The 57,538-nt window shown below is 71.6% G+C and carries 47 protein-coding genes, 1 tRNA gene and 2 pseudogenes (2 of these 50 cut by a window edge); 28 read left to right on the forward strand and 22 right to left on the reverse strand.

From position 1 onward, the window contains the following. Positions 1–863, reverse strand: the 5' portion of a protein-coding gene (locus ASG80_RS20475; protein ID WP_056734203.1) for an ornithine cyclodeaminase. The gene continues 166 nt to the left of window position 1, outside the view; 863 of the gene's 1,029 nt are visible here — the first part of the coding sequence; it begins with the start codon at positions 861–863; the stop codon falls past the left edge of the window. Between the two features lie 122 nt (positions 864–985). Between ASG80_RS20475 and ASG80_RS20480 the strand changes: the two genes are divergently transcribed. Beyond that, positions 986–1,417 (forward strand): Lrp/AsnC family transcriptional regulator, encoded by a 432-nt coding sequence (locus tag ASG80_RS20480; RefSeq protein ID WP_056734321.1) that lies wholly within the window; start codon positions 986–988, stop codon positions 1,415–1,417. Positions 1,418–1,449: 32 nt separating this feature from the next. Here ASG80_RS20480 and ASG80_RS20485 read toward each other — a convergent pair whose 3' ends face one another. Continuing rightward, positions 1,450–4,023 carry a penicillin acylase family protein gene (locus ASG80_RS20485; RefSeq protein WP_082590789.1) on the reverse strand — a complete coding sequence of 858 codons (2,574 nt, stop codon included), beginning with the start codon at positions 4,021–4,023 and terminating at the stop codon, positions 1,450–1,452. 85 nt (positions 4,024–4,108) lie between these two features. After that, positions 4,109–5,071 carry a 2,3,4,5-tetrahydropyridine-2,6-dicarboxylate N-succinyltransferase gene (dapD, locus tag ASG80_RS20490; RefSeq protein WP_056734205.1) on the reverse strand — a complete coding sequence of 321 codons (963 nt, stop codon included), beginning with the start codon at positions 5,069–5,071 and terminating at the stop codon, positions 4,109–4,111. 48 nt (positions 5,072–5,119) lie between these two features. Here dapD and dapE point away from each other — a divergent pair, with 48 nt between their 5' ends. The 3 genes from dapE (at position 5,120) to ASG80_RS23195 (ending at position 7,797) form a co-directional block, all read left to right on the forward strand. Further along, positions 5,120–6,220 carry a succinyl-diaminopimelate desuccinylase gene (dapE, locus tag ASG80_RS20495; RefSeq protein ID WP_056734207.1) on the forward strand — a complete coding sequence of 367 codons (1,101 nt, stop codon included), beginning with the start codon at positions 5,120–5,122 and terminating at the stop codon, positions 6,218–6,220. A gap of 10 nt (positions 6,221–6,230) precedes the next feature. Further along, entirely contained in the window at positions 6,231–7,460 is a 1,230-nt protein-coding gene (locus tag ASG80_RS20500; RefSeq protein WP_082590809.1) for a hypothetical protein, read from the forward strand. Positions 7,461–7,623: 163 nt separating this feature from the next. Beyond that, complete coding sequence (locus ASG80_RS23195) at positions 7,624–7,797, forward strand: DUF3117 domain-containing protein (RefSeq protein WP_082590791.1); 174 nt, start codon at positions 7,624–7,626, stop codon at positions 7,795–7,797. 1 nt (position 7,798) lies between these two features. Here ASG80_RS23195 and ASG80_RS20505 read toward each other — a convergent pair whose 3' ends face one another. Beyond that, positions 7,799–8,431: an O-methyltransferase gene (locus ASG80_RS20505; RefSeq protein ID WP_056734209.1), complete on the reverse strand. Its 633-nt coding sequence runs from the start codon at positions 8,429–8,431 to the stop codon at positions 7,799–7,801. Between the two features lie 88 nt (positions 8,432–8,519). On the opposite strand from ASG80_RS20505, the gene ASG80_RS20510 reads away from it, so the two are divergent. Next, a complete protein-coding gene (locus tag ASG80_RS20510; RefSeq protein ID WP_235508423.1) occupies positions 8,520–8,909 on the forward strand; it encodes a twin-arginine translocase TatA/TatE family subunit in 390 nt (129 codons plus the stop codon). Positions 8,910–8,954: 45 nt separating this feature from the next. Here ASG80_RS20510 and ASG80_RS20515 read toward each other — a convergent pair whose 3' ends face one another. Then, positions 8,955–10,499: a succinic semialdehyde dehydrogenase gene (locus tag ASG80_RS20515; RefSeq protein WP_056734211.1), complete on the reverse strand. Its 1,545-nt coding sequence runs from the start codon at positions 10,497–10,499 to the stop codon at positions 8,955–8,957. A 55-nt stretch (positions 10,500–10,554) separates the two neighbouring features. Between ASG80_RS20515 and ASG80_RS20520 the strand changes: the two genes are divergently transcribed. Further along, positions 10,555–11,925, forward strand: a complete 1,371-nt coding sequence (locus ASG80_RS20520) for an MFS transporter (protein ID WP_056734213.1) — start codon at positions 10,555–10,557, stop codon at positions 11,923–11,925. Then, positions 11,922–13,463 (forward strand): aminotransferase class V-fold PLP-dependent enzyme, encoded by a 1,542-nt coding sequence (locus ASG80_RS20525; protein WP_056734215.1) that lies wholly within the window; start codon positions 11,922–11,924, stop codon positions 13,461–13,463. The genes ASG80_RS20520 and ASG80_RS20525 overlap by 4 nt, the downstream gene beginning before the upstream one ends. A gap of 9 nt (positions 13,464–13,472) precedes the next feature. On the opposite strand, the gene ASG80_RS20530 is transcribed toward ASG80_RS20525, so the two are convergent. Genes ASG80_RS20530 through ASG80_RS20545 form a run of 4 tightly spaced genes read right to left on the reverse strand, consistent with a single transcriptional unit; the run spans position 13,473 to position 17,399 of the window. Beyond that, on the reverse strand, positions 13,473–14,360 hold the full coding sequence (locus ASG80_RS20530; RefSeq protein WP_156401990.1) for a hypothetical protein: 888 nt from the start codon (positions 14,358–14,360) through the stop codon (positions 13,473–13,475). Between the two features lie 7 nt (positions 14,361–14,367). After that, positions 14,368–15,576: an Mrp/NBP35 family ATP-binding protein gene (locus ASG80_RS20535; protein ID WP_056734219.1), complete on the reverse strand. Its 1,209-nt coding sequence runs from the start codon at positions 15,574–15,576 to the stop codon at positions 14,368–14,370. Continuing rightward, on the reverse strand, positions 15,563–16,084 hold the full coding sequence (locus ASG80_RS20540; RefSeq protein ID WP_156401991.1) for a DUF1003 domain-containing protein: 522 nt from the start codon (positions 16,082–16,084) through the stop codon (positions 15,563–15,565). Before ASG80_RS20540 ends, ASG80_RS20535 begins: the two co-directional genes overlap by 14 nt. After that, positions 16,071–17,399, reverse strand: coding sequence for a magnesium transporter MgtE N-terminal domain-containing protein (locus ASG80_RS20545; protein ID WP_056734223.1), 1,329 nt, complete (start codon positions 17,397–17,399; stop codon positions 16,071–16,073). The genes ASG80_RS20540 and ASG80_RS20545 overlap by 14 nt, the downstream gene beginning before the upstream one ends. Before the next feature lie 77 nt (positions 17,400–17,476). On the opposite strand from ASG80_RS20545, the gene ASG80_RS24240 reads away from it, so the two are divergent. Further along, the gene (locus ASG80_RS24240) at positions 17,477–18,223 is read left to right on the forward strand and encodes a general stress protein (RefSeq protein WP_200952644.1); all 747 of its coding nucleotides are present in this window, start codon (positions 17,477–17,479) and stop codon (positions 18,221–18,223) included. 30 nt (positions 18,224–18,253) lie between these two features. Here ASG80_RS24240 and ASG80_RS20555 read toward each other — a convergent pair whose 3' ends face one another. Further along, positions 18,254–19,684: a M1 family metallopeptidase gene (locus ASG80_RS20555; RefSeq protein ID WP_056734226.1), complete on the reverse strand. Its 1,431-nt coding sequence runs from the start codon at positions 19,682–19,684 to the stop codon at positions 18,254–18,256. Between the two features lie 114 nt (positions 19,685–19,798). On the opposite strand from ASG80_RS20555, the gene ASG80_RS20560 reads away from it, so the two are divergent. Beyond that, complete coding sequence (locus tag ASG80_RS20560) at positions 19,799–20,149, forward strand: TIGR02611 family protein (protein ID WP_056734228.1); 351 nt, start codon at positions 19,799–19,801, stop codon at positions 20,147–20,149. 3 nt (positions 20,150–20,152) lie between these two features. Here the strand turns inward: ASG80_RS20560 and ASG80_RS20565 are convergent, their stop codons facing one another. Beyond that, the gene (locus tag ASG80_RS20565; RefSeq protein ID WP_056734230.1) at positions 20,153–20,569 is read right to left on the reverse strand and encodes a hypothetical protein; all 417 of its coding nucleotides are present in this window, start codon (positions 20,567–20,569) and stop codon (positions 20,153–20,155) included. Between the two features lie 202 nt (positions 20,570–20,771). Here ASG80_RS20565 and ASG80_RS20570 point away from each other — a divergent pair. The 5 genes and pseudogenes from ASG80_RS20570 to ASG80_RS24245 form a co-directional block, all read left to right on the forward strand. Next, positions 20,772–21,371 (forward strand): annotated as a pseudogene (locus ASG80_RS20570) (transposase); the annotation flags it as partial. 425 nt (positions 21,372–21,796) lie between these two features. Continuing rightward, positions 21,797–22,414 (forward strand): annotated as a pseudogene (locus ASG80_RS23200) (transposase); the annotation flags it as partial. 311 nt (positions 22,415–22,725) lie between these two features. Then, a complete protein-coding gene (locus ASG80_RS20580) occupies positions 22,726–23,715 on the forward strand; it encodes a D-2-hydroxyacid dehydrogenase family protein (protein WP_056734234.1) in 990 nt (329 codons plus the stop codon). Positions 23,716–23,857: 142 nt separating this feature from the next. Then, entirely contained in the window at positions 23,858–24,100 is a 243-nt protein-coding gene (locus tag ASG80_RS20585; RefSeq protein ID WP_156401992.1) for a hypothetical protein, read from the forward strand. 120 nt (positions 24,101–24,220) lie between these two features. Then, positions 24,221–24,421: a DUF3303 domain-containing protein gene (locus tag ASG80_RS24245; RefSeq protein WP_056734330.1), complete on the forward strand. Its 201-nt coding sequence runs from the start codon at positions 24,221–24,223 to the stop codon at positions 24,419–24,421. Positions 24,422–24,510: 89 nt separating this feature from the next. Here the strand turns inward: ASG80_RS24245 and ASG80_RS20595 are convergent, their stop codons facing one another. From ASG80_RS20595 to ASG80_RS20605, 3 genes are all read right to left on the reverse strand, one after another. Further along, a complete protein-coding gene (locus ASG80_RS20595) occupies positions 24,511–24,732 on the reverse strand; it encodes a hypothetical protein (protein WP_056734239.1) in 222 nt (73 codons plus the stop codon). A gap of 102 nt (positions 24,733–24,834) precedes the next feature. Further along, positions 24,835–26,397 (reverse strand): aminopeptidase P family protein, encoded by a 1,563-nt coding sequence (locus ASG80_RS20600; RefSeq protein WP_082590810.1) that lies wholly within the window; start codon positions 26,395–26,397, stop codon positions 24,835–24,837. 44 nt (positions 26,398–26,441) lie between these two features. After that, positions 26,442–27,461, reverse strand: coding sequence for an endonuclease/exonuclease/phosphatase family protein (locus ASG80_RS20605; protein WP_056734244.1), 1,020 nt, complete (start codon positions 27,459–27,461; stop codon positions 26,442–26,444). A 109-nt stretch (positions 27,462–27,570) separates the two neighbouring features. On the opposite strand from ASG80_RS20605, the gene ASG80_RS20610 reads away from it, so the two are divergent. After that, entirely contained in the window at positions 27,571–28,440 is an 870-nt protein-coding gene (locus tag ASG80_RS20610; RefSeq protein WP_056734246.1) for a PHP domain-containing protein, read from the forward strand. A gap of 40 nt (positions 28,441–28,480) precedes the next feature. Here ASG80_RS20610 and ASG80_RS20615 read toward each other — a convergent pair whose 3' ends face one another. Beyond that, entirely contained in the window at positions 28,481–29,989 is a 1,509-nt protein-coding gene (locus tag ASG80_RS20615) for a DEAD/DEAH box helicase (protein ID WP_056734248.1), read from the reverse strand. 132 nt (positions 29,990–30,121) lie between these two features. Here ASG80_RS20615 and ASG80_RS20620 point away from each other — a divergent pair, with 132 nt between their 5' ends. Continuing rightward, positions 30,122–30,841, forward strand: coding sequence for a ferritin-like fold-containing protein (locus ASG80_RS20620; protein WP_082590811.1), 720 nt, complete (start codon positions 30,122–30,124; stop codon positions 30,839–30,841). A 21-nt stretch (positions 30,842–30,862) separates the two neighbouring features. On the opposite strand, the gene ASG80_RS20625 is transcribed toward ASG80_RS20620, so the two are convergent. Beyond that, complete coding sequence (locus ASG80_RS20625) at positions 30,863–31,174, reverse strand: hypothetical protein (RefSeq protein WP_056734250.1); 312 nt, start codon at positions 31,172–31,174, stop codon at positions 30,863–30,865. A 2-nt stretch (positions 31,175–31,176) separates the two neighbouring features. Next, positions 31,177–31,401 carry a DUF3107 domain-containing protein gene (locus tag ASG80_RS20630; RefSeq protein ID WP_056734255.1) on the reverse strand — a complete coding sequence of 75 codons (225 nt, stop codon included), beginning with the start codon at positions 31,399–31,401 and terminating at the stop codon, positions 31,177–31,179. 92 nt (positions 31,402–31,493) lie between these two features. Here ASG80_RS20630 and ASG80_RS20635 point away from each other — a divergent pair, with 92 nt between their 5' ends. Both ASG80_RS20635 and ASG80_RS20640 read left to right on the forward strand, forming a co-directional pair. Continuing rightward, a complete protein-coding gene (locus tag ASG80_RS20635) occupies positions 31,494–34,619 on the forward strand; it encodes a UrvD/REP family ATP-dependent DNA helicase (protein WP_056734257.1) in 3,126 nt (1,041 codons plus the stop codon). Then, the gene (locus ASG80_RS20640) at positions 34,616–37,885 is read left to right on the forward strand and encodes an ATP-dependent DNA helicase (RefSeq protein ID WP_200952646.1); all 3,270 of its coding nucleotides are present in this window, start codon (positions 34,616–34,618) and stop codon (positions 37,883–37,885) included. Before ASG80_RS20635 ends, ASG80_RS20640 begins: the two co-directional genes overlap by 4 nt. Here the strand turns inward: ASG80_RS20640 and ASG80_RS20645 are convergent. Next, positions 37,810–39,045: a phosphotransferase gene (locus tag ASG80_RS20645; protein ID WP_082590793.1), complete on the reverse strand. Its 1,236-nt coding sequence runs from the start codon at positions 39,043–39,045 to the stop codon at positions 37,810–37,812. The genes ASG80_RS20640 and ASG80_RS20645 overlap by 76 nt on opposite strands. A gap of 88 nt (positions 39,046–39,133) precedes the next feature. Between ASG80_RS20645 and nudC the strand changes: the two genes are divergently transcribed. Beyond that, positions 39,134–40,132 carry an NAD(+) diphosphatase gene (gene nudC, locus ASG80_RS24650; RefSeq protein ID WP_056734259.1) on the forward strand — a complete coding sequence of 333 codons (999 nt, stop codon included), beginning with the start codon at positions 39,134–39,136 and terminating at the stop codon, positions 40,130–40,132. Further along, a complete protein-coding gene (locus tag ASG80_RS20655) occupies positions 40,117–41,889 on the forward strand; it encodes an ATP-dependent helicase (RefSeq protein ID WP_235508424.1) in 1,773 nt (590 codons plus the stop codon). The genes nudC and ASG80_RS20655 overlap by 16 nt, the downstream gene beginning before the upstream one ends. Before the next feature lie 820 nt (positions 41,890–42,709). On the opposite strand, the gene ASG80_RS20660 is transcribed toward ASG80_RS20655, so the two are convergent. Continuing rightward, the gene (locus ASG80_RS20660) at positions 42,710–44,029 is read right to left on the reverse strand and encodes a zinc-dependent metalloprotease (RefSeq protein WP_082590813.1); all 1,320 of its coding nucleotides are present in this window, start codon (positions 44,027–44,029) and stop codon (positions 42,710–42,712) included. 217 nt (positions 44,030–44,246) lie between these two features. Here ASG80_RS20660 and ASG80_RS20665 point away from each other — a divergent pair, with 217 nt between their 5' ends. From ASG80_RS20665 to ASG80_RS20675, 3 genes are all read left to right on the forward strand, one after another. Beyond that, complete coding sequence (locus ASG80_RS20665; RefSeq protein ID WP_056734263.1) at positions 44,247–45,350, forward strand: PDZ domain-containing protein; 1,104 nt, start codon at positions 44,247–44,249, stop codon at positions 45,348–45,350. A gap of 71 nt (positions 45,351–45,421) precedes the next feature. After that, complete coding sequence (locus tag ASG80_RS20670) at positions 45,422–48,313, forward strand: UPF0182 family protein (protein WP_235508425.1); 2,892 nt, start codon at positions 45,422–45,424, stop codon at positions 48,311–48,313. Between the two features lies 1 nt (position 48,314). After that, a complete protein-coding gene (locus tag ASG80_RS20675) occupies positions 48,315–49,172 on the forward strand; it encodes a bifunctional 2-polyprenyl-6-hydroxyphenol methylase/3-demethylubiquinol 3-O-methyltransferase UbiG (RefSeq protein WP_056734267.1) in 858 nt (285 codons plus the stop codon). Between the two features lie 71 nt (positions 49,173–49,243). Here ASG80_RS20675 and ASG80_RS20680 read toward each other — a convergent pair whose 3' ends face one another. Further along, positions 49,244–50,620 carry a glycoside hydrolase family 18 protein gene (locus ASG80_RS20680; RefSeq protein WP_082590795.1) on the reverse strand — a complete coding sequence of 459 codons (1,377 nt, stop codon included), beginning with the start codon at positions 50,618–50,620 and terminating at the stop codon, positions 49,244–49,246. 270 nt (positions 50,621–50,890) lie between these two features. Here ASG80_RS20680 and ASG80_RS20685 point away from each other — a divergent pair, with 270 nt between their 5' ends. Beyond that, positions 50,891–51,271: a DUF1304 family protein gene (locus ASG80_RS20685; RefSeq protein WP_056734271.1), complete on the forward strand. Its 381-nt coding sequence runs from the start codon at positions 50,891–50,893 to the stop codon at positions 51,269–51,271. Positions 51,272–51,375: 104 nt separating this feature from the next. Beyond that, positions 51,376–51,449 (forward strand) — tRNA-Met (locus ASG80_RS20690). A gap of 122 nt (positions 51,450–51,571) precedes the next feature. Here ASG80_RS20690 and helR read toward each other — a convergent pair. Next, complete coding sequence (gene helR / locus ASG80_RS20695; RefSeq protein ID WP_056734339.1) at positions 51,572–53,731, reverse strand: RNA polymerase recycling motor ATPase HelR; 2,160 nt, start codon at positions 53,729–53,731, stop codon at positions 51,572–51,574. Between the two features lie 211 nt (positions 53,732–53,942). Here helR and ASG80_RS20700 point away from each other — a divergent pair, with 211 nt between their 5' ends. Both ASG80_RS20700 and ASG80_RS20705 read left to right on the forward strand, forming a co-directional pair. Further along, positions 53,943–54,824, forward strand: coding sequence for a hypothetical protein (locus tag ASG80_RS20700; RefSeq protein ID WP_156401994.1), 882 nt, complete (start codon positions 53,943–53,945; stop codon positions 54,822–54,824). Positions 54,825–54,867: 43 nt separating this feature from the next. After that, positions 54,868–55,698 (forward strand): carbon-nitrogen hydrolase family protein, encoded by an 831-nt coding sequence (locus tag ASG80_RS20705; protein ID WP_056734274.1) that lies wholly within the window; start codon positions 54,868–54,870, stop codon positions 55,696–55,698. Here ASG80_RS20705 and ASG80_RS20710 read toward each other — a convergent pair. Beyond that, on the reverse strand, positions 55,685–56,902 hold the full coding sequence (locus tag ASG80_RS20710) for a pyridoxal phosphate-dependent aminotransferase (protein ID WP_056734341.1): 1,218 nt from the start codon (positions 56,900–56,902) through the stop codon (positions 55,685–55,687). The genes ASG80_RS20705 and ASG80_RS20710 overlap by 14 nt on opposite strands. Before the next feature lie 169 nt (positions 56,903–57,071). Between ASG80_RS20710 and ASG80_RS20715 the strand changes: the two genes are divergently transcribed. Then, positions 57,072–57,538, forward strand: the 5' portion of a protein-coding gene (locus ASG80_RS20715) for a S1C family serine protease (protein ID WP_056734276.1). Its footprint extends 1,186 nt past the window's final position; 467 of the gene's 1,653 nt are visible here — the first part of the coding sequence; its start codon is at positions 57,072–57,074; its stop codon lies beyond the right edge, outside the window.

Consider the following 57,538-nt stretch of genomic DNA (forward strand, 5'->3'; position numbering starts at 1 on the left):
GTGATCTCGTCGGCGCCCATGCGGCCGGGCGCACGGCCCGTGAGGACCTCCCACAGCTCGGTCACCGGGAAGTCGGGTCCCTTCGCCTGGATCTCGCCCTCGATGCGCGTCTGCGGCTCGTACTCGACGAAGACACGGGCCCGGTCGAGGATCGCCGGGTCGAGCTCGGTCTTGCCCGGGCAGTCGCCGCCGATGGCGTTGAGGTGCATGCCGGGACGCACCCACTCGTCGGCCACGACGGTGGCGCGGGTCTTGTCGGCTGTGCAGGTGGTCACGACGTCGGCGCCCTCGATCGCCTCGGCGGCGCTGCCTGCGACCTCGATCTCGAACCCCAGCGGCAGCAGGTTGCGCACGGCCTTCGCGATCGCGTCGGGATCGACGTCGAACACACGGAGCCGCGTGATGCCGAGCGCCGAGCGGAAGGCGAGCGCCTGGAACTCGGCCTGGCTGCCGGTGCCGATCATCGCCATCACCGCGGAGTCCGGGCGGGCGAGCAGCTTCGCGGCGAACGCGGAGGTCGCGGCCGTGCGCAGGGCGGTGAGCACCGTCATCTCGGCGAGGAACGTGGGGTAGCCGTTGTGGACGTCGGCGAGGACGCCGAACGCCGTGACGGTCTGGTACCCGCGGGCGGGGTTCGACGGGTGGCCGTTGACGTACTTGAACGCGTAGGACTCGTGATCGCTCGTCGGCATGAGCTCGATCACGCCGAACGGCGTGTGGCTCGCGACCCTGGGTGCCTTGTCGAAGCGCTCCCACCGGGCGAAGTCCTGCTCGAGGTACGCCATGATGCCGGCGATGATGCGCTCGGGCCCTGTGCTGGCGACCCAGCCGACCATGCCGCGGACGTCGACGAAGCTCGTCATCCCATTCCTTTCCGTGCCTGCATCGAGCGTACGATCCGGCGATATGCAAGAGCAATGACCGCAGTGCTTACGAAACGTCGGACGAGTGAGCAATCTGATCACGTGTGATGTACGATCTGCGCATGGAGTACCTCGACGACCTCGATCGTCGCCTGCTCGCGCTCCTCCGCGAGGACGGGCGGACACCCGTCGCCGAGCTCGCGCGCCGATTGGGGGTCGCCCGAGCGACGGTGACGGGCCGGATCGACCGGCTCGTGGCATCCGGGACCATCGTCGGATTCTCGGTGCGCGTGCGCGACGAGCTCGACCCGCTCGCGATCCACGCGATCTCGTTCATCGAGGTCGAGGGCCGAAGCACCGACGACGTCATCCGCAGGCTGCGCGGGCTTCCCGAGGTGATCGCCCTGCACACCACCAACGGGGGCTGGGACCTCGTGGCGGAGCTGCGCACCGAGACCCTCGGCGACTTCGACCGCGTGCTCGGCCGCATCCGCTCGATCGACGGCGTCGTGAACAGCGAGACGAGCCTGCTGCTCAGCTCAGTGCTGCGCTGAGACGGCCCGGCGCCGGGCACCGGCCCGTCGCGTCAGCCTCCGGCCGGCCGGAGGTGCAGCGTCTCGCTCGCCGCGTCCTGCACCGCCTCCATCGTGAACGGCCATGGGCGCGTCTCGCCACGCTGCCACAGTGGTGCCTGGTCGGCGTAGTGCGGGTGGAAGGCGTGGCCGGAAGCGCCGGTGAGGTTCACCCAGCCTGACGCGTCGAAGTCGTCGAGGTCGACCACCATGCGCATCGACGGCACCCAGTCGACGTCGTAGCCGAGGCTCGCGTCCCAGCCGATGGCGTTGACGATCGACGATCCGCCGCCGACCTCGTAGGGCCCGCGGTTGAAGAGCCACTCGATCGGGCCGATGCCCGACTCGCCGAAGCTCTGGTTCGTCAGGGTGAGGGTGTGCAGGCGGCCCCAGCGCCAGCCGTCGGCGTCACCACCCATCTGGTCGGATGCCTCGTCCCACGCCTCCTCGAGGGCGTGCGCGAGCATGGCGTCGCGCCCGCCCACGCCCTCCTCCTCGTTCGTCCACCAGCGGGCGTCGGGCTCGCCGAGCAGGCCGTCGACCACGCCGAACCACCGATCCCCGCCCACCGGGCGCGTCTGGTCGGGGAGCGATCCGAACATGTCGTCGAGGAGGTTGCGCCAGAAGACCGCGAAGTAGGCCGCCTGCGCGCTGTCGACATCGGCGCGGCCGTCCCATCCGTCGAGCAGGTCGGCCCCGCGTGCGGCGTCGCCCTCGAGCCCCAGCTCGGCGATCACGGGGAGCATCGCGGTGGCGTTGGCGTCGGCGGTGTCGAGCTGGATCTCGGCGACGTCGTCGGCGGTGAGCTTCGTGCCGGATGCTATCCGCTCCTGCAGCATCCGCTCGATGCCCTCCGCCCGGTAGCCGAGGTCCCAGTCCTGGGTGAGCGCGGGCCCGTTGACGCTCACCGCATTGTTCGCGGTGACGATGTAGCCGCGGGCGGGGTTCAGCAGCGACGGCAGCTGGTCGAACGGGATGGTGCCCGACCATCCGTTCTCGCTCGTCCATCCGGGCAGGGGCACGGTGCCGTCGCCGGTCGAGCGCATCGGGATCGAGCCGGGCGCCTGGTAGCCGATGTTCCCGTCGACGTCGGCGTAGACGAGGTTCTGCGCGGGGACGTCGAAGAGCGCGGCGGCGGCTCGGAACTCGTTCCAGTCCCTCGCGCGGTTGAGCGCGAAGACGGCTCCGGCGGTCCTGCCGGGTGTGAGCGCCGTCCACCGCAGCGACAGCTCGTACTCGCCCTCCCTCTGGCCGGATGCCGCGGGATAGCCGTCCGCGACGGCGGCGAAGTCCGAGCCGATGTCGGTCACGATCGGCCCGCGGGCCGTCGACCGCACGGTGACGGTCACCGGATCGCCGCCGGCCACCTCGATCGTCTCCTCGCGAACTGCGAGGGGCACGGCCGCGCCGTCGAGTTCGTACGTGTCACCGTCGACGCGCTCGAGGAAGAGGTCGGCGACGTCGGGGCCGAGGTTGGTGAAGCCCCAGGCGATGCGCTCGTTGTGGCCGATGATCACGCCGGGCAGCCCCGAGAACGTGTAGCCGGCCACGTCGAACGCGCAGTCGTCGCGGAGCTCCGCGCAGTGCAGTCCCATCTGCGCCCAGATGGACGGCATCGCGGGGCCGAGGTGCGGGTCGTTCGCGAGCAGGGGCTTCCCGGACTCGGTGAGCGCACCAGACACGACCCACGAGTTCGACCCGAGGTCGCCGCCTTCCGGCCCGAGCAGCTCGGGCACGCCGTCGAGCAGGGCGCTGAGCGCGGTGAGCGGCGCGGCGACGGCATCGGCCACCGCCGGGTCGAATGCCGCGGCCGCCGCCGCTGTGTCACCGAGCGGCTCCGCGTCGGCACCGGCGGGCGCCGCCCCAGCAGGGCCCTCGATGATGGTGGGCATCGATCCCCACGCATAGCCCGGGTGCAGACGCGCGACCTCCTCGGGCGGCAGCTCGCTCGCGAGCAGCGCCCGGTCGACCTCGTCTTCGAGGTTCGAGCGGAGGTCCCAGGCCATGGCCTTGAGCCACGCGATGGAGTCGACGGGCGTCCACGGGTCGGGCGAGTAGCCGGGGTTCTGCAGGCCGAGCACGGCGTACTCGAGCGAGAGGTCGGCGCCGCCCCGCTCCTCGAGGTAGGCGTTGACGCCAGCGGCGTAGGCCTCGTAGTACGCGCGAGAGACCGGATCGAGCAGCTCGAACTCCCGCTCGGCGATGCCGCGCCAGTCCAGCGTGCGGATGAAGGCGTCGGTGGCCACCTGCGATTCGCCGAACAGCTCGGCCACCCGCCCGGCCGTCACGTGGCGCCGGAAGTCCATCTCCCAGAACCGGTCCTGCGCGTGCACGAAGCCCTGGGCGAAGAAGAGGTCGTGGTCGGACTCGGCGACGAGCTGCGGGATGCCGGCGTCGTCGCGATAGACCGTCACGGCTGCGGTGAGGCCTGGGACCTCGATGCGCCCGCTCGTGGTCGGGAAGGAGCGCTGGACCGTCCACCAGCCGAATCCGGCCGCGGCGAGGCCGAGCACGAGCACCGTGACGAGCAGGACCGTCAGGAACGTGAGGCCGCGGTGCCTGCGGGTCCTCGGTGCGTCGGTACCCACGTCACTCCTTCGTGATGCGCAAGGCGACGGCCGCCCGGCGGCGGCCTGAGCACCCCACTGTAGTCGACCCTGCTTCGAGGCCCGGTCAGGCGTGCAGCGCGGCGTTGAGCGCGACCCCGTCGCCCGTGCGCGAGAGCACCTCGACCTGCCCGTTCAGCGAGTTGCGGCGGAACAGGAGGTTGGGCACCCCCGAGAGCTCGACGGCCTTCACGGTTCGCCCCGCCTCGCCGGCGCCCCCGACCACGACGACCTTCGTGCCTGCCGTGACGTAGAGTCCCGCCTCGACGACGGAGTCGTCGCCGATCGAGATGCCGATGCCTGAGTTCGCGCCGAGGAGGGCGCGTTCGCCGATCGCGACCCGCTGGGTGCCGCCGCCCGAGAGGGTGCCCATGATGGAGGCGCCGCCACCGATGTCGCTGCCGTCGCCCACGACGACGCCCTGCGAGACCCGCCCCTCGACCATCGAGGTGCCGAGCGTGCCTGCGTTGAAGTTCACGAAGCCCTCGTGCATCACCGTGGTGCCGGGGGCGAGGTGGGCGCCGAGGCGCACGCGCGAGGCATCCGCGATGCGCACGCGCTCGGGGGTGACGTAGTCGAGCAGACGCGGGAACTTGTCGAGTCCGGTCGCGTGGATGCCGGCGCGCTGCAGCGTGAGGCGCAGCCGGTCGAAGTCGGCCGGATGCACCGGGCCGGCGTTCGTCCACACCACGGCCGGCAGGTGCGCGAACACGCCGTCGAGGTTCACCTCGTTGGGGCGCACCAGCAGGTGCGAGAGCGCGTGCAGTCGCAGGTACGCGTCTGGCGTGCTCGCGGGGGGGACGTCGAGGTCGATCTCGACCGTCACGGGCTCCAGCGTGACCGCACGCCGCTCGTCGGGGCCGGCGAGCGCCGTGAGCTCCGCCGGTACGACGGATGCCGAGTCGGCCGCCCCGAGCGCGGGAGCCGGGAACCAGGTGTCGAGCACCGTGCCGTCTTCGGTGACCGTCGCCAGGCCGTGACCCCAGGCGAGGCGGCGGGCAGGGGAGGAGGCGGCGTCGGTCGCGGGCATGACTCCAGCGTATCCGCTGGTGAGGCACGCCATCCGTAGACTCGAGGCATGCCGACACCTGACTCGCCCCGGCCCGTGCTCGACCTCACCGCCGACTCGATCGCGATCACGAAGGCGATCTGCGACGTGCCGAGCGTCTCGGGCGATGAGACCCCGCTCGCCGACCTCATTGCAGAGGCGCTCGCGGATGCCGCGCACCTCGAGGTGATCCGCGACGGCGACACCGTGGTGGCCCGCACCAACCTCGGTCGCGACCGACGCGTCGTGATCGCGGGACACCTCGACACCGTGCCGATCAACGGCAACCTGCCCACCCGTTTCGAGACGATCGACGGCCAGCCCTACCTGTGGGGCCGCGGCACGGTGGACATGAAGGCGGGCGTCGCCGTGCAGTTGAAGCTCGCCCTCGAGCTCGCGGATCCCATCGTCGACCTCACGTGGATGTGGTACGACCACGAGGAGGTCTCGGCCGAGCTCAACGGGCTGGGCCGGCTGGCGCGTCATCGCCCCGACCTGTTCACCGGCGACTTCGCCATCCTCGGCGAGCCGACGAACGGCCAGGTCGAGGGCGGCTGCAACGGCAACCTGCGGGTGGAACTCCGGGCGTACGGGCTGCGCGCGCATTCCGCCCGGAGCTGGGTGGGCGAGAACGCGATCCACAAGCTGGCGCCGGCGCTCGACCGGCTCGTGGCCTACGAGGCCGCGACGGTCGAGGTGGACGGGCTCGCGTACCGGGAGGGCCTGAACGCCGTGGGCATCTCGGGAGGCATCGCCGGCAACGTCATCCCCGACGAGGCGATGGTGCACGTCAACTTCAGGTTCGCACCGAACCGCACCGTTGCCGAGGCGATCGAGGTCGTGCGTGGCATCTTCCCCGAGTACGAGCTGACCGTCGTCGACGAGGCCGAGGGCGCGCGTCCGGGCCTCGACGCGCCGCTCGCGCAGCAGTTCGTGCGCGCTGTCGGCGCCGAGGCGCGTCCGAAGTACGGCTGGACGGATGTCGCGCGCTTCAGCGCGCTCGGCATCCCCGCCGTGAACTTCGGTCCCGGCGACCCGTTGAAGGCGCACGCCGACGACGAGCGGGTGGCGACGGACCAGATCGTCTCCTGCGAACGTGCGCTGCGCGCGTGGCTCACCGGCGCGGCCTGAGAGCGACACGATGACCTCCGCGCCGGTCGAGCGGGAGCGCGACCCGTTCCGCATGACGCGCTCCTCGCCGCGCGTGCGCTGGCGCCTGCTGCCGTGGTGGGCGAAGGTGCTGCTCGTGTACGCCGCCGCTCGCGCGGTCACGACCGTGTTCGTGCTGGTGCTCGCGAGCGTGCAGGGGGCGAATGCATGGACCGGGGCGCAGCCGGGATACTTCGAGTACGCGAACATGTGGGACGCGCGCTGGTACCAGATCATCTGGCTCGGCGGATACCCGTCCGAGCTGCCGTTCACCGACGACGGGCAAGTTGCTGAGAACGCCTGGGCGTTCCTGCCGGCGTATCCCGTGCTGGTCGGTGTGCTCACCTGGCTCGCGGTGCCGTGGAACGTCGCATCCGTGCTCGTCGCGCTCGCCGCGGGACTCGGCGCGGCCCTCGTGTTCCACCGGTTGATGTCGAGGTTCCTGGAGCCCGACCGGGCGCTCTTCGCGGTCGTGCTGTTCTGCGTCGCGCCGGTGTCGCCGATCATGCAGTTCGGCTACGCGGAGTCGCTCGGCTTCCTCTGGATCGCGCTCGCCCTCCTGCTCCTCGTCGATCGGCGCTACGGATGGCTCTTCCCAGTGATCGCGGCGTGGTCGTTCACCCGCCCCGGGGCGCTCGCGTTCGCGCTGGCGCTCGCGCTGCACTGGGCCTGGCGGTGGTTCCGCCGGGGGCGCGAGCCGTTCCCCGTTCGCGACCGGGTGCTCGCGGCATCCGCGGCGGTGTTCTCCGCGCTCGCAGGCCTCGCGTGGATCGGCATCGCCTGGGCGGCGACCGGCGACCTGCGCGCATACACCGACACGGAGTTGGCCTGGCGGTCGGCGTACATCGGCTACCGGGAGCTCGTGCCGTTCACCGCATGGTTCCAGTCGGGCGACTGGTGGCTCGGCCAGCCGTTCGGCACGATCGCGGTGATCGCCGTCATCGCGGCGTTCGCATTGTTCCTCGCATCTCCCGCGGTCGGCAGGCTCGGCATCGACATCCGGATCTGGTCGGCGAGCTACGCGCTGTACCTGATCGCGGTGTTCTTCCCGCAGTCGAGCACGTTCCGCATCGTCGCCCCGCTCTTCCCATTGCTCGGCGCGTTCGCCCTCCCGAGGGCGCGATGGTACCGCTGGGGGCTCGTCGTGCTGTTCCTGGCGCTCCAGGTGGGGTGGCTGCTCATCGCCTGGGGCATCGACGGGCGCGACTGGACGCCGCCGTGACGCGTGCGCTCATCCCCCTGATGAGCGCAGGAATCGAGCCGAGCGGATGCCTCATCGCGCTCGCTTCCGCCGCAGGAAGCGTTGTCCACAGGCGCGCCGCGATTTCCCAGCGCCGCTCGGCATAGCCGATAATGGAGAGGTCAGCCACGAAAGGGGTAGCTCAATGGCGGCCATGAAGCCACGCACTGGAGACGGGCCAATGGAGGCTGTGAAGGAGGGTCGCCTCATCATCGTGCGGGTTCCACTCGAAGGCGGTGGCCGCCTCGTCGTCTCGGTGAACGACGCTGAGGCCAGGGAGCTCTACGACGTCCTCGGCGGCGTCGTGAACCCCGCCTGAGTCAGGCGCCCAGCTTCACGATCTGCAACAGGCCGTCTCCCGCAGGGGAGACGGCCGTTGCCACGGCAGGAGACGCGGCGAGTTCGGTGATCAGCTCGCGGAAGGCGGTGGCGGCGTCGTCACGGCGCGCCGGGTCGGCCACGCGGCCCTTCCAGAGCGCACGGGCCACGAGCACGGAGCCGCCCGGCTTCGCCAGGCGCAGGCCGTGCTCGACGTACTCGATCACCGACGGGGCATCCGCGTCGATGACGACGACGTCGTAGGAGCTCTCGTTCATGCGCGGCAGCACCTCGCTGGCGCGGCCCGCGATGAGCCTGACCCGTGCAGGGGCGATGCCCGCGTCGGCGAAATGCTCGCGTGCGTGCTGCTGGTACTCGTTCTCGGTGTCGATCGACGTGAGCATCGCGCCGCGTACGGTCTGCAGCATCCACAGCCCCGAGACGCCGACCCCCGTGCCCACCTCGATGATCGACTCGGCACGCGCGGCGGCGGCGATCACGGCGAGCTGCGCGCCCACCGCGGGGGAGACCGGTTCGATGCCGAGCTCGAGGGATTGCTGGCGCGCCTTCACGACCGCGTCGGTCTCCACGACCGACTCGTCGACGTATTTCCAGTTCAGGTCTCGATCGGACACGTGCGGCTCCCGGGGAAATCTCTCGAGCCCCGAGCCTACTGGCCTCTCGCGTTGGGCGTTCGCACGCCTCGCCGCCGACTATCCTGTAGTGGTGTTCGGTCTGACGTTCGAGAAACTCCTCATCATCGGGGTGATCGCCGTCTTCCTGCTCGGGCCCGAGCGACTTCCCCACTACGCCGCCCAGCTCGGTCGACTCGTGCGCTCCCTGCGCGACATGGCCAACGGGGCGAAGGACCGGGTCAAGGAGGAGATGGGCCCCGACTTCGACGTCGACTGGAAGAAGCTCGATCCGCGCCAGTACGACCCGCGCCGCATCATCCGCGAGGCGCTCACCGACGTCGACCCCTTCTCCGAGCCGGCGAAGCCCGTCGTGGCGCGCGCGGCCGTGAACGAGAACTCCGCCTACCTGCAGCACAAGCGCAAGCGCGAGGCGCTCGGTGCCGACGAGGCGGCGCCGTTCGACTCCGAGGCGACCTAGCACCTGCCGACCCGGCCGCCCCCGGCCGCCGGTGCCGCGGTCGTGTCAGCGGCGACGGATGGCGCGCAGCACCCGCGCGAGCAGCAGGAAGGGCCCCGCGACCAGACCGAAGTCCCTGCCCGAGCGCGGCAGGGGCAGGATGCCCGTCGACACCGTGACCGGCTCCACGAAGCGCAGCAGGCCCTCGGGTCCATTGCGACGCCCGAGGCCCGAGGCCTTCACGCCGCCCATCGGCGCGTCGACGGAGCCGAACGTTCCCCGGTACCCCTCGTTGATGTTGATGCTGCCGGCCTCGAGCGAGTCGGCGACCCGACGTCCGCGACGCCGGGAGCGGGTGAGCACCGACGCGTTCAGCCCGTACTCACTCGCGTTGGCGGCGAGGATCGCCTCCTCCTCGCTGTCGACCAGGAAGAGGGAGGCCACCGCGCCGAAGGTCTCCTCGGCGTAGACGCGCATGTCGGGAGTGACACCGGTGAGCACCGTCGGCTGGAAGAACCAGGGACCGATGTCGGTGCGCGGACGGCCGCCGGCGAGCACGGTCGCGCCCTTCGCGAGCGCGTCGTCGAGGTGGGCCTCGATGCGCTCCAGCTGTGCGGCGGTCGCAAGCGAGCCGAAGTCGGCTCCGTAGTCGAGCGACGAGCCGAGGGTCGCTCCGTCGAGCCGCTCGACGAGCGCCTTGGTGAAGGGTGCGGCGACCGCTCGGTGCACGTAGATGCGCTCGGTCGAGACGCACAGCTGGCCCATCGCCGAGAAGCACGCGTAGGCGGCGTCCGCCGCGGCCTGCTCCGGGTCGACGTCGTCGAGCACGAGCATCGCGTTCTTGCCGCCGAGCTCGAGCGACGCGCCCACGAGGCGACGGCCTGCCTTCTCGGCGATCTTGCGACCCGTGGCGGTCGAACCCGTGAAGCAGATGTAGTCGACCTGGTCGGTGAGCGCCTCGCCGACCTCGCTCGCCGGGCCCGCGACCACGGCCCAGAGCGCCTCGGGCAGGCCCGCGTCGATGAAGGCACGGCGCAGCGCGAGGATCGACAGGGCCCCCTGGTCGTCGGCCTTCTGCACGACGGCGCACCCGGCCGCGAGCGCGGGCACGACGTCCATCGCGGCGAGGCTGAGCGCGTAGTTCCACGGGGTGATGACGCCCGCGACGCCCTTCGGCCGGTACCGCACGCGGGTGGTGCTGGCCAGCGGCACGCCCGCCCGTCGGGTGCGGCCGCGGAGCACGCGCCGCGCGGAGAGGGCGTTGTACCTGGTCACCGATGCGGCCTGGTAGACCTCCTCGAGCGCCTGGCCGCGGGTCTTGCCGCTCTCGAGCTGCACGAGGTCGAGCAGGAGGTCGGCCCGGTCGAGCAGCAGGTCGTGCGCCCGGAGGAGCACGCGCCGGCGCTCGGCGAAGCCGGCCCGAGCCCAGGCGAGCTGCGCCAGCCGCGCACGGGCGACGGCGTCGCGCACGTCGTCGGCGCTCGAACGCGGCAACTCGTGCAGGGTCTCGCCGGTGGACGGCGTGGCGACGGCGACGGTCTCGGAGCCCGATGCGACGACGTCGTCGGTGAGGCTCGCGAACAGTTCGGGGGATGCCGTGGGGGCGCGCATGGGCACAGTCTAGGACAGTTGACCCACTTCGCCCGTCGGTGAGTACACTGCCTCCATGACCGCACCGGAGCGATCCCTGTCCCGCGGCGTCGTGACCCGGTACGCGATCGGCTCGATCGGCACCGGCGGGTTCGCGACGCTGCCCGGTCTCGTGCTCGTCTTCTACCTCACCGACACCCTCGGCGTGAGCGCCCTCTTCGCGGGTCTCGTGGTGACCGCCGCGAAGGTGTGGGACGTCGTGATCGACCCCTGGATCGGCGAACGCAGCGACCGCGCCCTCGTCGCGACCGGCACGCGGCGCACGTGGATGCGCGTCGGCGCGCTCGCGCTGCCCCCGGCATTCGTCATCACGTTCGCGGTCCCCCCGGGGATCGCGCCCGCGGCATCCGGGGCGTGGGTGTTCGTGGCCTTCCTCGCCACCGCGACCGCGTTCAGCCTGTTCCAGGTGCCGTACATCGCCCTGCCCGCCGAGCTCACCGACGACTACGACGACCGTACCCGCCTGTTGACCTGGCGCGTGGTGGTGCTCAGCGCGGCCATCCTCCTCTTCGGGGCCGGCGGTCCGCTGCTGCGGCGCGCGGGCGGCGGCGACGAGGCGCTCGGCTACCTCGTGATGGCGGTCGTGGCGGGCCTCGTGATCGGCGCGGGCATGTTCGTCGCGACCTCCACCGCGCCGAGGGGCCGACCCGCGGCCGAGCGCGCGCGCCGTAGCATCCGGGCAGGGTACGCGGAGGGCCTCGACGCCCTGCGGCGCAGCCGGCCGTTCCGCGACCTGCTCGCCGCGTTCGTGCTGCAGGGCCTGGCGACGGGCGTCATGCTCGCCGGCGCGAACTACGTGGCGGTGTGGGTGCTCGAATCGGAGGATGCGCTGACGTTCCTGTTCGTCGCGCTCATCGCGCCCGCGGTGCTGTGCGCCCCGCTCTGGGGTCGCCTTGCCGCCCGCATCGGCAAGGAGCGGGGGTTCGCGTTCGCGAGCGCCCTGTTCGCGGTCGCCGCGGCGAGCCTCATCGGCATGCTCTGGGCACCGGGCGCGTGGGTGTACGGGCCCGTGGCCCTGGCCGGGGCCGCCTACGCCGGCATGCAGTCGCTGCCCATGGCGATGCTGCCCGACGTGATCTCCCACGATGCGCGGGAGCACGGCGACGGTCGCGCCGGCAGCTTCGGCGGCGTATGGACGGCCGGGGAGACCGCAGGCATGGCGCTCGGTGCGACGCTGCTCACGATCGCTCTGGCCGTCACGGGCTACCTCGAGTCGACCGGCTCCGCCGCGGTCGCCCAGCCCGGTGCCGCGATCGTCGGCATCGTCGTGAGCTTCAGCCTGCTGCCGGCCGCGCTCGTGCTGCTCAGCCTCGTGCCGCTCGGCCGCTACCCGTTGCGGCGGGGCGACATCGAGGCGGATGCCGCGGCCGAGGCGGCCATGCGATGAGTGCCTTCCGCCGGGATCCGGCCGACGTCCTCGCCGAGCTCGAGGTGCTCCGCGCCGCCGACGCGCCGACGCACGGCGGGCGCGTGCTGTCGTACGTCTACGACTCCGGCGTGCCCGAGCTCGACGAGCTCGCCGCCGCGGCCGCCCGGCTCATGCAGCCCGTGAACGGGCTCGACCCCACGACGTTCACCTCGGTCGCCGCAATGGAGTCGGGGCTCGTCGGGTTCGCCCGCCGGGTGTTCCACGGCGATGGCGACGTGGGCGGCGTCGTGGTGGGATCGGTGACCTCGGGCGGCACTGAGAGCTGCCTGCTCGCGGTGAAGTCCGCGCGCGACGCCTGGCGCTCCGCCCGAGCCGGAACCCCGCGGATGCCGCGGCTCGTCGCCCCGGTCACGGTGCACGCCGCGTTCCACAAGGCGGCCGAGTACTTCGGGCTCGCGCTCGACCTCGTGCCGGTGGATCCCTCGACCGGCTCGCTCACCCCAGCGGCGATCGAGGAGCGCCTCGGCGACGACGTGGCGCTCGTGGTGCTGAGCGCTCCCTCGTACCCGTTCGCGAGCCTCGACCCGATCGCCGACGTCGCCGCCGTGTGCGCCGCGCGGCACATCGCCCTGCACGTCGACGCGTGCATCGGCGGATTCGCGCTCGCGTTCTGGCCCGACGAGCTGCCCGCCTGGGACCTCATGGTGCCCGGGGTGACCAGCCTCTCTGCCGACCTGCACAAGTACGGCTACGCGCCGAAGGGCGTGTCCGTGCTGCTCACGCGCGGGCGCGACCGCCAGCGCCGCCAGTACTTCGCCACGACGGCGTGGCCGGGTTACCCGGTCGTCAATCCGACCATGGCCGGTTCCAGGCCTGCCGGCCCGCTCGCCGCGGCATGGTCGATCACCGAGGTGCTCGGCGAGACGGGGTTCATCGAGCTCACCGGGCGCGCGGCACGCGCCACCGAAGCGCTGCTCAGCGTCGTCGACGGCATCGACGGCCTCCGCGTGGTCGGCGCCCCGACCGGTCCGCTCCTCGCGGTCGCGACCGACGACGAGGTCGCACCCGAGCGTCGCGTCGACCCGCATCATTGGGCGGATGCCGCCCGCGCGCTCGGGTGGCACTTGCAGCTGCAGCCCGGCCTCGCGCAGGCCGACGGCACGCGCCTGCCGCACACCACGCACCTCACCGTCACGCCCGTGACGGAGGCCGCGCTGCCGGAGCTGTCCGCCGCGCTCGTGGCCGCGGCCGACGAGGTGCGCGGGGTGCGGAGGGTCGACGGCGGCGAGCTGCTCGCCGGCCTCGCGGCCGAGCTGCCCGGCGGCGCGGGCGCGCTCGCCGCGACATCCGAGGGACTCGACTCCGACACGGCCGCGGCGCTGCTCACGGCGTTCGGCCTGCTCGGCGGAGCGGGCGCAGCGGGCGCAGCGGGCGCAACCGGGGCGCTGCCCGACCGGCTCGCTCCGGTGCTGGCGCTCGTGGAGGCGCTGCCGGGCCCGCTCACGGAGCGTCTGCTCGTGGAGCTGCTCGCGCGCGTCGTCGAGCCTCGCGGCTGAGTCGCGCGCTCAGCCGGCGCCGAGGTCGAGGCCGCATCGCTCCGTGTAGTACGCGTAGAGCTCCGCCTTCAGCCCGTCGCTCGCCGGCACGTCCAGACGGCCGGCGCGCCCGTCGCTCGTCTCGATCTCGAACGGGAGGATGGTGCCGCGCTTGTCGTCGGCGAGGGCGTGCGCATCGCATCGCGCGGGCCGCACCGGCAGGCTGATGACCGACGGCGCCTCGCCCGCCGCCACGTCGATGCCGAGCGTCCAGTCGGTGCCGTCCTCCGCATTCAGCAGCGTGGTGCCGTAGATGCGCGCGATGCGCATCGTCCCGTCACCGGATGCCGCGGGCTCGATCGCCACGTCGACGAACGCTCGCCGATCGGTGCCCGCGCCCGTGGAGCGCAGGTGCTCGGGCATCACGATGGCCGCGGCGTCGGCGACGGACTGCGCGAGGCAATCGGCCGCGTTCACGCGCGCGACCGTCTCGAACGGGTCGTCGGCCGTGAGCTCGCCTGTGGCGTCCTCTCCCGTCCCGGCGCGGGCGTCGAGCCGCACCAACACGGGCGCGGGCTCGGCATCGCAGCGGCTCGGCGGAAGCTCGAGGCGGATCGCGATCGCATCGTCGGCGGCGAGTTCGAACGGCTTCGTGCGCTCGAGGCCGCCGTCCAGGGTCGGCGTCTCCACCGTGAACCGCTCGACGGTGACCGTCTCGTCGCCCGTGTTCTCGAAGCGCACCACCAAACGGCCCTCGACGACGTCGAGGCGGCCCTGCTCGATCGCGACCGAGAGTCCCGGCGGCAGCGACGGCGATGCCGCGGGAGCAGCGCACGCGGCAAGGGCGAGCGGTGCCCACGCGAGGGCGGCGACGAGCGCGAACGTGCGGGCGAGGCAGGCGCGCGGCATCCGGCTCACGACGCGATCACCGCACCGAGACGTCGAGGCGGCGACCGCCGAGCGAACGGGGGAGCGCGGCGAGGCGCGCCGCGACCCCTTCGATCGCGCGTGCGGCCGGGTCGTCGGGCGCCGCGACGACCACGGGCGTGCCCGCGTCGCCGCCCTGCCGCAGGGCGATGCTGAGCGGCACGCTCGCCAGCAGCGGCACGGGCGAGGGCTGCCCCTCCGAGAGGCGCTCGGCGACGAGCGCACCGCCGCCCGCGCCGAACAGCTCGACGAGGCCGTCGGGCCCGGCGAATCCAGCCATGTTCTCCACGACGCCGACGATGCGCTGGCCCGTCTGGCGTGCGACCACGCCCGAGCGCTCGGCGACGTCGGCGGCGGCCGGCTGCGGCGTCGTGACGACGACGACCTCGGCGTTCGGCAGCAACTGCCCGAGGGAGATCGCGACGTCGCCGGTGCCCGGCGGCAGGTCGACCAGCAGCACGTCCAGGTCGCCGAAGTACACGTCGGTGAGGAACTGGGTGAGGGTGCGGTGCAGCATCGGCCCGCGCCAGGCGACGGCGACGGATGACCCTCGCCCGCCGGGCTCGGTGGGCTCGACGAACATGCCGATCGAGATGACCTTCACGCCGTGCGCGACGGGCGGCAGGATCATCTCGTCGACCCGGGTGGGGCGAGCGGCGTTGCCGTGCTCGTCGACGAGGCCGAGCAGCCCGGGGATCGAGAAGCCGTGCACGTCCGCGTCCACAAGGCCCACGGAGAGTCCCCGAGCTGCGAGCGCGACGGCGAGGTTCGCGGTGATCGTGGACTTGCCCACGCCGCCCTTGCCGCTCGTGATCGCGATGACTCGCGTGAGGCTGCCGGGGCCGAACGGGTTGCCGCGCGCCGCGCGGCCGCCGCGCAGCCGCTCGGTGAGCGCGGCACGCTGTTCGGGCGTCATCACCGACAGGGTCACGTCGGCGTTCCCGGTCCCCGCGACGGCCTCCGCCGCCTGCCGCACGTCGCGTTCGATGCGGTCGGAGGCGGGGCATCCGACGATCGTCAGCCGGATGCCGACGTGCACGCGGCCGTCGGCGCCCGCGGACACGGAATCCACCATGTCGAGGTCGGTGATGGGCTTGCGGATCTCGGGGTCGATCACCGACGCGAGCGCGGCCCGAACCGACGACGCGAGCGCATCCGCGGCGCCGCCGGGTTCGGGTCGGGGCGCCGTCGGCTCAGGATGCGGCATGCTCCCGCTCCTCCTCGTCCTTGCGGTCGAGTTCCTCGAGCACGGCGCGCAGCTCGGCGCGGATGAACTCCTTCGACGCCAAGTCCCGTACGGCGAGGCGCAGAGCCACCACCTCGCGTGCGAGGTACTCCGTGTCGGCGAGGCCGCGCTCGGCTCGCTGCCGGTCCTGCTCGATCTGCACGCGGTCGCGGTCGTCCTGCCGGTTCTGGGCGAGCAGGATGAGGGGGGCGGCATACGACGCCTGCAGCGACAGCACGAGCGTGAGCGCCGTGAATCCGATCGCGATCGAATCGAATCGCAGCGGCTCGGGCGCGAACGCGTTCCACGCCATCCAGGTGATCGCGAACACCGAGAGCCCGAGCAGGAAGCCCGGGGTCCCCATGCCCCGCGCGACCCACTCCGTGAATCGGCCGAACCGGTCGTTGTCGCCCGACCCGCGGAAGGGCGCAGATCGGCGCGTGCCTTTCGGGGTGTCGAACCTGCGGTCCTCGACGTCAACGCGTGCCATCTCCTGCCCTCCTTCCATGCGGGATCGGGATGCTTCCGGTGGTCATCTGGGCTCGCGCCGCGGCGCGGCGCCCCACTTCGGTCTCATCGGGATGACTGCGCCAGTCATCGGGCAGGAGGTAGTCGAGCACGTCGTCAATCGTCACCACCCCGACGAGTCGATGCTTCTCGTCGACCACCGGCACCGAGACGAGGTCGTAGCTCGCGAGGATGCGGCTGACCTCGGCCGCGGAGGTGTCGGCGGTCACGGGCTCGAGGCCCTGGTCGATCAGGGTGCCCATGCGCTCGTGCGGCGGGTAGCGGAGCATCCGCTGGAAGTGCACCATGCCGAGGAACCGGCCGGTGGGCGGCTCGTAGGGCGGAAGGGTGACGCACACCGCGGCGCCCAGTGCGGGCGGCAGGTCGTGGCGGCGGATGAGGGCGAGCCCCTCTGCGACGGTCGCGTCAGCCGAGACGATGATCGGCTCGGTGGTCATGAGGCCGCCGGCCGTGTCGGGGCCGTAGGAGAGGAGGAACCGCACGTCCTCAGCCTCCTCGGGCTCCATGAGCTCGAGGAGGTGCTCACCGCGCTCCTCGGGCAGTTGAGCGATGAGGTCGGCGGCGTCGTCGGGCTGCATGTGGTCGAGCACGTCGGCGGCTCGGTCGTCGCCGAGGCGTGCCAGGATCTCGACCTGGTCGGACTCGGGCATCTCCTCGAGCACGTCGGCGAGGCGGTCGTCGGGCAATTCCTCGGCGACCTCCTGGCGGCGCTGCGCCGGCAGGTCGAGCAGCGTGTTGGCGAGGTCGGCCGGCTTCAGCTCCGAGTACGTGGCGATGAGCTGCTCGGCCGACTGGGCCTCGCCGCTCGCCGTCAGCTCGCGCACCTCGCGCCACGTCACGTAGGCGGACTGGCCCTTCGAGAACGGCGATGCGCCCTTCGGACGCCGCACGAAGAGCTGGTCGACCTCCCACTCGCCGCGCTCGCGCTCCTCGATCGCCACATCCTCGATGGTCGCCTCACCCGAGCCGTCGTTGAAGTCGACCTTGCGGCCGAGCATCTCGGCGATCACGCGCACCTCGCCGCCGCGCTGCTCGAAGCGCCGCAGGTTGATGAGCCCCGTGGTGATGATCTGGCCGCCGCCGATGGAGGTGACGCGCCCGATCGAGACGAACACGCGCCGCTTGCCGGGGATCTCGACGATGAGTCCGACCACGCGCGGAGGGTCGTTCCTGCGGTACACGACGAGGACGTCGCGCACCTTGCCGACCCGATCCCCTGCGGGGTCGAAGACGGCGCACCCGGCGAGTCGGGCGACGAAGACTCTCGTGGCGCTCACGCTACCAACTTAGCCCCCGGAGCCGGGATCGCGGCCCTCCCGGCGGGGCCCCGTGGCGCGCGTGGGAGAATGGCCGGGTGAGCACCCAATCCCCATTCGGCGGCCGCCTGGGCCGCACGTTCCCGACCCTGCCGAAGGGCGAGACCGTGGCGAGCTTCGAGACCTACGCCGAGGCGCAGGCCGCGGTCGACACGCTCGCGAAGGCCGCCTTCCCGGTGAAGGAGCTCGCGATCGTCGGCACCGACCTCACGAGCGTCGAGCGCATCACGGGCACGCTCAGCTGGGGTCGAGCCGCCGGGGCGGGTGCCCTGTCGGGTGCGTGGTTCGGCACGTTCCTCGGGCTGCTCTTCTTCATCTTCGCGCCCACCGGCGCCTCGCTCGGCGTCCTCATCTCCGCGGTGCTCATCGGCGCCGGGTTCGGCATGATCTTCAGCGTCGTGTCGTACTCCATCAATCGGCGCCGGCGCGACTTCACCTCGGTCATGCAGGTGCTCGCCACGCGCTACGCGATCATCGCCGAGCCGGAGCACATCGACCGGGCCCGCTCGGTGCTGGGCGTCGACGCGCCGGCCCCGGGGCCTGCGAGCCCTGCCGTGTCGCCGCCCGGCTCGCCGTCGCATCCCGTGAGCTACGGCGAGGCGACGGATGCCGCGCGCCGGGCCGCCGCAGCGGCGCCGCCCGCCGAGTCGGCGCCGGCGCGGGAGCGGCCCCGTTACGGGGAGCTAGCGCCGACCGAGGCCGAGTCTGCGGACTCGACGGATGCCGCGGCATCCGCCGACTCGGGCTCCGACGACGGAGCCGGGGCAGCGTCGTCGGAGCGCTGAGCGAGGCTCGCCGTTCCCAGGGCTTCGCCGCTACCAGCTGAGCGGCTGCTCAGGGGTGTAGAGCCATACCTCGAAGAACGCGTCGAGGTCCTGTCCCGAGACCTCCTCGGCGAGATCGGCGAAGTCCTGCGTGCTCGCCGTGCCGCCGCCGAAGCGCTCCACCCACGTCTGCGCCAGCTCGAAGAAGGCGTCGTCGCCGATCTTCACTCGCAGGGCATGCAGGGTGGCGGCTCCCCGGTCGTATACGGGGCTCAGGAAGAGGCCGAACGGGCCGGGATCGGCGACCACCGTGCCCCACTCCGTCTCGGGGTCGGCGTAGTACGCGTCGAATGCCTCCTGCGCGGTGTCGCGACCGCGGAACTCGTTCCACATCCACTCCGAGTAGGTGGCCCAGCCCTCGTTGAGCCAGATGTCCGCCCAGCGGTAGGTGCTCACCTCGTCGCCCATCCATTGGTGGGCGAGCTCATGCACGATGGTGCCCTCCCGGGCCCTGCGCGAGAAGAAGGAGCGAGTCTGCGTCTCGAGCGCGTAGCCGACGGAGTCGTCGTCGACGATCGCACCGTACGAGTTGAACGGGTACGGCCCGTACAGCCCCTCCAGGAAGACGAGCATCTCGCCGGTGAGCGCGAGATCCACGTACTGCGACGCCAGGACGTCCTGGTCGAGTGCGTCGATGATCGGGGTGCCGTTCGGCGCCGTGTACTGGTCGAGCGTGAAGTCGCCGACGCTCGCGGTGGCGAGGTAGGCGGCCATCGGGTCGGGTGCGTCCCACGTCCACGTGGTCGTGCCGTCCGCCGTGCTCGAGCCGGTGAGCAGGCCGTTCGCGACGGCGACCAGGCCCTCGGGCACCGTGACCTCGAAGCTGAACGACGACTTGTCGGTCGGGTGGTCGTTCACGGGGAACCACGTGGCCGAGCCCTCGGGCTCGCTCACGACCATCGCGCCGTCACGGGTCGTGACCCAGCCGTACAGCGCGCCCTCGATGTCGGTCGGCTGGATCGTCGTGCCCCCGTACGTCACGACGACCTGCGCCTCTGCGCCCGACTTGAGCTTTGGGCGGGGAGTGATGACCAGTTCGTTCTCGGTCTGCTCGAAGGTCGCCGGCTTGCCGTCGACCGTGACCGATGACGCCGTGAGCCCACGGAGGTCGAGGTTGAACCGGTCGAGGTCCTGGGTTGCGACGAGGTCGATCGTGGCGACGCCGTCGAGGTGTCCCTCGATGGGTGCGGGCTCGGGCGGGGCCGGCGTGTAGTCGAGGTCGAGGTCGTAGTGCAGCACGTCGGTGCCGCCATTGCCGGCGAGCGGGAAGTACGGGTCGCCGGCGCCGTCGGAGCCGGCCCCGTACTTCGGGGTGCCGGGATCTCCCGGCGCGGCGAGGGCGACGGCGGGCGCGCCCATCACGGCGATCGCGGCGACCGCCGATCCGAGGGCGAGGAGTGCGTGGCGACGACGGGACGGCATGGATCCTCCAGCGTTCGGCGGTGCGATCGGCAGTGCTGCCCAATGTAGACCCATGCGGTTCGGCCCGCGAGAGTTGCGGCGCACGTCCAACTTCGCGATATATGCGTGTCTCGCATGGTCACGCAGCAAGAGCTCGAGCTCGAGATCACCGAGGGCGAGCGGCCGGATCGGCCGATCCGGCGGATGCTCCGCGGCATCCGTCACGGCATCGAACGGCGCCCGGCGTTGCGACGCACCTATCGCGTGGTCGTCGGCGTGCTCGGCGGCGCCATCGCCGTGGGCGGACTGCTGCTCGTGCCGCTCCCGGGGCCGGGCTGGCTCGTGGTGTTCCTCGGACTCGCGATCCTCGGCACCGAGTTCGCGTGGGCGAAGCGATTGGCAGCGTTCACCAAGCGCCAGCTCGCACGGTTCTGGGCGTGGTGGCGGGCGCGCCGCGCCGCGCGTCGCTCAACTACCGTCGGCTGAGCGTCACCACGAGGACATCGCAGCGGCAGAGAGCACGAAACCGTGGCCGCTCGCCGAGTCCTCGCAGCGGACGCCGTCGCCCTCCGGCGTCCAGGACACGGCGTCGACCGTGATCCGCTCGTTCGGTGCGAGGACATGCGGGCTCTCCATGCCGCCGAACGACACATCCGTGTGCCGCTGAGGCATGGGTGACGCATCGCCGGTAACGACCAGCCCGTTGCGGCATCCGACCTCGACCAACTGTGCGCAGTACTCCGCGAACGACGTCTCCTCCCATGTCCAGGTCGGCCACGAGAGCACCGCGCAACCCCACTTGAGTCCGACGTCAGAGTTGACGATCTGACAGTTCACGTCGCCGGCGGCGGCCCCGAACGTGAGTCCTCCCGCCTGTAGGTTCCACGCGAAGATGGCATTTTCCACGACACTTGGCATACAAATGGCATTTGTGCCATTCGTCGTGGAATTCGCCCTCGAGGAGGGGCCGATCTTCCGTGTCTCCTGTGGGTTCCACGCGTAGATCCGCGCCCGCATGGTTTGCGTTGGAGACGCCGCCTCTGGGACGTGATTGGTCCGTTCCGTATTCGAACCTGAGAGGCACCGCCGGGACGAGTAGAACGACGCGGGTATCTTCACCGAACTCGAACAGCTCTGCCTGGACGCGTACGACCGGATGATCGGCCTGGACCTTGCGAACCTGGTCATCGACGGGTGCATCGTCAAGGCCCCGCTCGGCGGCGAAGTCGCGGGCCGTTCCCCAGTCGATCGCGGCAAACAGGGCACGAAACGCTCCGTCATGGTCGACGGGAAGGGGATCCCGCTGGGCGTGGTCGTCGCAGGCGCGAACCGGCACGACTCGCCATTGCTGGAGCCCACGCTCGGCAAGCGAGCTTGGTTCGGGCCCTGGCTGCCCGAACAGATCACCGTCCACCTGGACGCCGGCTACGACTCCGGCAAGACCCGTGACCTGATCGACGGGATGTGCTGTGACTACGTCATCAGCAAGAAGGGCACCCCGCTGCATACCGGCGCCCGCTGGGTCGTCGAGCGCACGAACTCATGGCACAACCGCGGCTTCCGGAAGCTCCACATCTGCACCGAACGACGCGTCCGCGTCATCGAGGCGTTCATTGCCCTCGCCAACGCGATCATCATCACCCGCAGGCTCATCGCCGAAGCCTGGACACGCTACCGCTGGGACGGGCGCCCAACCCGACAGCCCTGACCTATCCGCGCAACCTCTTATTCGCCATTTGTCCTGGAGTTGCGTCCGAAGGGATGTTGAACCCCTTCCTTCACGTGCTGAATCAGCACGTGATCGACCGGAGGCCGGTTCGGTGGTCTCTTTGCGATCTGTGATCGATCAGTGGCGGCAGCCCCGGTGCGTCACCGACGTACAGCAACTCACTAACTGGCGACGCTCTCGGCGTGCGCGTCACCGCTTCGCAACGGCGCGTAGCGGCGGGCGGGTTCCCACCATGGGTTGTCCCGCACGCTATACAGCATCGTGCGTTCTCCTGGCGCCCGGCCGACGTACTCGATGAACTTCGCGGCTCGCAGCCGGCGGATGAGTGGCCGGACGACGCTGTCGATCAAACGGGTACCCTCGACGATGTCCTTTGGGGCGAGTGCCTCGTTCTCCCGGCCGCCGCGTACGACGCCGACGGGCAGGCCCGCGACGGCGCGTGGGTAGCCGAGGTCACCGGGCTGCTCGACCTGAGCTCGTGGCCTGCGGGCATGCGGGTCATCGTCCGCAAGGAACGCCCCCACCCCGGCGCGCAGCTGCGGATCACCGACCCGGACAGGCACCGGATGACCGCATTCGCCACCAACACCACCGGCGGACAGGCTGCCCGACCTTGAACTGCGGCACCGCCGCGGCGCCCGCGCAGAGGACCGCATCCGCTGCGCGAAGGCACCGGCCTGACCAACCAGCCACTGTACGAGTTCGCGCAGAACCGCAGCATCTGGGGCGCCATCGTGTCCCTGGCGTGCGAGATCACCGCGTGGATGCAGTTGCTCGCCCTGGCCGGTCACCAGGCCCGACGGTGGGAACCGAAACGGTTGCGGTTGCGGCTGTTCAGCATCGCCGGCAAGCTCGCCGCTACCGGGCGAACGGTTACCATGCGACTGTCCGCGCACGCCCCGTGGAGCCGTCTGCTCACCGACGCGGTCACCGCGCTGCGCACACTGCACGCCCCGACGAAGCCAGATCCGCCACTGTCCCAACAACCTGGCACGTCCGGCCCGTGGTGCCCACCCGAGTAACTCGGGCGATCAGTCGCGCCGCTGCTGCACAGTCACCAATCACAACCGGCCGACAAGGCCCGGACGCTCACCCCGGGCTAGCTCAATGGTCCACCCCATCCCGACGATAATCGGCTCCGGGTCCGTGGAACCGGCGCTCACTCGAGCGACCTCGGGAGATCAATCGCACCCCTCTCGCAACATCACTGGCACAAGCGAGTCGACAGGGCCCCGACCCTCATCAACTACTGAGGACGAGAGATCCGGGCTAGGCTTCATAACGCTCGATCCTGCGACGTCGAACCTCTCATGAGAAATGGGACTCGCTTGCGATGAAGATCGCCATCCTCGACGACTACGACGACACGCTGCGCACGCTGGACTGCTTCACGAAGCTGTCGGGCCACGACGTCGAGGTCTGGAACGATCACGTGCAGGGCGTCGAGGCGCTCGCAGAGCGATTGCGTGAGACTGAAGCACTCGTGCTCATTCGCGAGCGCACCGAGATTCGCGCGCCACTCCTGCGTCGGCTGCCGAAGCTCCGCCTCATCAGCCAGCGCAGCGTGTACCCGCACATCGATGTCGACGCCTGCACGGAGCTCGGCGTGGTCGTTTCGTCGAGCATGCACCCGGGGACGCCGTCGTACGCCGCGGCGGAGCTCACCTGGGCGCTGGTGCTCGCGGCAATGCGTCGGCTTCCGCGGCAGGTCGCCGCCCTCAAGGCGGGTACGTGGCAGGTCGGCGTCGGCCACACGCTCCGCGGGAAGACGCTCGGCGTCTACGGCTACGGCAGGATCGGCGGCGTGGTCGCAGGGTACGGGGACGCGTTCGGGATGAACGTGTGGGTGTGGGGGCGCAGCAGCTCGCGCGAGCGGGCGCGGAGCGACGGCCGCACGGTGGCGCCCAGCAAGGAGGCCTTCTTCTCGGAGTGCGACGTGATCTCGCTCCACTTGCGCCTCGTCGACGCGACCCGCGGCATTGTCACGGCGGGCGACCTCGCCCGGATGAAGCCGACAGCGCTGCTCGTCAACACGAGTCGAGCGCCGCTCATCGAGCCCGGCGCCTTGGTCGCCGCGCTGAAGAGCGGACGTCCGGGAATGGCGGCGGTCGACGTCTACGAGGAAGAGCCCGTGCTCGACCCGCGGCATCCGCTGCTCGCCATGGAGAACGTCGTGTGCACGCCCCACATCGGCTATGTCACGCGTGACGAGTTCGAGGTGCAGTTCTCGGACGTATTCGATCAGATCGTGGCGTACGCGGCGGGCACGCCGATCAACGTCGTGAATCCGAGCGTGCTGAGGCGCGACTCCGCCCACCGTTAGCTCCCAAGTCCTTTCCACTCGATCCAAGGCCGACAGGCCCGGTAGCGTGCACCACCTTCGGTACCACGACCTTGCTAAGCTCGCGAACGCAGCCGACGGCGGCGTGGCGGGCAACGCGTGGGCGACCTGCCTGAGCGGACCGATGAGCAAGCCCGACCAGATCCGACCGGCCACCGGAGCCGATGCGGAGCCCAACCACGAATACCTGCGGCACCCCGAGAGCGAACGGATGGAGCTTTCCGTCCGCAACGTGGCGGCGGTTGCCGGCTTTCACCTCGAGGTCGCGCCGAGCAGTGCGATCGATGCGTTTACCGCCCGTACGCGTACGTGGCCGGAGCGAGAGCTCTTACCGAGCCGACCGAGCCCGAACGGCGAGCGTCGATGACTACCGTCGGGGACATTGGTCGAGGCCCGTCCTATCCTGACGCCGCCTCGGAGCGATCCGGCGGCCTGCATCACGGGGTGCGTAGCATCAGGGCAGCGGAAAGGGGACGTGGTGCTCTACATGGTGATCGAGACGTATGCACAGGGCCCGGGGCCCGTCTATGCTCGTGCTTCTGAGTTAGGTCGCATGCTGCCGCCTAGCCTCGCGTACTTGGGGAGCTGGGTGGAGGCGCACGGCCTCAATCGCTGCTTCCAACTCATGGAAACCGAGGAGCCGAGCGTCTTCGAGAAGTGGATCGCCAACTGGGCCGAGCAGGTGTAGGAATCTGCCACTTGCCATGGAATCCGACCCGATAATTCGTTGACAAGAACCGTGGATTCACGGGTTCAGCCGCCAAGTTGAGGTGGAACCTATCCGGCCACCTCGTCGGCGAACGCGGCCGGGTCGACGTCGACCGTGGCGTCCTCCACCGGAATGATGCTGGCGTCGGGTGCGGCCTCCGTCGGGGTCGGCGACACCTGGGCGACCTCTGATGGGGTCGGGTCGGGATTCGGCACGGGGCCGACGCATGCCGTGAGCTCGAGCAGGCCGGAGATGGCGAGCAGCGTTGCTGCACCGAGGGTTCGGGTCACGTGTCGGAATCTATCGGCTCATCGGCTGTGCATGATCGAGCGACTGATCATGGTTCCGTCACGGGCCTTGGTTCAATCCATCGACGCCGCATCGGGCGGCGATCAGGCGGTGACGCCGCCGCGCACCCACGCCTCGACCTCGTCGGCCGTGCGCGGGATGCCCGCCGAGAGGTTCTCGGCGCCGTCGGCCGTCACGAGGATGTCGTCCTCGATGCGCACCCCGATGCCGCGGAACTCCGCAGGCACGGTGAGGTCGTCGGGCTGGAAGTACAGGCCCGGCTCGATCGTGAAGATCATGCCCGGCTCCTGCACGCCGTCCATGTACATCGAGCGCCGCGCCTGGGCGCAGTCGTGCACGTCGAGTCCCAGGTGGTGGCTCGTGCCGTGCACCATGTAGCGGCGGTGGAACTGGTTGTCGGGCTGGAGCGACTCCTCCGCGGAGACGGGCAGGAAGCCCCACTCGGCGGTCTTCCGTGCGATGACCTCCATCGCTGCGGCGTGCACGTCGCGGAAGATCGCACCGGGCTTCACGACCGCGAACGCGGCATCCGCGGCCTCGAGGACGGCCTCGTAGACCTGGCGCTGCACCTCGGAGAACGTGCCGCTCACCGGGAACGTGCGCGTGATGTCGGCGGTGTAGTAGCTGTCGCGCTCGACACCGGCGTCGAGCAGCACGAGGTCGCCGGGCACGACGGGGCCGTCGTTGCGGGTCCAGTGCAGGATCGTCGCGTGCGGGCCGGCGGCGGCGATCGAGTCGTAGCCGACGTCGTTGCCGTCGAGGCGCGCGCGCGTGGCGAACACGCCTTCGATCACCCGCTCCCCGCGCACCTCGGCGGTGATGCGCGGAAGCTCCTCGAGCACCTCGGTGAAGCCGCGCTGCGTCGCGTCGATCGCGGCGCGCATCTCGGCGATCTCGTACTCGTCCTTCACGAGGCGCAGCTCGGAGACCACTCGGGCGAGCTCGGCGTCGGGCTCGTGCTCGGCGTTCACCTCGAGCGAGAACGGGGCGTCCGTCGCATTCGTCGAGAGGGCCTCCTCGGCGGCGAAGCGGATGCGAGCGTGGTCGACCTGCTCGGTGATGGCGGGGTCGGCCTCGCGCAGCACTATCGTGGCCGTGTCGACCGAGCGGACCAAGTGCTCGAAGTCCTCGATGCCGCGGGTCTCGATCGCGAGGTCGGCCGCGACGTGGGCGAGCGACGGGCGGGCGCCGATCCAGAACTCGCCGATGGCGGGGTTCGCGTAGAACTCCTCGGAGTCACGCCCGGCGCGCTCGCGGAAGTACACCGTGGCGGTGTGGCCGTCGCCGTTCGGCTCCAGGACGAGCACTGCGCCGGGCTCCGAGTCCGACCCCCAGCCCGTGAGGTGCGCGAACGCGGAGTGGGCCCGGTACGGGTAGTCGGTGTCGTTCGAGCGCTGCTTCATGTCCCCCGCGGGCACGATCAGTCGAACCCCGGTGAACGCGGCCGACACGCGCTCGCGCCGCGCCGCGGCGAACGCGGCCTGCCCGCGCGCGGATGGGAGCGTCTCGTCGCGCGCCGCCCAGCCGCTGCCGATGAACGCCTTGAAGCCCTCGGACCCGGGCGTCGTCGAGCGATTCTCGTTGCGACCGGACTCCTCGGACGCGAGGGGAGCTGTGGTCGTGGTGGTGTCGCTCGTGTCGGCCATGCCGTCCATTCTCGCACCGTCGGCAACTCGGGCCGGCCCCCGGATCACCCCGCGGGGGAGAGCGTGGCGACGACCGGCCGGTGGTCGCTGCCCGCGTCGTCGAGCTCGCCGACGACGCGGAAGGCGTCGACCTGCCAGCCCGGGGTGGCGAGCACGTGGTCGATCGGGCTGCCGAGGAGCTCGGGCAGGTCGGTCGGCCAGGTGCCGAGCCCGCCGGCACCGGCCTGCACCGCGGCATCCCGGCATCGGCCGAGGTCGCCGCCGTCGATGCCGCGCCCGGCGAAGTGGTCGACGGTGGCGTTGAAGTCGCCGGCGATGATCACGTTCTCGCCGGCGCACTGCTCGGCGAGCCAGTCGAGGTCGCTGCGCCAGTTGCGCAGCTCCCACCTGATCGGCGCCACCGCGTGCACCGCGACGATGCGCGGCCCGTCGCCGTCGACCGGCTCGGCGACGATCGACGGCAGCGTGTTCGTGTTGCCGGGAGGCCCCGGGGCCAGCGCCGAGACGACCTCGTAGTCGCCGAGGCCGGGCGAGATGAGGATCGTCGTCGAGCGCGCCTTCGCGATGTCGTCGAAGGCCACGGTGTGCACCCACATCGGGCTGCCGCCGTCGCGCATGGCGATCGCCACCTCCTCGCCGAGCGGCTCGGTGGTCTCGGGGAGCACGACGACGTCGGCGCCCTCCTCGAGTGCGAGGCCCGCGATCGTCGCGGCCTCCGGCACCTCGCCGAGGGTGTTCCAGGACAGGATGGTGACGGATGCCGCGTCGGGTGCGACCTCCGACCCGCCGGTGCCGCGCGCGGCGATCACGGCGACGTTGCCGGCCGCGAAGAGCGCCAGCACGAGCGACATCGCGATGCCGAACGTGCGGGTGGCGCGTGGGATGGCGACGAACGCGAGTGCGACCGCGGCCACCGTCCCGCAGACGGCGGCGGCCCCGCGCAGCGCCACGACGTGCGCGGCCACCCACTGGTTCTGCAGCCCGAAGGCCTGCGGCCACAGCAGCACGGCGGCGACGAGTGCGGTGCCGAGCACAACGGCCCAGCCAAGGATGCGGGGGAGCATTCCACCCACCCTAGGCGAGGCCCGGCGGGTCAGGCCGAGGCTCCGCCGCCGATCCGCTGGGAGTCGTCGGTGAGGACGCCGGAACGGATGCCGCGACTAGCATGAGGGAATGCCCGGAGCCCTCGCCGCCGTCGGCGAAGCCGACCTGCACGCGCACTCGACGGTCTCCGACGGAACGGAGAGCCCCGCGACGCTGATGGCGCAGGCGGCCGTTGCCGGGCTCTGGGGAATCGCCCTCACCGACCACGATTCCACGAGCGGCTGGGCGGAGGCCGCGGCCGCGGTGCCCGAGACGGGGGTCGTGCTCATCCCGGGCATGGAGCTGTCGACGCGCGAGGGCTTCATGAGCGTGCACATGCTCGCGTACCTCGTCGACCCGCTCGACGAGGGCCTGATCGCCGAGACCGCCCGCATCCGGGAGTCGCGCATGACGCGCGCGGAGGAGATCGTGCGCCGCATCGGCCGCGACTACGACCTCAGCTGGGACGACGTGCTCGCCCAGACGACCGAGGGCGCCACCATCGGACGCCCGCACATCGCCGATGCGCTCGTCGCGCGCGGCCACGTGTCGACCCGATCGGCGGCCTTCGCCGGCATCCTGCACCCGCGCGCCGGGTACGCGCAGCCGCACTACGCCCCCGATCCGCTCACGGGCGTGCGGCTCATCCGTTCGGCCGGCGGCGTGCCGGTGCTTGCGCACCCCGGAACGCGCGGCGCGGAACGCGTGATCTCACCCGAGCGACTCGCGAGGCTCGTCGACGCCGGGCTGTTCGGCCTCGAGATCGACCACCCCGAGAACCGGCCCGACGCCAGGGCGCGGCTTCGCGAGCTCGCGCTCCGGTTCGGGCTGGCCACGACGGGCTCGAGCGACTACCACGGCACGGGCAAGCCGAACCGGCTCGGCGAGAGCCGGACCGCGCCCGACGTGGTCGAGCGCATCATCGCCGAGGGACGCGGCGCGGCACCCGTGCTGCCGTAGCACTGCGGATGCCGCACCGCCCTTCGTGGCGCTGCGCTCGTCAGGCCTGCGGCGAGGCGCCGCCGGTGCGCGGGCCGCGACCGCGACGGCGCCGGCGCGGGGCGGCGTTTCCGTCGTGGTGCTCATGACCCTTGCCGTCGTGGGTGCCCGTGCCGGGTTCCTTCGTCGTCGACTCGACGGCGCCCGACTCCGCGGACGCGGCAGCACCGGCACTCACGACCGGCGCGGATGCCTGGCCGGCGGCTGGTGCGCCGCCGCGAGTACGGTTGCGCGTGCGCGTGCGGGGAGCGCGGTCGGATGCGGCATCCGATCGGCCCTCGCTGCGGCCCGCGGTGCTCGAGCGCGTGGGCGCCAGCGCCGCGGCCGGCTTCAGGCGGCCCTTGGTGCCCGCAGGGATGTCGAGGTCGTGGAACAGGTGCGGGCTCGACGAGTACGTCTCGGTCGGCTCGGGCTGGCCGAACTCGAGGGCCCGGTTGATGAGCGCCCACTTGTGCAGGTCGTCCCAGTCCACGAACGTCACGGCGATGCCGGTCTTGCCGGCGCGGCCGGTACGGCCGGCGCGGTGCAGGTAGGTCTTGTCGTCGTCGGGGATGGTGTGGTTGATCACGTGGGTGACGTCGTCGACGTCGATGCCGCGCGCCGCGACATCCGTGGCGATCAGCACGTCCTTCTTGCCGGCCTTGAACGCAGCCATGGCCCGCTCGCGCTGGTCCTGGTTGAGGTCGCCGTGCACGGCCGCGGCGTTGAAGCCGCGATCGTTGAGCTCCTCGACGAGCTTGGCGGCCGCACGCTTGGTGCGCGTGAAGATGATCGTCTTGCCGCGGCCCTCGGACTGCAGGATGCGGGAGATGACCTCGTCCTTGTCGAGCGAGTGCGCCCGGTAGACGAGGTGCTTGATGTTCGCCTGCGTGAGGCCCTCGTCGGGATCGGTGGCCCTGATGTGGATGGGACGCGTCATGAACCGGCGCGCGAGCGCGACGATCGGGCCGGGCATCGTGGCCGAGAAGAGCATGGTGTGGCGCACGGGCGGCGTCTGCGCGAAGAGCTTCTCGATGTCGGCGAGGAAGCCGAGGTCGAGCATCTTGTCGGCCTCGTCGAGCACCATCTCGCTCACGTTCTTGAGCGACAGGATGCGCTGCGAGGCGAGGTCGAGGAGGCGCCCGGGGGTGCCGACCACGATCTGCGCGCCGGCCTTGAGCTGCTCGATCTGGCCTTCGTACGCCTTGCCGCCGTAGATCGACACGACCTTCGTGGGCCGGTTCGAGGTGGCGAGCTCGAGGTCCTCGGTCACCTGCACGCACAGTTCGCGCGTGGGCACGACGACCAGCGCCTTGACGCCGCCCTCGGGGTCGTCGCCGAGGCGCTGGATGAGGGGGAGGCCGAAGCCGAAGGTCTTGCCGGTGCCGGTCTTGGCCTGGCCGATGATGTCCTGCCCGGAGAGGGCGAGGGGGATGGTCTGCTCTTGGATGGGGAAGGCATCGACGATGCCCTTCCCGGCGAGGGCGTCGACGATGTCGGACGCGACGCCGAGGTCACTGAAAGTGGTCAATATTCTGCCTGTCGGTGTTGCGGGAAGGAGGTGCGCCCTGCTTCGACCTCAGGCGCACGGCCGCGGATCCATCGCCCGCGTGCCCCTCCAGCCTATCGGAGTGAGCCTGAGAGCCTCGGATAGGCTGTGTCCGTGGTGTTCTGGACGAATCGGCGGGGGGCCCGCCCCGAGGCGCCGCGTCTGCGCCCCCGCGTCGCGCCGACCGGGCTCGCGAAGGTCGACTTCACCGAGCTGGTGCCCGAACCGGTGCCCTTCCTCGGTCAGGCGGCCTACATCCAGCTCGAGTTCTTCGAGGGTCTCGCGAAGGCTGTGGCCACCGCGCCCACGCTGCCGTCGAAGGAGGGGCTGAGCGCCGCTGCGGGCGTCGCCCTGCGCAAGCATCACTCCCTCATCGCCGAGCTCCGCCGCCTCGGCGTCGAGCCCGACGACGTGATGGCACCGTTCGCGCCCGCGACCGACCGCTTCCGCCAGGCGAGTGCGGGCGCCGACTGGTACGAGCTGCTGCTCGGCATCCACGTCACCGCCGGCATGCTCGACGGCTACTTCTCGCGCCTCGCAGAGGGGCTGCCGGTGGAGCTCGGCTCGCGCGTGCGCGCCATCCTCGGTGAGGAGGGCGCCGCGGTCGTGCTGGAGTCCGAGCTGCGCGCGGCGATCAATGCGGATCCGACGCTCGCCGACCGGCTCGCACTCTGGGGGCGTGCCCTCGTCGGCGACACGCTCCTCATCGCGCGGTCGGCGCTTCGCGCATCCGAGGCACCCGGTACGGCGGGCGCCGACGAGGTGGAGCCCGTGTTCACCGAGCTCATCGTCGACCACACCCGCCGCATGGACGCGCTCGGCCTCACGGCCTGATCTGCGGCCGCGCCGGTCGGACTAGGCCTTGCCGGCGCCGGCGCCGGGGCGCGCGAGCCGCTCGAAGAGCTCGGCGTCGCCGTGCTCCCTGCGGGGGCCGATGAACAGCACGGATGCCACGGACGCGAGACCGGCGGCGACGAGCGACACGACCCAGATCCAGGCGCCGTCCCATGGCCAGCCGAGCCAGGTGAGCCCCACCCACACGACGGCGGCGACGCCGGCGCCGATGGCCGGGACGAGCGCACTGCCGTACGTGTGCCGGCGCGGCAACGAATAGCGGGCCGCGAGGCCGAGGATCGCCCCGCCGAGCACGACGAAGAGGAGCTCCATCGTCAGGCGACGAATCCGACGCGGCGGGACTCCTCCGAGCCGATCTCGACATACGCGAGTGCCGCCGACGGCACCACGAAGACGGTGCCCTTGTCGTCGGTGAGCTTGAGGTGCGGGGTCTGCCCGGCCAGGGCCGCCGCGACGGCCTGCTCCACCTCCGCCGCCGGCTGCGAGGTCTCGAATGAGAGTTCACGGGGGGAGTTCTGGATGCCGATGCGAACGTCCACGGTGCGCCTTTCTGCTCTTGCTGAAACCCTACGACACCGGCCACGCCGGGCCGTACCCGTTCACTGTCGGCGGAACGCGTTAGCGTTCAGGCATGCCCGGCACCGCGACCCTCCTCCACCCCGTCGCGACCCTCGTCGTCGGCGGGCACGCGGCGGTGTTCGGAGCCCCGGGCAGCGGCAAGACCAGGCTCGTCGTCGACCTCGTGGCCGATCGAGTCGAGCGTCTCGGCTACACCACCGACGAGGTGCTCGTGCTGTCGGCGACGCGCGCCGCGGCCACCCTGCTCCGAGACGAGCTGGCCGTGCGGCTGGGCGTCACGACGCGCGGCCCGCTGGCCCGCACCGCCAACTCGCTCGCATTCCAGCTCGTGCGCGCCTACACGGGCGAGCCGGTGACGCTGCTCACCGGCGCCGAGCACGACCAGATCGTCGGCGAACTCCTCGAGGGCGGCATCCGCGACGGCTTCGGGCCCCACTGGCCCGACCCGCTGACACCCGAGGTGCGTGCCCTGCGCGGCTTCCGCTCCGAACTCCGCGACGTCATGATGCGCGCGGTCGAGCACGGGGTCGACGCCGGCTCGCTGGCCCGACTCGGCGAACGCGCAGGCCGGCCCGAGTGGGTGGCCGCCGCGGGGTTCCTCGCCGAGTACGCCGAGGTGAAGGAGCAGCTGCGTCCCACGCAGTTCGACTCCGCCGAGCTCGGAGCGTTCGCCGCGGCGATCGTGCGGCGCAGCACGGCCGACCCCGCGGCCTCCGCGGCGCTCGGCGCCCTCGCCGGGCTCCGTCTGCTCGTCGTCGACGATGCGCAGGAGGCCACCGAGGCGACCGCGGCGTTGCTCGGCGCGTTCGCCGCCAGGGGCGTCGCGATCGTCGCGTTCGGCGATCCCGATGTCGCGAGCAACGGGTTCCGCGGCGGCCGTCCAGAGCTGCTCGGCTCGCTCGCGACGGTGCTCGAGGGCGCGCCGGTGCGACGTCTCGACCTCGCCGAGGTGCATCGGGGCAGGGCGGCGATCCGCGAGCTCGTCCGCTCGGTCACCGCGCACATCGGCACTGCGCTGGGCGGCACGCATCGGCAGGCGCAGCTGGCCGGCGCCGACGAGGTCGAGGCCGTCGAGGCCCGCGACCGCACCGACGCGCTCGCGCCGGTGCTCGGCATCGAGGCGCCATCGCACGCAGCGGAGTGCCAGGCGGTCGCGGGCCTCCTGCGCGAGCGCCACCTCCTCGACGACGTGCCGTGGTCGTCGATGGCCGTCGTCCTGCGCTCGGGCGCCGACGTTCCCGCATTCGAGCGCGGACTCGCGCTCGCCGACGTGCCGACCGCCGGCGACGCCGCGCGCACGGCGCTCCGCGACGCGCCCGCGGCGGCGGCGCTGCTCTCGGCCGCGTCGCTCGTGCTCGGTCGCGAGGCGCTCACGACCGAGCTCGCCGTGGGCCTGCTGACCGGCCCGCTCGGGCGGCTCGATGGCGTCGGGCTCCGCCGCCTCCGGCTCGCGCTCCGGCACGAGGAACTCGCTGCGGGCGGCGCCCGGTCGGGCGACGAGCTCCTGGTCGACGCGCTCTCCGCCCCGGGCGGATTCGAGACCGTGGATGCCGCGCCCGGTCGCCGCGCCGCACGGCTCGCGAAGCTGCTCGACACGGCGCGTGGCGTCGCCGCGGCGGGCGGCACCATCGAGGAGCTGCTCTGGTCGCTGTGGGAGGGCAGCGGACTCGCGACCGAGTGGGGCGCGCAGGCGCACGGCACCGGGGTGCTCGCCGAGGAGGCGAACCGGGCGCTCGATGCCGCGGTCGCCCTGTTCGCGGCCGCGACCCGGTACGTCGAGCGCGAGCCCGACGCCCCTGCCGCGCGGTTCGTCGACGAGGTGCTGGCCAGCGAGCTGCCCGAGGACTCCCTCGCACCCAGGCGCAGCGCCGAGACGGTGCTCGTCACCACGCCTCCTGCGCTGATCGGCCGCGAGTTCGACGTCGTCGTGGTCGCCGGCCTGCAGGACGGCGTCTGGCCGAACCTGCGGCCACGGGGCACGCTGCTGCACGCCGGTCTCCTGCCCCGCGTGGTGCAGGCCGCCCGTACCGGTGCCCCCCTGCCGGCCCCCGAGACGGCGTCCGAGTCGCGCAGTTCGGTGCGCGGCGACGAGCTGCGCCTCTTCGCCCTCGCGGCATCTCGCGCACGCCGGCAGCTCGTGCTCAGCTGCACCGCGAACGACGACGAGCAGCCGTCGATGCTCATGGGATACGCGGCGGAGCGGGTCCGCCCACGCCGCCGACCCCTCCATCTCCGCGGCCTCGTCGGCGCGCTCCGCCGCGAGGTCGTCGCGACCGCCGACACCGAGGCGGCCGCTGCACTGGCGCTCCTCGCCGAGGAGGGCGTGCCCGGCGCGCACCCCGACCACTGGTACGGGCTCTCCGAGCCGTCGACGACCGCCCCGCTCGTCGACCTCGACGCCGATCCAGAGGCACTCGTCGCGGTCTCACCATCGCAGATCGACCGTGCAGGGGAATCGCCCCTCGGATGGTTCATCGACCACGTGGCGTCGCCGCCGTCGGGCATCGCCGCGTCGATCGGCACGCTCGTGCATGCGGTCGTGGAAGAGGCGGGTACCCGCACCGACGGCGACACGAGCGTCGAGACGCTGTGGGCCGCCGTCGAGGAGCGGTGGCGTGAGTTGCGATTCGAGGCGGGGTGGGTCGCCGAGCGCGAGCGGCGCGGCGCGCGGCGCATGACCGAGGGTGCGGCGGACTACCTCACGAACTTCCAGGACGACGGCAAGGTGCTGCTCGGCGCGGAGGGGCGCTTCACGCTCGTGGTCGATCGCGTGCGCCTCACCGGCACGATCGACCGGGTCGAGGCGTCTCCCGACGGCACCACCGTGATCGTCGACCTGAAGACCGGACGCACGCCGCCCTCAGCAGAGCAGACCGCGCAGCATCCGCAGCTCGCGGCCTACCAGCTCGCCGCACGCTCGGGCCAGGTGCCGAACGCGGGATCCCTCGGGGGCGCGAAGCTCGTCTACGTCGCGAGGCCGGTGCGCGGCCTCGCGTTCACGGAACGGGCGCAGCAGCCGTTCGACGACGACGATGCTGCGGCGTTCCGCGAACGGCTCGCGACGATCGCCCGCACCATGTCGGGCAACGAGTTCGACGGCCCGGGCGAGCTCGGGTTCCGCTCGCGCTTCGGCGCGTGGCAGTACCGCGTGCATCTCGTGCCGGCGGTGTCGTCGTGACCGCGCCGATCAGTGCCGCCGAGATCGCGGCGCGGCTCGGACTGCACGCGCCCACGGCCGAGCAGCGAGACGTCATCGAAGCCGATCCGCACGGCGCGAGCATCGTCGTGGCGGGTGCCGGCAGCGGCAAGACCGAGACGATGGCGAACCGCGTCGTCTGGCTCCTCGCCAACGGCCACGTCGCCGTGCCCGAGGTGCTCGGCCTCACGTTCACCCGCAAGGCCGCCGGCGAGCTGGCCGACCGGGTGCGCGAGCGGGTCGGCCAGCTCGTCGCGGAGGGTATCGCGGAGGTCGAGCTCGACCCGTTGGAATCGGCCGCGGTCGGCACCTACAACGCGTTCGCGAGTGCGATCTACCGCGAGCATGCGATGCTCATCGGGCGCGAACCCGACGCCTCGGTGCTCGGCGAGGCATCCGCGTGGCTGCTCGCGAGGTCGGTCGCGAGCGCATCCGCCGACCCGCGACTCGTCGAGCTCGACGCCTCACTCGACCGCGTCACCGGCGCCGCGCTCGCCCTCAGCCGCGCGCTCGCCGAGAACGTCGCCGACAGCCGCGACGTGCGCGCGTTCGCTCGCGACTTCCTGGCCATGGAGGGGCTGCCGATCGAGGCGCCGCGCAAGCGCACCGACTTCACGACGTTCACCGACGCGCTCGGCGTCGTCGGCGCGCTCCCGCCGATGCTCGACCTCGCCGACGCCTACGCGGCCGCGAAGCGCGAGCGCGGCCTCGTCGAGTTCTCCGACCAGGTCGCCCTGGCGCTCGCGATCTGCGAGCGGCATCCCGAGGTGGTCGCCGCACATCGCGAGCGAGCGCGCACGGTGCTCCTCGACGAGTACCAGGACACCAGCGTCGTGCAGACCCGGCTGCTCGCCACGCTCTTCCGCGGCCACTCGGTCATGGCCGTCGGCGACCCCGACCAGTCGATCTACGGATGGCGCGGGGCGAGCGCGGCGAACCTCGCGCGCTTCTCGCACGACTTCGCCGAGGTGGCAGCCGGCGTCTACGACCTCTCGACGAGCTGGCGGAACCCGGGCGTCGTGCTCGACGCCGCGAACGCTGTCATCGAGCCGCTCGATGCCGGCATCCCGAAAGCGCCCCTCTCACCATCGCCGTTCGCCGGCACCGGCCGCGTCGACACCGCATGGGCCGAGACCATCGAGGAGGAGGCCGACGTGGTCGCCCGCTGGTTCGCGCAGCGGCTCGGCGCCGCCGGCGACCGCACCGCGCGAAGCGGTGCCCTGCTCTGCCGCACCTTCGCGAACGTGGGCGTGTTCACCACTGCCCTCCGCACGCACGGCGTTCCCGTGCACGTGCTGGGCATCGCGGGCTTGCTCGACCAGCCGGTGATCGCCGACCTCGTCTGCGTGCTGCGCGTGCTGCACGACCCCACGGCCGGGTCCGAGCTCGTGCGCGTGCTCGGCGGGGCGCGCTGGCGCATCGGGCCGGCCGACCTCGCCGCGCTCAACGGCCTTGCCAGGTGGCTCGCCGACCGCGACCTCGGCAGCCATCGGCTCGACGACGGCGTCCGGCAGGGCCTGCGCGCGTCCATCGCGCCCGACGAGTCGCCGTCGATCGTCGATGCGCTCGATTTCCTCCTCACCGCCCCCGACGGGCATTCCGCGCTGCGCGGCTTCACCGAGATCGGACTCGGTCGGATGCGACGCGCCGGTGCGCAGTTGCAGTCGCTTCGGCGCCGCGCGGGCCTCGGCCTCGTCGACTTCGTGCACCTCGTAGAGCAGGAACTGCTGCTCGACGTCGAGGTCGCCGCCAACGCGGCCCAGCCGCTCGGCGCGCCGAGCCTCGAGGCGTTCGACGAGCTGCTCGCCGGATTCGCCGACGTCGCGGAACATCCGACCCTCGGCGCCTTCCTCGGCTGGCTCACCGAGGCGGAGCAGCGCGACCGGCTCGCCCCCCGGCAGGACGAGCCCGAACCGGGCGCCGTGCAGGTGCTGTCGATCCACGGGTCGAAGGGCCTCGAGTGGGACGTCGTGGCCATCCCGCGTCTCGTCGAGGAGGAGCTGCCGTCGAAGCCCCGCTCCACAAGGGGGTGGCTCGCATTCGGGGAGCTGCCCAACGACTTCAAGGGCGATCGCGACGAGCTGCCGGAGCTGCAATGGCGCGGCGTGCAGAGCCAGGCCGAGTTCGACGAGGCGGTGCGCGCGTTCGCGGAGGAGAACCGCGAACGCCACGCCGAGGAGGAGCGCAGGCTCGCCTACGTCGCACTCACGCGAACCCGCGACGAGCTCCTGCTCACGGGGTCGTGGTGGGCGTCGCAGAAGTCGCCGCGCAAGCCGAGCCCCTTCCTCCGCGAGCTGGCGCAAGCCGGCATCGTCCCCGTCGACGCGCTTCCCTCCGCGCCGGCCGAACCCGAGAACCCGCGAGCCGGGCATGCCGAACGCCAGCGCTGGCCGCTCGACCCGCTCGGCGCGCGGCGCGGCGCCGTGCATCGGGCGGCCGATGCGGTGCGTACCGCCGCAGAGCGCCCGAGCGGCGCCGGCATCGGACCGAGGCTGGCCGACGAGTTGCGGCTGCTCCTCGAAGACCGCAGGCGACGGTTCGAGGGGCCGGGCACGCGAGCGATCCCCGCGCGCGTGCCGGCCTCCCGGTTCAAGGACTACGTCGACGATCCCGCCGCCGTCGCAGAGCAGCTCCGGCGCCCGATGCCCCAGCGCCCGTACCGCGCCACGCGCATCGGCACGTTGTTCCACGCCTGGGTCGAACATCGCGCCACGGGCGAGGGCGAGGCGGCCGCGATCGACGACGCATGGCTCGACGGCGACACGTCCTCCGCCGGCGCAGCGCTCGACGGCGAGCTGTCATCGGATGCCACGACCGAACGATTGCGTATCCTGCAGGCGACGTTCGAGGCCTCCGAGTGGGGCGGCCGCAAGCCCATCGCGGTCGAGCTCGAGCTGCACCTGCCCATCGACGAGCACGTGTTCGTGTGCAAGCTCGATGCCGTGTACGAGGTGCCGCCCGGCGGGGAGCTCGCCGCTCGCGGCATCCGTCACCAGGTGGTCGACTGGAAGACGGGCAAGGCGCCCCGCGACGAGCGCGACCTCGAGCTGAAGCAGACGCAGCTCGCGCTCTACCGCCTGGCGTATGCGAAGTGGGCGGGTGTCGAGCCCGAGAGCGTCGACGCGGTGTTCTACTTCGTGGAGGACGACCGCGTCGTCCGCCCTGATCGCCTCTACGACGAGGCGGCGTTGCGCCGCTCGTGGGCGTCGGTCGCGGCGCCTGCGCCTTCCGTCCCGGTGGTCGGCTGAGGGTCGTCGCCGGTCGGAGGTGCCGCGTCGCCCCAGTCGCTGAGGTCGAGCGGGATGGGGGCGGTGGCATCCATCGGCAGCGGCGGACGCTCGCCCGCCTCCCGCCGCTCGAGCTCGGAGAAGTCGTAGCTGTCCGTCAGCAGCATGCCGCCTTCGCGGGGCAGTCGGTTGCGCGGAGTGTCGTCGAGCATGCGCTCGACGTCGCCGACCGTGAGGATCGGACCGGTCTCGGGTGACAGCGGTTCGCTCGAGCGGTCGTGCACGCTCGCGGCGAGCCCGTCGAGCAATGAGACGGCGTCGTCGACGATCGCCCGGTCGTGCTGCTCGATGCCGTGCAGGAGCCAGCGCGCGAGCTCGAGCTCCCCGTAGAGCAGTGCCCGCTGCGGGAGGTGCTCGTCGGAGGCGCCGCCGCGGCCCTCGAGGTACGCGTCGAGCGCGACCTCCGCGGACGCGCCGCGCGAGGTCAGCAGCCAGTGCAGGTCACGCGCCGGGTCGCCGACCGCGAGCGCCGACCAACCGACGATCGCGCTCACGACGTCGCCCTCGACGAGGATCGAGTCCGCGGTGAGGGCGCCGTTGACCACGGTCGGACGGAACCGCCAGAGCGACTCGTCGTCGGTCGCCTGCTCCCATCGACGCAGGATCGCGGCGGGGAGGTGGCCGGTGTCGGCGGCGCGGCCGATCACCTCGACGGCCCCGTCGCGTGCATCGTCGGCCGACTCCCGGGGAAGCCCGGCGTCGCCGACGAACCCGCTCGGCAGCGTGTGCACGGCCGCGATCGCGCTGCCGACCGCGGTTGCGCGCGCCGGATGCTCGGTGAGCTCGTCGGCCGTCTGCACCGCACCGGGGAGGAACTCCGTGACGATCGCCCGAGTGCCGTCGATGGGCGCCTGACCGACGAAGCCGGGCACCCGGAACGGCAGGCGGGAGCGGATGCCGGGCGTCATCGCGCGGATCGCGACGAGATCGGCGGACTGCTCCGTCTCCGCGCTCTGCGATCGGGGAGCGCGGATGACGAGGCGGCGGCCGTCGACGGAATGGAGCTCGACGGCGTCGTACCCCCCGTTGCTGCGGCGCGTATGCGTCCGGGCCGCGCGCACCTCGAGTCCGGGCACCGCCGCCGTGGCCAACGCGGCTAGAGTGAGAGGGGGTCTGGCCATGGGCACAGCTTAAGCAGGCGAATCCGCCGCGCGGGCGACCGCCACGCCTTCCCGCCGACTCCGCCCTGAAGCGCAGAGAGGTGGCCCAGTGCGCGAACCGACAGCCCCGCCGCTCGCGCGCGCCGCGCTCGACCGCGACGGCGAGGCCCGCGCCGCCGACGACTTCACGGTGCGCTTCGACGCCGATCCGGCGGCCCGCGTCATCGCGTTGCACCGGGATCGCGTCCTCCTCGCCGAGCGCATCGAGGGCTCGGCGCCGGCGATGCTGTTCCTCCGCCCGTCCGAGGTGCCATCGTCGACCCTGCGCTGCTACCTCGGTCGCACCGTGGCGAGCGCCGGCATGGACGACGTCGACGACGTCGCCGAGGCCGCCGAACTGCCACCCGGCACCCCCGTCGAGGTGCGCGTGTTCGATGCGGATGCCGCCGCGCTCATCGAACCGGAGGAGGCACGCTGGGCGGGCCTCCGCTCGGCGGCCTCCGTGCTCGGCGACCGTGACGCCGGCCTGTTCACCCAGGCGCTCGCCCTGGCCAACTGGCATTCGGTCGCGCCCTTCTGCCCACGATGCGGCGCGACGACGACCGTGGTGCAGGCGGGGTGGGCCCGTCGGTGCGACCGCGAGGGCAACCTGCTGTTCCCGCGCACGGACCCCGCGGTGATCGTGCTCGTCACCGACGACGACGACCGCGTGCTGCTCGGCTCGAACGCGCTGTGGGAGCAGCACCGCTTCTCGCTGCTCGCCGGATTCGTCGAGCCGGGCGAGTCGCTCGAGGCCGCCGTCGTCCGCGAGATCGGCGAGGAGGCGGGTGTGCACGTCGACCGCGTCGCGTACGGCGGGTCGCAGCCGTGGCCGTTCCCGGCCAGCCTGATGGTGGGCTTCACCGCCCGCGTCGCCGACGGCACCGTGCCGTCCTCCGTCGCGCCCGACGGCGTGGAGATCCTGGAGCTCCGGTGGTTCTCGAGGGCCGACCTGACGGCGGCGGTCGAGGAGATCGCGCTGCCCGGCGGCACCTCGATCGCCCGCTGGATGCTCGAGCGGTGGTACGGCGGTCCGATTCCCGAGTCGCAACCGTGGACGACGACGTGACCGCGGCATCCGACCCGCTGCTCGCGGCGCTCGATGACGACCAGCGGGTCGCGGCCGAGGCGCTCATCGGCCCGGTGTGCGTGCTCGCCGGCGCGGGCACGGGCAAGACGCGCGCGATCACCCACCGCATCGCGTTCGGCGTGGCATCCGGCGCGTACGACCCTGCCCGCGTCATGGCCCTCACCTTCACGGCGCGCGCCGCGGCCGAGCTGCGTGCCAGGCTCCGCGCACTCGGTGCCGGCGCGGTGCCGGCGCGCACGTTCCACGCCGCGGCGCTCGCGCAGCTCAACCACTTCTGGCCCCTCGTCGTCGGTGGTTCCGCGCCGCGCGTGCTGGAGTACAAGGGCCGCCTGCTCGGCGAGGCGGCCGAGCGGCTGCGCCTCCGGGTCGACGTCCCCACGCTGCGGGACGTCGCGTCGGAGATCGAGTGGCGCAAGGTGAGCGCGGTCGGCATGGACGAGTACGAGCTGCGGCTCGCGGCTCGCGGGGCGCCCGGCGACCTCACCGCAGCTCAGGTGCTCGGCCTCGTCGCGGGCTACGAGCAGCTGAAGGACGAGCGGCGCATGCTCGACTTCGAGGACGTGCTGCTCGCGATCGCGGGCATGATCGAGTCGGAACCGTCGGTCGCGATGCACGTGCGGGAGAGTTATCGGCACTTCGTGGTCGACGAATACCAGGATGTCTCGCCGGCCCAGCAGCAGCTGCTCGACCTCTGGCTCGGAAGCCGCCGCGACGTCTGCGTCGTCGGCGACGCGAGCCAGACGATCTACTCATTCGCCGGGGCGACTCCCGAGTACCTCCTGGGCTTCGCGCGGCGCTACGAGGATGCGACCGTCGTGCGACTCGAGCGCAACTACCGGTCGACGGCCGAGATCATCGGCGTCGCGAACCGCCTCATGCGCGGTCGGGCGGGCGCGCTGCAGCTCGAGGCGGTGTCGGGCCCGAGCGCGGCATCCGCCGACCCGGGCGTCGAACCGGTCGTGCACGAGTACGCCGACGAGCTCGCCGAGGCGAGGGGCGCAGCGACCCGCATCCGGGATCGCATCGACGCGGGCGTGCCGCCCGAGAAGATCGCCGTGCTCATGCGCGTGAACTCGCAGTCGGCGAACCTGGAGCGTGCGCTCGAGGAGGTCGGCGTGAGTTCGCGCGTACGCGGTGCGGCGCGGTTCTTCGACCAGCCCGAGGTGCGGGAGGCCGTGCACGCGCTGCGCGCTGCGGCGCTCACCATCGCGGGGGAGCCGCTCTTCAAGTCGGTGAGCGACGTGCTGCGCTCGCTCGGCTGGACGATGCAGCCGCCCGATGGACCGGGTGCGGTCCGCGCACGATGGGAGTCGCTCAACGCGATCGCCAGGCTCGTCGACGACGCGCCTGAGGGCACGACCTTCCGCGCGTTCGCCGACGAGCTCCGTGCCCGCGCCGAGGCGCAGCACGAGCCCACAGTGTCGGCGGTGACGCTCGCGACCCTGCACTCGGCGAAGGGCCTCGAGTGGGACGAGGTGCACATCGTCGGCCTCACCGAGGGCATGCTCCCGATCGCGTACGCGAAGGGGTTCGACGCGATCGACGAGGAGCGCCGACTGCTCTACGTGGGCATCACGAGGGCACGGCGCCGGCTGTCGCTGAGCTGGTCCCGGACCGGCGGCGCGCATCGAGGGGAACGGGAGCCGTCGCGGTTCCTCCGGGAGCTCGACAGCCGCACTCGGGATGCGACTCGTGCCGGCGTCGGCGCGGGAGGCCGCCCGGCCGTTCGCGCCTGAGCGTCAGCGACGCGTCCCTGAGCGCCATCGAGCCGTGCCGGAGGCGGTCGTCGACGACCGCGATCGCCAGCGCCGCGGCCTCGATCCAGCCCCGGACTGTGCGGGTCGACGCGGGGCGGCCGGCGAGCTGGGCGGCGATCACCGGCCACGCCGGATCGTGGTCGCGTCGGGCGAGGTCCAGGCACCGGAGGCAAGGCCCGTCGCCGGGTTCCACGAGCGGTCCGACCCGCGCGCCGACGTCGTCGAACACGACCGCCAGGTGGGGCACGTCGCGGCGGAGCCAGGGCAGGTGACGGGCGGGCGGCACGACCCAGTCGGCGCCGACCACGGCGAGGTCGACGCGGTCGGCCTCGGGAAGGCGCTCGAGGGACGCCTCGTCAGCTCGTGATCGGAGGTCGACGACGTCGTGGCCGAGCGCGGCGAGGTCGGCGGCGAGGCGCACGCCGATGGACCCGGGGGCGTCGACCGCGACCCGGTGCACCTCGCGGCGCACCACTGCGCCGGAGGGGCCGGGCGACGCGGCGTACGACGGATCGAACGCCGGCTCGATGGCGGCGAGGAGTCGCCGGACGCGATCAGGGGTGCCGTCGAGCCCTGCGCCGATGGTGGTCAGCGTCTCGATGCTCGCGCCGTGCCGCAGCGCGGCGATGAGTCCGGTCTCGAGGTCGCCGGCGTCACGCAGCACGACGCGGGGGGTCGCCGCGCCGAGTTGCAGGTCGGTCGGCGTGCGCCACACGAGGGGGAGTGCGGGGTCGATGCGCGGGGCCATGCCGAGAGCATGCCCGAGTCGGATGCCGCGTCGCGGCATCCGTCCACAGGCTCAGGCCTTCGGCTCCTCGCCGTCCTCGCCGGGCGCGGCTGGCGTCTCACCGCGCAGGAGCTGCTCGAGCGCCTGGTCGAACTCCTCGTCGGCCGAGGTCTCGGCCGTGTCGGCGCCCGTGAGCCGCGCGATGAGGGCGCTCGGGTCGTCGAGGTCGGCCGCGGTCGGCAGCAGGTCGGGGTGCGCCCACAACGCGTCGCGCGCCTCGACGCCGACCGCATGGGTCACCGCGCGCCACATCGCCGCCGCCTCGCGGAGGCGCCGGGGGCGCAGCTCGAGGCCCACGAGGGTCGCGAAGGCGGACTCGGCGGGGCCGCCCGACGCGCGCCGCCTGCGGATCGACTCGGCGATCGCGTCCGACCTGGGCAGGCGCTCGGTCGCGTCGGCCGTGACGGCGTCGACCCAGCCCTCGACGAGGGCGAGCATGGTCTCGAGGCGCCCGAGGGCGGCCTCCTGCGCCTCGCTCTTCGGCCGGATGAGCGCACCGTTCACGACGGCGTCGCGCAACTCGTCGGTGTTCGACGGGTCGAAGCCCTCTGCGAGCTGCTCGAGGCGGTCGGTGTCGATGTCGATGCCGCGGGCGAACGCCGTGATCGCGGTGATCAGGTGCAGGCGGAGCCAGCGCGCGTGGCGGAAGAGCCTGGCGTGCGCGAGCTCCCGCACGCTCAGGTACAGCTCGACCTGGTCGGTGGGGATGTCGAGGCCGTCGCCGAACTCCGCGACGTTCTGCGGCAGCAGCGCCGCTCGTCCGTCGGCCTGCAGCGGGATGCCGATGTCGCCGCCCGACACGACCTCGGTCGCGAGCTGGCCGACGACCTGTCCGAGCTGCATCGCGAACAGCGCCCCGCCGATGCCGCGCATCATCCGGCTCGCGCCCTGGATCATCGAACGCAACTCCTCGGGCGCCTGCTCGCTCATGACGCGCGTGAGGGAGTCCGAGATGCTGAGCGCGACCGGCTCGGCGAGCTGCGACCACACGGGCATGGTGGCCGCCACCCAGCTGCGCCGGGTGAGCAGCTCGGGCGTCTCGGGGAGTGCGGAGAAGTCCACGACCTCGTCGAGCCACAGCGACGCGACCTGCAGTGCCTGGTCGAGGCGCGCACGCTCCTCGGGGGTGAGCTGCCGCTGGCCGGATGCCGCCCGCTCCTCGCCCTGGCGCAGTGCGAGGCTCCAGTCGATGCCGTCGCCGCCGCGGTTCATGGCCTGCTGCAGCTGGCCGAAGAGGGCGGCGAGGCTCGCCGGGTCGTTCGGCAGACCCGCGGCGCCCGCGAGCCGCGACGGATCGATCCCGCCGGACCCCGAGAGGAGCTCGCGGAGCATCTCGCGGAACTCGTCTTCCGGGTTCCGGTCGTCGGGCTCGTCGTTCCCATCGGCCACGTGAGCCACCTCCAGTCGCGTCCCTTCAACCGTAGCCCCGGCCCACCGGCGCATGTCTGGGAAATGGCCTAGGCTGGGCCTTCCGGGTGTCCGCCCTTCGCGAACAACGCCGGCCCCGGCGCTCGCACTCGGCGACTCGGTCGCCCGGAAGGAACCACGGATGGCCCTCTTCGACGACGACCCGTCGCCGCGCCCGCAGGGTCGCTCGCGCAGGGAGCGCATCGGCTGGGCCGCGCTCACGGTCGCGGTGCTGATCGGCGTGGGCTTCGCCCTGCTCCCGTCGCCGTACGTGATCGAGCAGCCCGGGCCCGTCTACGACACGCTCGGCGTCGCGGATCACGACGACGAGGAGGTGCCCCTCATCGAGATCCCCGACGAGGAGACCTTCCCGACCGACGGCGAACTGAACCTGCTCACCGTGACCGTGCTCGGCCGCCCGGGGAACACCCCCAACTGGCTCGAGGTGCTCGGCGCGTGGTTCGATCGCACACGATCGGCGGTCCCGGTCGAGGCGATCTTCCCGCCGGGCGTCAGCGACGCCGATCGCGACGCGCAGAACGAGGCCGCGATGGTCGACTCCCAGCAGGACGCGATCGCTGCCGCGCTGGTCGAGCTGGGCTATGAGTTCCCCAGGGAGGTGACGGTCGCCGGCATCCTCGACGACTCCCCGGCGGCGGGCGTGCTCGAGGAGGGCGACGTCATCGTCTCGGTCAACGGCGCGGCCGTGAACTCAATCGACGAGCTGCGCGCCGCGGTTCGCGAGAACGGCGCGGATGCCCCGGCGAGCCTCGAGATCGTGCGCGACGGCGCCGAGCAGACGGTCGCCGTGACTCCGGTCGAGCGCGACGGCTCCGTCGTCATCGGCGTCGGCGTGGGCATGGAGTACGAGTTCCCGATCGACGTGGAGCTGCAGCTCGACAACGTCGGCGGCCCGAGCGCGGGCATGATGTTCGCGCTCGGCATCGTGGACAAGCTCACGCCGGGTTCGATGACGGGCGGCGAGGTCATCGCGGGCACCGGGACGATCGATTCCGCCGGCGACGTGGGTGCCATCGGCGGCGTCCGTCAGAAGCTGTGGGGCGCGGAGGACGCAGGCGCGGACTGGTTCCTCGCGCCGGCGTCGAACTGCGACGAGGTCACGGGACATGTCCCCGACGGAATCACCGTGTTCGCCGTGTCGACCCTCGACGAGGCGCGCGAGATCGTGGAGACGATCGGCGAGGGCGGCGACATTGCCGAATTCGCCTCCTGCCCGGCCTCCTGAACAGCCGATTCCAAGCATCGCGACCCTAGGATGGAGTCTCGATCCCACAGCGACCGAACAAGAGGCCGAGAGTGTCAGCACAGACGCAAGAACCGAGGATTCCGCGACGCCGCGGGCCGATCGCCATTACGATCGGGGTGGTCGCGCTCCTCGTCATCGCCTTCTTCGTGTTCGTCGGACTCTACGCCGACGTGCTCTGGTACGACCAGCTCGGATACCTCAACGTGCTCACCACGGAATGGGCCGCGCGCCTCGTACTCTTCGTGATCGGCTTCCTCGCGATGGCGGTGCCCGTCTGGGCCTCCATCCAGATCGCCTACCGCACCCGGCCCGTGTACGCGAAGCTCAACTCGCAGCTCGACCGCTACCAGGAGGTCTTCGAGCCGCTGCGCCGCCTCGCGATGTACGGCATCCCGATCGTGCTCGGCATCTTCGCCGGAGTCTCGGTCTCGAGCCGCTGGGAGCTCACGCTCACCTGGCTGAACCGCACGCCCTTCGGAACGACCGACCCGCAGTTCGGCTTCGACGTGAGCTTCTTCGTCTTCGAGCTGCCGTTCTACCGGTCGATCGTCGGCTTCGCGTCCGCGGTCGTGCTGCTCTCGCTGCTGCTCGTCATCGCCACGAACTACCTGTACGGCTCGATCCGGGTGAGCGGCCGTGAGGTCGTGATCTCCAAGTCGGCGCGCATCCAGATCGCCTTGACGGCGGGCCTCTACCTGCTGCTGCAGGGGATCAGCATCTGGTTCGACCAGTACGCCACCGTCACCGAGACGGGCTCGATCATCACCGGTGCGGCATACACCGACGTGAACGCGGTGATCCCCGGGCGCCAGATCCTCGCGGCGGCGGCGATCGGCGTCGCCATCCTCTTCTTCATCACGGCGCTCATCGGCCGCTGGCGGCTCCCGCTCGTCGGCATCGGCCTGCTCATCGTGTCAGCCGTGATCATCGGCTCCCTCTACCCGTGGGTGATCCAGCGATTCCAGGTCGACCCGAGTGCGAAGACGCTCGAGGCCCCTTACATCAAGCGGAGCATCGACCTCACCCGCGACGCCTACGGGATCGAGGACATCGAGACCATCCCGTTCAATGCGAAGACGGATGCCGAGCCCGGCGCCCTCCGGTCGGACGCCGCGACCACGGCCAACATCCGTCTCATGGACCCGCTCGTGATCAGTCCGGCGTACCAGCAGCTCCAGCAGTTCCGCCAGTACTACCAGTTCCCCGACGCACTCGACGTCGACCGCTACGTGATCGACGGCGCGACGCAGGACACTGTGGTCGCCGTGCGCGACCTCGCGCTGTCGGGCCTCGGCGACGCCGAGACCTGGTACAACTCCCACATCGCCTACACCCACGGCTACGACCTCGTTGCGGCGGCGGGCAACCAGCGCTCGGTCGACGGCCAGCCCGTGTTCCTGCAGTCGGGCATCCCGTCTTCCGGCGTGCTCGGCGAGTTCGAGCCGCGCGTGTACTTCGGCGAGAGCTCGCCCGCGTACTCGATCGTGGGTGCACCAGAGGGCTCCGACCCGGTGGAACTCGACTACCCGGCGGGCGGCAGCGACGAGAACCAGACCTACACCACGTTCCAGGGTGACGGCGGTCCGAAGCTCGACAACGTGTTCACGAAGCTCGTCTATGCGTTGAAGTTCCAGTCGGAACAGATCTTCCTCTCCGACGCGGTGAACACCGAGTCGCAGATCCTCTACGACCGCGACCCGATCGAGCGCGTTAGGAAGGTCGCGCCGTACCTCACCCTCGACTCCGACAGCTATCCGTCCGTGGTGGACGGCCGCATCGTCTGGATCGTCGACGGCTACACGCTCACCGACCATTACCCGTACTCGAACAAGGTGAGCATGAGCGAGGCCATCGCCGACAGCGAGGGCCTGCCGCAGGCGCTGCCGTTCGACGAGGTCAACTACATCCGCAATTCGGTCAAGGCCACCGTCGACGCGTACGACGGCTCGGTGACCCTCTACGCGTGGGACACCGAGGACCCGATCCTCAAGACCTGGGACAAGATCTTCCCGAACTCGCTCGAGCCGATGAGCGAGATGTCCGGCGACCTGATGAGCCACGTGCGCTACCCGGCCGACCTCTTCAAGATGCAGCGCGCCGTGCTCGGCCGCTACCACGTCACCGACGCCGGTTCGTTCTACTCCCGTGAGGACGCGTGGACGACGCCGAAGGAGCCCACTGGCGGCGCGAACTCGACGCTCCTGCAGCCGCCGTACTACCTGACCATGCAGATGCCGGGCCAGGATGCCCCGACGTACTCGCTGTTCTCGACGTTCATCCCCGAGGCGCGCGGCGAGCAGAGCCGCAACGTACTGCGCGGCTACCTGGCGGTCGACGCGGATGCGGGCTCGACCGATGGTGAACGCGCCGACGGATACGGCACGCTCAGACTGCTCACCCTGCCTGAGGACGACAACGTGCCAGGGCCTGGGCAGGTGCAGGCGAACTTCAACGGCAATCCCACGGTCTCGCAATCGCTGAACCTCCTGAAGCAGGGCCAGTCCGAGGTGATCAACGGCAACCTGCTGACGGTTCCGGTCGGCGGCGGCCTGCTCTACGTGCAGCCCGTCTACGTGAAGTCCACTGGAAACACGAGCTACCCCCTGCTGCAGAAGGTGCTCGTCGCGTTCGGCGACCAGATCGCGTTCCAGGACACACTCGACGCCGCGCTCGACGTGCTGTTCGGCGGGGATTCGGGCGCCGCGGCCGGCGACGTCGAGGTGGAGCCGGGCACGGAGCCCACAGCACCACCTGAGGGGGGCGAGCCCACCACGCCCGCCACGCCGAGCGACGAGATACAGGCCCTGCTGAACCAGGCCAAGCAGGCCGTGGAGAACAAGCAGGCCGCGCTCGCCGAGGGCGACTGGGCGGCGTACGGCGCGGCCGACGCGCAACTCGCCGAGATCATCGCGCAGCTCCTGGTGCTGACAGAGGGCGAGTGAGGTGCGCGTCGACCTGAGCGGCGGCGATTGGCTCGACGACAATCGCGCCAATTGGGACGAGCGGGTGCCGGTGCACGTCGCCTCGGACTTCTACGACCGGGAGCCGCTGCGCGACGGCGGGGGAGTCCTCGACCCGATCGCCCGAGCGGGCGTCGAACGCCTGCATCCGGCCGGCCTCGACGGTGTGCGCGTGCTGCACCTCCAGTGCCACTTCGGATCGGACACGCTCTCACTGGCCAACCGTGGCGCCACGGTCGTCGGGCTCGACTTCTCGCGTCCCGCTGTCGAGGAGGCGCGGCGCATGGCGGCCGAGCTCGGCGTCGACGACCGCGCGCGGTTCGTGGAGGCGAACCTCTACGACGCGCGCCACGTGCTGCCCGAGCCCGAGTCGTTCGACCTCGTGTTCACGACGTGGGGCACCATCGGATGGCTGCCGGATGTCGCGGAGTGGGCCCGGATCGTGGCCTGGTTCCTGAAGCCCGGGGGGCGCCTCTACTTCGCAGACGTCCATCCCGCCGCCTTCGTCTTCGACGGCGACGGCGGGCCCGGCGGCCTGCCGGCGTTCACGTTCCCGTACTCGAAGGACGTGCCCGACGTGCTCGAGGACCCCAGCGACTACGCCGACGCGTCGGCGGCACTCGCGAACGCGAAGACGTGGGAGTGGGTGCATCCGCTCGATGAGGTCCTGGGTGCGTTGGGCGACGCGGGCCTCACGGTCGACGCCTTCACCGAGCACTACCTGGTGCCGTGGCAGATCTTCCCGGTCACGGTGCCGCAGGGCGACGGCATGTTCGGGTGGCCGGCCGAGCGGTGGCTGCCCCTTTCGTACGAGCTGGTGGTCTCGGCGCCGGTGCGCTGAGCGCCCGATCCCCCCGAACGGCGACTCCGCGGCGGGCAAGCCGTCACGCCACCCCGCCGCGGAGTCATGACTCAATCGAGCGGACCCGAGGGGCCATCGCGGAGCACAGTGCCGAGGGTGCCGCCGAGCTCATTGCGGTAGTCGCCTGAGAGGTCCCACCACATGGCACCGCCGTAGCCCTGGGCGGCGAGCCACTCGGCCTTGGCCGTGACCGACGACGGGTCGTCGAGGCTCCACCAGTCACCCGTCGCCGCGTCGTACCGCCAGGACGCGCCGACCTCGGCGTCGAAGTAGCCGACGCCGACGTCTCGGATCTCGTAGTAGGGCTTGGTGCCGATCGAGGCGGTGGCCGGCTGCCAGGCCTCTGCGCCGTTCGTCACGCCCGTCCAGCCATGGCCGTAGGCGGCGAGGCCCGCGTTCAGCTGCTCAGGGCGGGCGCCCGCGGCGAGGTACATGCCGACCGCGCCGTCGAGGCCCAGACCCCAGTTCTGAGTGCCGTCGGGGTGCAGGTTGCCCTGGTGTCCGGTCATGGTGGGCACCCACCCGCCGTGGAAGTCGTACCCCTGTACGTTCAGGAAGTCGACGGCGGCGAAGAGCCGCGCGTCGAGCCAGCCGCCCTGCCCGGCGTTCCATCCGCCGGCTGGGGCGAAGGCGGTGAGCAGGTAGTCCTCGCCTGTCTCGGCGCCGTACGCGTCGAGCTGGGTGCGGAACTCCTCCATGAGGGCCAGGAAGTTCTCCGCGTCGGCCGGCGTGGCGTTGGCCGTCTCGCCGCCGGTGACCGGCCACTCCCAGTCGATGTCGATCCCGTCGAAGATGCCGGCGGCTGCGCCGGGTCCGCCGCGACCGTCGACGATCGGCAGGTCGCCCTTCAGGTACAGGTCGATGCACGATGACACCAGTGCGGCACGCGACTCCGGCGTTGCCGCGGCGGCGGAGAAGTGGTCCGACCAGGTCCATCCGCCGAGAGAGATGAGCACCTTGGTCTCGGGGCTGACCTCCTCGAGCTTGCGGAGCTGGTTGAAGTTGCCCGCCAGCGCCTGCTTCGCGGTGTCCCGCTTCCCGTCGACCGAGTCCTGTGACGAGACCGTGCGGACGAAGTCGTTGTAGGCGTCGCCCTCCCCGGCTGTGTCGAGGATGTCGCAGCCCAGGTCGGCGGTGACGTTGCCGAACGCGTAATTGAGATGCGTCACGTCCCGGATCGCACCGGTGGCGAGCAGGTCCTCGATCTGGAAGTCGCGCGTCACGGGGGCGTCGGCCATGAGATAGCCGACGCTTCGGTAGCCGTTGATGTCGGATGGACCGGATGCCGGTGACGGCTTCGCGGTGCGGACGGGCACGGCGGCGGCGGGGGCAGCGGCGATGCCGACGGTGAGCAGGGCCGCAGCGGCGACGGAGATCGCCGCTCCGCGGCGGAGACGGCGGGTCGGCACGGGATGACGAGCTGGCATGGGACTCCCAACGATCGGGTCGGGGCGTTCGGCTCCGACGTGGTTTCGAGGACAGTACCAACGTCGGGCCGAGTTCGGAAGGAATCCTAACTAAAACTGGGGCAACATCAGAAGGATTCCCCCGTTCGTGTGCGGTCGGGCACAGCGGATGCCGCCGACGGAGCTGAGACCGCACAGGTCGACCAGGCCCCACGTGTCGCCGTCGACGTCGCTCGTGACGTCCGATCTGGGGTCTTGTGAGGCCGACCGGGCGCGAGCACACTGAGCCGCATGAGCGTCGTCGCGCAGGTGCTCGCGGTCGTCGAGGGGCTCGCGCTCATCGTCCTCGGGATCCTGGGCGCGTTCTTCTTCCGCAGCCGGCGACTCCACGGCCTCCTCCTCATCGAACCTGAGGATGAGGAGGTCGTGCGGCCTTGGACGGTGTATGCGGGCTTCTCGAATATGGTCTGGGGAGTCGGCGTGCTCGCCGGCGTCGTGGCGGCGAACCTCGGTTACGGTGACGTCGGGCGCACCCTCGTCGCCTTCGTGAGCATCGCGACCCTGCTGCTGGCGTTCGTGCTCCTGTTCACGGAGCTCCGGTACTGGAAGAACGTCATCGTGCTCGTCGGTCTGCCCGTGCTCGTGCTCGTGGCGTTGACGTGGGGGTCGTGATCGGGCGTCCGCGACACCCCTTCGGCAGGCCTGCGCGCTTCGGCCGGTGACGCCTCGCCCGATTGGACGGCGTATGCCCCGCATGCTAGTGTTATTTCTTGTGCCGCGGGGTGGAGCAGTTCGGTAGCTCGCTGGGCTCATAACCCAGAGGTCGTAGGTTCAAATCCTGCCCCCGCAACCGAAACAGAGGATCCCGGTCTCGCCAAGAGGCCGGGATCTTCTGCATTTGCCGGACATTCGGGCCGCGGATCCTGATGCTCGACACCGTGCAACGGAGCCCGGATCGGCTCGTGGTCGGCGTCAGGCGCTCGTGAGGATGACGAGCTGCTGGGTCGCCCGGGTCATGGCGACATAGCGGTCGACCGCTCCTTCGATCCCGGTGCCGAACGCCTCCGGGTCGATGAGGACGACGAGGTCGAACTCGAGCCCCTTCGACAACTCCGGGGTCAGCGACCGGACGCGGGATGTCGGCCCGAACGCGTCGACTTCGATGTCGCCGGTGCCGATGACGCAGGCGATCCCGTCGGCATGCGTGGCGAGCCACGTCTCGAGGATCGAGCCCAGGTCCGGCGTTGCGGCGTGGACGACGGGGACGCCGCTGCTGCGGATGGAGGTCGGCACGTTGGCGTCGGGGAGCACGGCCCGGATGACCGGCTCGGCTTCCGCCATGACCTCTTCCGGCGTCCGGTAGTTGATGTTCAGGGAGGCGAGGATGATCCGGTCGAGCCCGATCCGCTCGAGCCGCTCCTGCCACGTCTCGGTGAACCCGTGCCGGGCCTGGGCGCGGTCCCCGACGATGGTGAAGCTCCGCGACGGACAGCGCAGCAGCAGCATCTGCCATTCGGCGTCGGTCAGTTCCTGCGCCTCGTCCACGACGAGGTGCGCGAACGGGCCCGCGAGTTGGTCGGGGTCGGTGCTGGGATGTGCGGACTCGTCGACCAGGGAGTACTGGGCGTCCTCTCCGCGCAGCATCTTCATGACTCCCAGCTCGGAGTCGTCAGCCGCGATCAGGTCGTCGACGACCCGGTCCATGACCTCGCGTTCGGCGGCGAGGGCGGCGTCACGCCGACGCTGACGTCGTGATGCCTCGGGGTCGCCGATCCGCTGCCGTGCCGCATCGAGGAATGGGAGGTCGGACACCGTCCAGGCACGGGCGTGTTCGCGCTGCAGCGCCCGGATCTCATCGGCGTCGAGCCAGGGCGCGCACTTCCGCAGGTAGGCGGGTACCGACCACAGGTCTCCGACGACGCCGGCCGCGTCGAGCAGCGGCCACGCCCGGTTGAAGGCCGCGCGCAGCTCCCGGTTCTGCCGCAGCGACCTGCGGAGCAGATCGTCCGCGACGTCCTCTTCCTGGTCCTGCTTGTCCGTCAGGATCGTCACGAGTTCCTCCCAGATCTGGTCGCGAGCCTCGTTGTGCGGGGTCCCGGGCTCCGGTGCCTCGAACGCCTCAGCCCAATCGTCGGGGTCGAGCCAGATGTCGTTCCAGTAGGCCTCGACGGTCATCCCCCTGGTGGGCGGCTCTTCGTAGAACCCGACGGCCGTCTCGATCACCCTCACCAGGTCCGCTGAGGACTTCAGGCGGGCCACCCCGGGGTCGGTCTCGATGGCGGCCGTCGCGCCCTCGGGCACGAGGTCCCGCAGGGTGCAGGTCTGCACGCCCTCCTCACCGAGGCCGGGGAGGATGTCGGCGACGTAGTCCAGGTAGGGCCGGCTCGGACCGACGAACAGCACGCCGCCCCGCCGATGGCCGAGGCGAGGGTCGGAGTAGAGGAGGTAGGCGGTCCGGTGCAGGGCGACGACCGTCTTCCCCGTGCCCGGACCGCCGTCGACGACGAGTGCGCCGCGTGATCCCGCGCGGATGATGGCGTCCTGGTCGGCCTGGATGGTGCTGAGCACGTCCCGCATCCGGTCGGACCGGCTGCTGCCGAGGCTGGCGATGAAGGCGGAGTCGTCGTCGAGTGCGACGTTCCCGTCGGAACCGTCGGCGGTGAACACCTCGTCCCAGTAGTCGCTGATGCGACCACGGGTCCAGCGATACCGGCGGCGGCTCACCAGGCCCATCGGGTTGGCGGGGGTCGCGCCGAAGAAGGGTTCGGCAGCGGGGGAGCGCCAGTCGATCAGCAGCCGACGACCTGCAGTGTCCGCGAGGCCGAGTCGACCGATGTACACGGGCTCGGTGTCGTGGACGCCGACCATGCGCCCGAGGCACAGGTCCAGGCCGAAGCGACGCAGGGTGCGCAGTCGAGCGCTCAGCCGGCGTGCCTCCAGGTCCCGCTCCACCGCCTCCTGGCCCATGCGCACGGGTGCCTTGCGCACCGCATCGAGACGGTCGGACACGTCGGCGACCGTCTGCTCGAGGCTCCGCGCGATGGCCGCGAAGTGCTGCTCGTCGCCGGCGATCAGCTTCGGGTCGGCCTTCGAGGCGAGGCGGTCGGGTAGGTCGAATGTGCTGGTAGTCAGGGCTGTTCCTCCGGATGTCGTGACCTCGGCCGACCAGTATGCGCCCCGACCGGGGCCTTGCGGCAAGGCCCCCTCGCTCCGATATCCTGAAAGTGGAGAGCAGGAAGAGCTCTCCGTTCTGGTTCCGTCGTGAGGGTGCCGACGGCCGCCTCGAGCTCACGTCGGAGTCCGGACTACAGTCGTTCGGTGGTGCGGCCCTATGCTGCATTCGATGTCCACTGCAAAGTTCGCCGCCGGCGCCCTCGTCGCCGCCCTCGCGCTCACGAGCACGACCGTCCAGATGTCGGCCGCCGGCGCGCAGGAGCGAGCGGATGCCGCTGCCGCCGTCGCGATCGAACGCGAGCGCATCTCGACCCGCTGGGACGACGCCGTCGCGTCCGCCCGCACCGAAGCGCGGGTTCTCGCCATCACGGCGCGAACCGCCGCGATGCGCGTGGGCGACCTCGCCGACGCTCGCACCGTCGACCGGTTGGCGATGGCAGCGGCCGCGCTCGACCGCGCGCTCGCCCGACGCGACATCGGCGCGATTGCGGCACGTCGGGACGAGCTCGCCTCGGTCCTGGCAGGGTTCCACCGTACGGTCAGCGTGGCCGCCGACGCGGTGATCGCCGGTCACCCCTCGGCCGACGAGTCGATGAAGGACATCCTGCGGGGGGCGATCGCTCGCGTGCGACCCGACGGGGGCGGGAGCGTCGCATCCGGCGTCGACCTCGCGGCCGTGCGCTCGGCTGCGGATCGCGTGGTCGCGTCGCATCAGGCGAACACCGCCGCAGCAGCCGCAGCCGCGGCGGCTGCAGCCGCGGCGGCAGCGGAGGCCGCCGCTGATGCCGCGACGGGGGGCGCCGACGTGAGTGGATCCGTCGCTCCGACAGCCGCCGCGCAGTTCGCGCCGCCCACCCACCCGACCGAGCTGACCGTCGACGCACGGGGCGACTACCGGCCGGGATGCCCGGTGCTGCTCGAGGGGGACTGGTGGTACCCCGACCGGACCGGCTATGTCGTGGTCGATCCGGGATACCCCTACGACATCGAGGTCTTGGAGTCCGATGGGCACTTCATCGCCGTCAAGTCGCTGCCCTGCATCCTCGAGTGACGGCCGCTGTCCTGGTCACGTGCCCGGCGCATAGGCTGTCGACATGCAGACCGACACGTCGGGGTTCGGGATCGCCGTCGCCCAGTTCGCACCTGGCGCCGACACCGAGGCGAACCTCGCCGAGATCACACGCCTCGCCGAGCTCGCCGTGGCGCGCGGTGCACGCCTCGCGGTGTTCCCCGAGTACTCGAGCTACTTCACGCCCGAACCCGGCTGGGATTGGCAGGCGGCCGCCGAGCCGGTGATAGGCCCGTTCACCGAGCATCTCGCCGCCCTCGCGACCCGGCTCGACGTGCACGTCGTCGCAGGGATGATCGAACGGCTCGACGGCGACGACCGCCGGGTGGGCAACACCGTGGTCGCGGTCGCACCCGGCGAGGGTGTCGTCGCGCGCTACCGCAAGCTGCACCTGTACGACGCGTTCGGGCAGCGCGAGTCCGAGTGGGTCGCCCCGGGCGACCTCGTCGACCCCGAGGTGTTCGAGGCCGGCGGCCTCCGCTTCGGCCTCCAGACGTGCTACGACGCCCGGTTCCCCGAGGTGACCCGTCGCATCGTCGACGCGGGCGCCGACGTGGTGTGCATGCCGGCCGAGTGGGTGCGCGGGCCGCTCAAGGAGGCGCACTGGCGGCTGCTCACGACCGCGCGCGCCCTCGAGAACACGATGTACGTGGCGGCGGCCGACCACGCCCCGCCGGTCGGCGCGGGCAACAGCATGATCGTCGACCCGATGGGCGTGGAGCTCGCCACCGTCGGCGAGGCCACGGATGTCGCGGTCGCGTGGGTCTCCCGCGAGCGGATCGACGCCGTGCGGCGCGTCAACCCGGCGCTCGCCCTCCGACGATTCGACGTGATCGAGCGCGTCAGCCCGCGCTGAGCCGCGAGAGCCGCGTCGACGCCTCCTCGAGCACGTCGTGGCGCTTGCAGAACGCGAATCGCACGAGGCTGCGGTAGGCGTCCTGCCGGTCGGGGTGCACGAACGACGACACCGGCACGCCGACCACGCCAGCCCGGTCGGGCAGTTCGCGGCAGAGCGCCGCGCCGTCGTCGTATCCGAGGGGCGCGGCGTCCGCCACGATGAAATACCCGGCGTCGGGCAGCGAGACGGTGAACCCCGCCGCCTCGAGGCCGGCGGCGAGCACGTCGCGCTTCGCGCGGAGCTCGGCTGCGGCATCCGCGAACACCGCGTCGGGCAGGCCCAGCCCCTTCGCGATCGCCGGCTGGAACGGTGCGCCGTTCACGAACGTGAGGTACTGCTTCACCGCCAGCACGGCCGTGACGAGCGGGGCAGGGGCGGTGAGCCAGCCGATCTTCCAGCCGGTGGTGCTGAACGTCTTGCCGCCCGACGAGATGGAGATCGTGCGCTCGCGTGCCCCGGGGAGCGTCGCGATCGGCACGTGCGGCACACCGAACGTGAGGTGCTCGTACACCTCGTCGGTGACGATGATCGCGTCGTGCTTCTCCGCCAGCCGCACGATGCGGGTGAGGGTCTCGGCGTCGAGCACGGCGCCCGTCGGGTTGTGCGGCGAGTTCACGAGGATGATCCGGGTGCGGTCGGTGACGGCGGCCTCGAGCTCGTCGGGGTCGGGACGCCAGTCGGGGAACCGGAGGGGCACCGTGCGATGCACGCCGCCCGCTCGCGCGATGAGCGCTGCGTAGGCGTCGTAGTAGGGCTCGAACGTGACGACCTCGTCCCCCGTGTCGACGAGCGCCAGAATCGTCGCGGCGAGCGCCTCGGTGGCGCCTGCCGTCACGAGCACCTCGGATGCCACGTCGACGTCGAGGCCGTAGAAGCGCCGCTGGTGCGCGGCGATCGCCTCACGCAGCACGGGCATGCCGATGCCCGGCGGGTACTGGTTGACGCCGTCGGCGATCGCCTGCCTGGCGGCCTCGAGCACCTCGGCGGGGCCGTCCTCGTCGGGGAAGCCCTGGCCGAGGTTGATCGCACCGGTGCGGGCCGCCAGCGCGCTCATCTCCGCGAAGATCGTGGCGGCGATGCCGCCGTCGGCGGCCAGCAGCCCGGCGCCCGCCGCAGTGCGCTGCCAGGGCCGGAGTCCGGGTGCGGGGGAGAAGTCGCTCACGCTCTCACCGTACGTCAGGGTGGGGCCGCTACGCTGACGCAGGGCGACGCCCGGCAGCGGCATCCGCTATCGGATGACTCACCGCTGGGGGATAGCCGGATCACAGACTTCGCCGATGTCGCACACAGCTTCGGGCGGGATGCTGACATCGCTTTGGAAGGAGCAGACCATGACCGACACCACTGACGGCCCCACGGGGGAGGCCCGGGAGGGCGACGTCGCCGAGACCCCAGCCACGCCCGTGCCCGCCGCGAACCCGGTCGCCGAGACCGCGGCGACGACGCCCGCGACCCCTGAGCCCGCCACGCCGGCGGCTCCGGCCGCTCCCGCGGCTCCGGCCGCCACGACCGAGGGCGCCGGCACCGCGGCCGCACCCACGGCCGCACCCACGACCGGCACGGTCTACCACCCCGGCCAGGCGCCGCAGCCGTACAGCGCCGCCCAGCCCACCGCGCCGACGCAGCCCACCGCGCCGACGCAGCCCACCGCGCCGACGCAGCCCACCGCGCCGACGCAGCCGGTCACCGGCCAGGTGCCGCCGGCCTTCGGCGGCCCCACCCCGACCGCGACCCAGCCTGCGCCGAAGCCGCGCCGGGTCGGCCTCGGCGTCGCCGCCGCGATCGTCGCGGCCGCCCT

Origin of the sequence: Agromyces sp. Soil535 (assembly GCF_001428255.1) — a bacterium.
Classification (GTDB): Bacteria; Actinomycetota; Actinomycetes; order Actinomycetales; family Microbacteriaceae; genus Agromyces.

Coding starts and splice junctions, on each gene's coding strand:
- ASG80_RS20660 (WP_082590813.1), bottom strand. CDS start 44,029: ATGCTCCGCGAGCTCCTCTCGGGGTCCGGCGGGATCGATCCGTCGCGG.
- ASG80_RS20635 (WP_056734257.1), top strand. CDS start 31,494: ATGCCCGGCACCGCGACCCTCCTCCACCCCGTCGCGACCCTCGTCGTC.
- ASG80_RS20625 (WP_056734250.1), bottom strand. CDS start 31,174: ATGGAGCTCCTCTTCGTCGTGCTCGGCGGGGCGATCCTCGGCCTCGCG.
- ASG80_RS20645 (WP_082590793.1), bottom strand. CDS start 39,045: ATGGCCAGACCCCCTCTCACTCTAGCCGCGTTGGCCACGGCGGCGGTG.
- ASG80_RS20500 (WP_082590809.1), top strand. CDS start 6,231: ATGACCTCCGCGCCGGTCGAGCGGGAGCGCGACCCGTTCCGCATGACG.
- ASG80_RS24245 (WP_056734330.1), top strand. CDS start 24,221: ATGGTGATCGAGACGTATGCACAGGGCCCGGGGCCCGTCTATGCTCGT.
- ASG80_RS20555 (WP_056734226.1), bottom strand. CDS start 19,684: ATGCCGTCCCGTCGTCGCCACGCACTCCTCGCCCTCGGATCGGCGGTC.
- ASG80_RS20605 (WP_056734244.1), bottom strand. CDS start 27,461: ATGCTCCCCCGCATCCTTGGCTGGGCCGTTGTGCTCGGCACCGCACTC.
- ASG80_RS20705 (WP_056734274.1), top strand. CDS start 54,868: ATGCAGACCGACACGTCGGGGTTCGGGATCGCCGTCGCCCAGTTCGCA.
- ASG80_RS20480 (WP_056734321.1), top strand. CDS start 986: ATGGAGTACCTCGACGACCTCGATCGTCGCCTGCTCGCGCTCCTCCGC.
- ASG80_RS20685 (WP_056734271.1), top strand. CDS start 50,891: ATGAGCGTCGTCGCGCAGGTGCTCGCGGTCGTCGAGGGGCTCGCGCTC.
- ASG80_RS20665 (WP_056734263.1), top strand. CDS start 44,247: ATGGCCCTCTTCGACGACGACCCGTCGCCGCGCCCGCAGGGTCGCTCG.
- ASG80_RS20520 (WP_056734213.1), top strand. CDS start 10,555: ATGACCGCACCGGAGCGATCCCTGTCCCGCGGCGTCGTGACCCGGTAC.
- ASG80_RS20610 (WP_056734246.1), top strand. CDS start 27,571: ATGCCCGGAGCCCTCGCCGCCGTCGGCGAAGCCGACCTGCACGCGCAC.
- ASG80_RS20535 (WP_056734219.1), bottom strand. CDS start 15,576: ATGCCGCATCCTGAGCCGACGGCGCCCCGACCCGAACCCGGCGGCGCC.
- ASG80_RS23195 (WP_082590791.1), top strand. CDS start 7,624: ATGGCGGCCATGAAGCCACGCACTGGAGACGGGCCAATGGAGGCTGTG.
- ASG80_RS20525 (WP_056734215.1), top strand. CDS start 11,922: ATGAGTGCCTTCCGCCGGGATCCGGCCGACGTCCTCGCCGAGCTCGAG.
- ASG80_RS20515 (WP_056734211.1), bottom strand. CDS start 10,499: ATGCGCGCCCCCACGGCATCCCCCGAACTGTTCGCGAGCCTCACCGAC.
- ASG80_RS20580 (WP_056734234.1), top strand. CDS start 22,726: ATGAAGATCGCCATCCTCGACGACTACGACGACACGCTGCGCACGCTG.
- ASG80_RS20600 (WP_082590810.1), bottom strand. CDS start 26,397: ATGGCCGACACGAGCGACACCACCACGACCACAGCTCCCCTCGCGTCC.
- ASG80_RS20585 (WP_156401992.1), top strand. CDS start 23,858: ATGAGCAAGCCCGACCAGATCCGACCGGCCACCGGAGCCGATGCGGAG.
- ASG80_RS20680 (WP_082590795.1), bottom strand. CDS start 50,620: ATGCCAGCTCGTCATCCCGTGCCGACCCGCCGTCTCCGCCGCGGAGCG.
- ASG80_RS20700 (WP_156401994.1), top strand. CDS start 53,943: ATGTCCACTGCAAAGTTCGCCGCCGGCGCCCTCGTCGCCGCCCTCGCG.
- dapE (WP_056734207.1), top strand. CDS start 5,120: ATGCCGACACCTGACTCGCCCCGGCCCGTGCTCGACCTCACCGCCGAC.
- ASG80_RS20540 (WP_156401991.1), bottom strand. CDS start 16,084: ATGGCACGCGTTGACGTCGAGGACCGCAGGTTCGACACCCCGAAAGGC.
- dapD (WP_056734205.1), bottom strand. CDS start 5,071: ATGCCCGCGACCGACGCCGCCTCCTCCCCTGCCCGCCGCCTCGCCTGG.
- ASG80_RS20560 (WP_056734228.1), top strand. CDS start 19,799: ATGGTCACGCAGCAAGAGCTCGAGCTCGAGATCACCGAGGGCGAGCGG.